At 52.0% G+C, this 57,399-nt stretch carries 59 protein-coding genes (2 of these 59 running past the window's edge); 16 read left to right on the top strand and 43 right to left on the bottom strand.

The annotated features are described in order from the left end of the window. Positions 1-1,353, bottom strand: the 5' portion of a protein-coding gene (locus KO497_RS04130) for a transglycosylase domain-containing protein (protein WP_215942699.1). 846 nt of this gene lie to the left of the window's left edge; the window shows 1,353 of its 2,199 coding nt (coding positions 1-1,353); its start codon is at positions 1,351-1,353; its stop codon lies beyond the left edge, outside the window. A gap of 266 nt (positions 1,354-1,619) precedes the next feature. Between KO497_RS04130 and KO497_RS04125 the strand changes: the two genes are divergently transcribed. The 3 genes from KO497_RS04125 (at position 1,620) to KO497_RS04115 (ending at position 4,294) form a co-directional block, all read left to right on the top strand. Continuing rightward, positions 1,620-1,958 carry a P-II family nitrogen regulator gene (locus KO497_RS04125; protein ID WP_215942698.1) on the top strand — a complete coding sequence of 113 codons (339 nt, stop codon included), beginning with the start codon at positions 1,620-1,622 and terminating at the stop codon, positions 1,956-1,958. 34 nt (positions 1,959-1,992) lie between these two features. Continuing rightward, positions 1,993-3,312, top strand: a complete 1,320-nt coding sequence (gene amt / locus KO497_RS04120) for an ammonium transporter (RefSeq protein ID WP_215942697.1) — start codon at positions 1,993-1,995, stop codon at positions 3,310-3,312. Positions 3,313-3,478: 166 nt separating this feature from the next. Continuing rightward, positions 3,479-4,294, top strand: coding sequence for a hypothetical protein (locus tag KO497_RS04115; RefSeq protein ID WP_215942696.1), 816 nt, complete (start codon positions 3,479-3,481; stop codon positions 4,292-4,294). A 98-nt stretch (positions 4,295-4,392) separates the two neighbouring features. Here the strand turns inward: KO497_RS04115 and KO497_RS04110 are convergent, their stop codons facing one another. From KO497_RS04110 to smpB, 4 genes are all read right to left on the bottom strand, one after another. Then, entirely contained in the window at positions 4,393-5,577 is a 1,185-nt protein-coding gene (locus KO497_RS04110) for an aromatic amino acid transaminase (protein WP_215942773.1), read from the bottom strand. After that, a complete protein-coding gene (gene sseA, locus KO497_RS04105) occupies positions 5,577-6,431 on the bottom strand; it encodes a 3-mercaptopyruvate sulfurtransferase (RefSeq protein ID WP_215942695.1) in 855 nt (284 codons plus the stop codon). The genes KO497_RS04110 and sseA overlap by 1 nt, the downstream gene beginning before the upstream one ends. Before the next feature lie 166 nt (positions 6,432-6,597). After that, positions 6,598-6,885, bottom strand: coding sequence for a hypothetical protein (locus tag KO497_RS04100; RefSeq protein ID WP_215942694.1), 288 nt, complete (start codon positions 6,883-6,885; stop codon positions 6,598-6,600). A gap of 142 nt (positions 6,886-7,027) precedes the next feature. Beyond that, the gene (gene smpB, locus KO497_RS04095; protein ID WP_215942693.1) at positions 7,028-7,507 is read right to left on the bottom strand and encodes an SsrA-binding protein SmpB; all 480 of its coding nucleotides are present in this window, start codon (positions 7,505-7,507) and stop codon (positions 7,028-7,030) included. A 94-nt stretch (positions 7,508-7,601) separates the two neighbouring features. On the opposite strand from smpB, the gene KO497_RS04090 reads away from it, so the two are divergent. Next, positions 7,602-8,057, top strand: coding sequence for an ion channel (locus tag KO497_RS04090; RefSeq protein ID WP_215942692.1), 456 nt, complete (start codon positions 7,602-7,604; stop codon positions 8,055-8,057). Between the two features lie 62 nt (positions 8,058-8,119). Here the strand turns inward: KO497_RS04090 and dapA are convergent, their stop codons facing one another. Continuing rightward, positions 8,120-8,992, bottom strand: coding sequence for a 4-hydroxy-tetrahydrodipicolinate synthase (dapA, locus tag KO497_RS04085; RefSeq protein ID WP_215942691.1), 873 nt, complete (start codon positions 8,990-8,992; stop codon positions 8,120-8,122). 218 nt (positions 8,993-9,210) lie between these two features. Between dapA and KO497_RS04080 the strand changes: the two genes are divergently transcribed. Next, positions 9,211-11,106 carry a lytic transglycosylase domain-containing protein gene (locus KO497_RS04080; RefSeq protein ID WP_215942690.1) on the top strand — a complete coding sequence of 632 codons (1,896 nt, stop codon included), beginning with the start codon at positions 9,211-9,213 and terminating at the stop codon, positions 11,104-11,106. Between the two features lie 7 nt (positions 11,107-11,113). On the opposite strand, the gene KO497_RS04075 is transcribed toward KO497_RS04080, so the two are convergent. Together KO497_RS04075 and mnmD are read right to left on the bottom strand one after the other, a co-directional pair. Further along, positions 11,114-12,010, bottom strand: a complete 897-nt coding sequence (locus tag KO497_RS04075) for a DMT family transporter (RefSeq protein WP_215942689.1) — start codon at positions 12,008-12,010, stop codon at positions 11,114-11,116. Further along, complete coding sequence (gene mnmD, locus KO497_RS04070; protein ID WP_215942688.1) at positions 12,007-12,696, bottom strand: tRNA (5-methylaminomethyl-2-thiouridine)(34)-methyltransferase MnmD; 690 nt, start codon at positions 12,694-12,696, stop codon at positions 12,007-12,009. Before mnmD ends, KO497_RS04075 begins: the two co-directional genes overlap by 4 nt. Before the next feature lie 34 nt (positions 12,697-12,730). Here mnmD and KO497_RS04065 point away from each other — a divergent pair, with 34 nt between their 5' ends. Then, positions 12,731-13,813, top strand: coding sequence for an NAD(P)/FAD-dependent oxidoreductase (locus KO497_RS04065; protein WP_252729507.1), 1,083 nt, complete (start codon positions 12,731-12,733; stop codon positions 13,811-13,813). Positions 13,814-13,866: 53 nt separating this feature from the next. Here KO497_RS04065 and KO497_RS04060 read toward each other — a convergent pair whose 3' ends face one another. The 4 genes from KO497_RS04060 to sfsA all read right to left on the bottom strand — a co-directional run bounded on the left by KO497_RS04060 (position 13,867) and on the right by sfsA (position 16,959). Next, entirely contained in the window at positions 13,867-14,559 is a 693-nt protein-coding gene (locus KO497_RS04060; protein ID WP_215942687.1) for a nitroreductase family protein, read from the bottom strand. A 4-nt stretch (positions 14,560-14,563) separates the two neighbouring features. Beyond that, positions 14,564-15,172, bottom strand: coding sequence for a cob(I)yrinic acid a,c-diamide adenosyltransferase (gene cobO / locus KO497_RS04055; protein WP_215942686.1), 609 nt, complete (start codon positions 15,170-15,172; stop codon positions 14,564-14,566). 185 nt (positions 15,173-15,357) lie between these two features. After that, on the bottom strand, positions 15,358-16,200 hold the full coding sequence (map, locus tag KO497_RS04050) for a type I methionyl aminopeptidase (RefSeq protein ID WP_215942685.1): 843 nt from the start codon (positions 16,198-16,200) through the stop codon (positions 15,358-15,360). A gap of 66 nt (positions 16,201-16,266) precedes the next feature. After that, a complete protein-coding gene (gene sfsA / locus KO497_RS04045; RefSeq protein WP_215942684.1) occupies positions 16,267-16,959 on the bottom strand; it encodes a DNA/RNA nuclease SfsA in 693 nt (230 codons plus the stop codon). 56 nt (positions 16,960-17,015) lie between these two features. Here sfsA and KO497_RS04040 point away from each other — a divergent pair, with 56 nt between their 5' ends. Genes KO497_RS04040 through KO497_RS04030 form a run of 3 tightly spaced genes read left to right on the top strand, consistent with a single transcriptional unit; the run spans position 17,016 to position 19,429 of the window. Continuing rightward, positions 17,016-17,747, top strand: a complete 732-nt coding sequence (locus KO497_RS04040) for a competence/damage-inducible protein A (RefSeq protein WP_215942683.1) — start codon at positions 17,016-17,018, stop codon at positions 17,745-17,747. Beyond that, positions 17,747-18,460: a GNAT family N-acetyltransferase gene (locus tag KO497_RS04035; protein ID WP_215942682.1), complete on the top strand. Its 714-nt coding sequence runs from the start codon at positions 17,747-17,749 to the stop codon at positions 18,458-18,460. Before KO497_RS04040 ends, KO497_RS04035 begins: the two co-directional genes overlap by 1 nt. Before the next feature lie 3 nt (positions 18,461-18,463). Beyond that, positions 18,464-19,429, top strand: coding sequence for an OmpA family protein (locus tag KO497_RS04030; RefSeq protein ID WP_215942681.1), 966 nt, complete (start codon positions 18,464-18,466; stop codon positions 19,427-19,429). A gap of 21 nt (positions 19,430-19,450) precedes the next feature. Here the strand turns inward: KO497_RS04030 and KO497_RS04025 are convergent, their stop codons facing one another. The 5 genes from KO497_RS04025 to KO497_RS04005 all read right to left on the bottom strand — a co-directional run bounded on the left by KO497_RS04025 (position 19,451) and on the right by KO497_RS04005 (position 24,586). After that, complete coding sequence (locus KO497_RS04025) at positions 19,451-20,359, bottom strand: LysR family transcriptional regulator (protein WP_215942680.1); 909 nt, start codon at positions 20,357-20,359, stop codon at positions 19,451-19,453. A gap of 162 nt (positions 20,360-20,521) precedes the next feature. Continuing rightward, the gene (locus KO497_RS04020; RefSeq protein WP_215942679.1) at positions 20,522-22,540 is read right to left on the bottom strand and encodes an FAD-dependent oxidoreductase; all 2,019 of its coding nucleotides are present in this window, start codon (positions 22,538-22,540) and stop codon (positions 20,522-20,524) included. A 96-nt stretch (positions 22,541-22,636) separates the two neighbouring features. Further along, positions 22,637-23,023, bottom strand: a complete 387-nt coding sequence (locus KO497_RS04015) for a hypothetical protein (protein ID WP_215942678.1) — start codon at positions 23,021-23,023, stop codon at positions 22,637-22,639. Positions 23,024-23,033: 10 nt separating this feature from the next. Continuing rightward, a complete protein-coding gene (locus KO497_RS04010; RefSeq protein WP_215942677.1) occupies positions 23,034-23,807 on the bottom strand; it encodes a DUF6478 family protein in 774 nt (257 codons plus the stop codon). Positions 23,808-24,013: 206 nt separating this feature from the next. Beyond that, positions 24,014-24,586 (bottom strand): hypothetical protein, encoded by a 573-nt coding sequence (locus KO497_RS04005; protein ID WP_215942676.1) that lies wholly within the window; start codon positions 24,584-24,586, stop codon positions 24,014-24,016. 204 nt (positions 24,587-24,790) lie between these two features. On the opposite strand from KO497_RS04005, the gene KO497_RS04000 reads away from it, so the two are divergent. From KO497_RS04000 to KO497_RS03990, 3 genes are all read left to right on the top strand, one after another. Then, positions 24,791-25,684 carry a CPBP family intramembrane glutamic endopeptidase gene (locus tag KO497_RS04000; protein ID WP_215942675.1) on the top strand — a complete coding sequence of 298 codons (894 nt, stop codon included), beginning with the start codon at positions 24,791-24,793 and terminating at the stop codon, positions 25,682-25,684. Positions 25,685-25,747: 63 nt separating this feature from the next. Beyond that, positions 25,748-26,686, top strand: a complete 939-nt coding sequence (gene accD, locus KO497_RS03995) for an acetyl-CoA carboxylase, carboxyltransferase subunit beta (RefSeq protein ID WP_215942674.1) — start codon at positions 25,748-25,750, stop codon at positions 26,684-26,686. Between the two features lie 93 nt (positions 26,687-26,779). Beyond that, positions 26,780-28,045, top strand: a complete 1,266-nt coding sequence (locus tag KO497_RS03990; RefSeq protein WP_215942673.1) for a bifunctional folylpolyglutamate synthase/dihydrofolate synthase — start codon at positions 26,780-26,782, stop codon at positions 28,043-28,045. 31 nt (positions 28,046-28,076) lie between these two features. On the opposite strand, the gene zapE is transcribed toward KO497_RS03990, so the two are convergent. Beyond that, positions 28,077-29,165, bottom strand: a complete 1,089-nt coding sequence (zapE, locus tag KO497_RS03985) for a cell division protein ZapE (protein WP_215942672.1) — start codon at positions 29,163-29,165, stop codon at positions 28,077-28,079. 113 nt (positions 29,166-29,278) lie between these two features. On the opposite strand from zapE, the gene KO497_RS03980 reads away from it, so the two are divergent. Then, the gene (locus tag KO497_RS03980) at positions 29,279-30,532 is read left to right on the top strand and encodes an MFS transporter (protein WP_215942671.1); all 1,254 of its coding nucleotides are present in this window, start codon (positions 29,279-29,281) and stop codon (positions 30,530-30,532) included. Here KO497_RS03980 and KO497_RS03975 read toward each other — a convergent pair. The 4 genes from KO497_RS03975 to KO497_RS03960 all read right to left on the bottom strand — a co-directional run bounded on the left by KO497_RS03975 (position 30,529) and on the right by KO497_RS03960 (position 33,261). Next, on the bottom strand, positions 30,529-31,152 hold the full coding sequence (locus KO497_RS03975; RefSeq protein WP_215942670.1) for an HAD family hydrolase: 624 nt from the start codon (positions 31,150-31,152) through the stop codon (positions 30,529-30,531). The two genes, KO497_RS03980 and KO497_RS03975, sit on opposite strands and share 4 nt — an antisense overlap. Continuing rightward, positions 31,149-31,640 (bottom strand): YaiI/YqxD family protein, encoded by a 492-nt coding sequence (locus KO497_RS03970; protein WP_354668085.1) that lies wholly within the window; start codon positions 31,638-31,640, stop codon positions 31,149-31,151. Before KO497_RS03970 ends, KO497_RS03975 begins: the two co-directional genes overlap by 4 nt. A gap of 22 nt (positions 31,641-31,662) precedes the next feature. Beyond that, positions 31,663-32,640, bottom strand: coding sequence for an iron exporter MbfA (gene mbfA / locus KO497_RS03965; RefSeq protein ID WP_215942669.1), 978 nt, complete (start codon positions 32,638-32,640; stop codon positions 31,663-31,665). Between the two features lie 189 nt (positions 32,641-32,829). Further along, positions 32,830-33,261 (bottom strand): c-type cytochrome, encoded by a 432-nt coding sequence (locus KO497_RS03960; RefSeq protein WP_215942668.1) that lies wholly within the window; start codon positions 33,259-33,261, stop codon positions 32,830-32,832. A 494-nt stretch (positions 33,262-33,755) separates the two neighbouring features. Here KO497_RS03960 and KO497_RS03955 point away from each other — a divergent pair, with 494 nt between their 5' ends. Beyond that, a complete protein-coding gene (locus KO497_RS03955; RefSeq protein ID WP_215942667.1) occupies positions 33,756-34,097 on the top strand; it encodes a DUF2794 domain-containing protein in 342 nt (113 codons plus the stop codon). Between the two features lie 3 nt (positions 34,098-34,100). On the opposite strand, the gene KO497_RS03950 is transcribed toward KO497_RS03955, so the two are convergent. The 3 genes from KO497_RS03950 to KO497_RS03940 form a co-directional block, all read right to left on the bottom strand. Continuing rightward, a complete protein-coding gene (locus KO497_RS03950; protein ID WP_215942666.1) occupies positions 34,101-34,913 on the bottom strand; it encodes an NlpC/P60 family protein in 813 nt (270 codons plus the stop codon). After that, positions 34,906-36,291: a leucyl aminopeptidase family protein gene (locus KO497_RS03945; RefSeq protein ID WP_215942665.1), complete on the bottom strand. Its 1,386-nt coding sequence runs from the start codon at positions 36,289-36,291 to the stop codon at positions 34,906-34,908. The genes KO497_RS03950 and KO497_RS03945 overlap by 8 nt, the downstream gene beginning before the upstream one ends. A gap of 103 nt (positions 36,292-36,394) precedes the next feature. Beyond that, positions 36,395-36,772, bottom strand: coding sequence for a hypothetical protein (locus KO497_RS03940; RefSeq protein WP_215942664.1), 378 nt, complete (start codon positions 36,770-36,772; stop codon positions 36,395-36,397). Between the two features lie 164 nt (positions 36,773-36,936). Between KO497_RS03940 and KO497_RS03935 the strand changes: the two genes are divergently transcribed. Further along, entirely contained in the window at positions 36,937-37,584 is a 648-nt protein-coding gene (locus tag KO497_RS03935) for a carbonic anhydrase (protein ID WP_215942663.1), read from the top strand. A 5-nt stretch (positions 37,585-37,589) separates the two neighbouring features. Here the strand turns inward: KO497_RS03935 and KO497_RS03930 are convergent, their stop codons facing one another. The 7 genes from KO497_RS03930 to KO497_RS03900 all read right to left on the bottom strand — a co-directional run bounded on the left by KO497_RS03930 (position 37,590) and on the right by KO497_RS03900 (position 44,529). Continuing rightward, positions 37,590-37,901 (bottom strand): TFIIIC subunit 6 family protein, encoded by a 312-nt coding sequence (locus tag KO497_RS03930; protein WP_215942662.1) that lies wholly within the window; start codon positions 37,899-37,901, stop codon positions 37,590-37,592. Positions 37,902-37,955: 54 nt separating this feature from the next. Next, the gene (locus KO497_RS03925) at positions 37,956-38,183 is read right to left on the bottom strand and encodes a hypothetical protein (protein WP_215942661.1); all 228 of its coding nucleotides are present in this window, start codon (positions 38,181-38,183) and stop codon (positions 37,956-37,958) included. A 365-nt stretch (positions 38,184-38,548) separates the two neighbouring features. After that, the gene (locus tag KO497_RS03920; RefSeq protein WP_215942660.1) at positions 38,549-40,198 is read right to left on the bottom strand and encodes a DUF4139 domain-containing protein; all 1,650 of its coding nucleotides are present in this window, start codon (positions 40,196-40,198) and stop codon (positions 38,549-38,551) included. Positions 40,199-40,537: 339 nt separating this feature from the next. Further along, positions 40,538-41,560, bottom strand: coding sequence for an aspartate-semialdehyde dehydrogenase (locus tag KO497_RS03915; protein WP_215942659.1), 1,023 nt, complete (start codon positions 41,558-41,560; stop codon positions 40,538-40,540). A gap of 82 nt (positions 41,561-41,642) precedes the next feature. Continuing rightward, positions 41,643-42,263, bottom strand: a complete 621-nt coding sequence (locus KO497_RS03910; RefSeq protein ID WP_215942658.1) for a glycosyltransferase family 29 protein — start codon at positions 42,261-42,263, stop codon at positions 41,643-41,645. Positions 42,264-42,268: 5 nt separating this feature from the next. Further along, positions 42,269-43,330: a polysaccharide pyruvyl transferase family protein gene (locus tag KO497_RS03905; RefSeq protein WP_215942657.1), complete on the bottom strand. Its 1,062-nt coding sequence runs from the start codon at positions 43,328-43,330 to the stop codon at positions 42,269-42,271. Continuing rightward, the gene (locus KO497_RS03900) at positions 43,327-44,529 is read right to left on the bottom strand and encodes an MFS transporter (RefSeq protein WP_215942656.1); all 1,203 of its coding nucleotides are present in this window, start codon (positions 44,527-44,529) and stop codon (positions 43,327-43,329) included. Before KO497_RS03900 ends, KO497_RS03905 begins: the two co-directional genes overlap by 4 nt. Before the next feature lie 309 nt (positions 44,530-44,838). On the opposite strand from KO497_RS03900, the gene KO497_RS03895 reads away from it, so the two are divergent. Next, positions 44,839-45,042, top strand: coding sequence for a hypothetical protein (locus tag KO497_RS03895; RefSeq protein WP_215942655.1), 204 nt, complete (start codon positions 44,839-44,841; stop codon positions 45,040-45,042). 149 nt (positions 45,043-45,191) lie between these two features. Here the strand turns inward: KO497_RS03895 and KO497_RS03890 are convergent, their stop codons facing one another. The 11 genes from KO497_RS03890 to nirB form a co-directional block, all read right to left on the bottom strand. Next, positions 45,192-45,899: a YjbF family lipoprotein gene (locus tag KO497_RS03890; RefSeq protein WP_215942654.1), complete on the bottom strand. Its 708-nt coding sequence runs from the start codon at positions 45,897-45,899 to the stop codon at positions 45,192-45,194. Further along, the gene (locus KO497_RS03885) at positions 45,896-47,998 is read right to left on the bottom strand and encodes a YjbH domain-containing protein (protein ID WP_215942653.1); all 2,103 of its coding nucleotides are present in this window, start codon (positions 47,996-47,998) and stop codon (positions 45,896-45,898) included. Before KO497_RS03885 ends, KO497_RS03890 begins: the two co-directional genes overlap by 4 nt. 251 nt (positions 47,999-48,249) lie before the next feature. Next, positions 48,250-49,104 carry a polysaccharide biosynthesis protein gene (locus KO497_RS03880; RefSeq protein WP_215942652.1) on the bottom strand — a complete coding sequence of 285 codons (855 nt, stop codon included), beginning with the start codon at positions 49,102-49,104 and terminating at the stop codon, positions 48,250-48,252. Then, a complete protein-coding gene (locus KO497_RS03875; RefSeq protein ID WP_215942651.1) occupies positions 49,101-49,982 on the bottom strand; it encodes a polysaccharide biosynthesis protein in 882 nt (293 codons plus the stop codon). The genes KO497_RS03880 and KO497_RS03875 overlap by 4 nt, the downstream gene beginning before the upstream one ends. 352 nt (positions 49,983-50,334) lie before the next feature. Continuing rightward, entirely contained in the window at positions 50,335-50,946 is a 612-nt protein-coding gene (locus tag KO497_RS03870; protein WP_215942650.1) for a sugar transferase, read from the bottom strand. Further along, positions 50,943-51,866, bottom strand: coding sequence for an NAD-dependent epimerase/dehydratase family protein (locus KO497_RS03865; protein ID WP_215942649.1), 924 nt, complete (start codon positions 51,864-51,866; stop codon positions 50,943-50,945). Before KO497_RS03865 ends, KO497_RS03870 begins: the two co-directional genes overlap by 4 nt. Before the next feature lie 152 nt (positions 51,867-52,018). After that, complete coding sequence (gene cynS / locus KO497_RS03860; RefSeq protein WP_215942648.1) at positions 52,019-52,462, bottom strand: cyanase; 444 nt, start codon at positions 52,460-52,462, stop codon at positions 52,019-52,021. 23 nt (positions 52,463-52,485) lie between these two features. Then, positions 52,486-54,153: a protein kinase domain-containing protein gene (locus KO497_RS03855; protein ID WP_215942647.1), complete on the bottom strand. Its 1,668-nt coding sequence runs from the start codon at positions 54,151-54,153 to the stop codon at positions 52,486-52,488. Positions 54,154-54,281: 128 nt separating this feature from the next. Then, positions 54,282-55,118 (bottom strand): formate/nitrite transporter family protein, encoded by an 837-nt coding sequence (locus KO497_RS03850; protein ID WP_215942646.1) that lies wholly within the window; start codon positions 55,116-55,118, stop codon positions 54,282-54,284. A gap of 20 nt (positions 55,119-55,138) precedes the next feature. Next, a complete protein-coding gene (gene nirD, locus KO497_RS03845; protein ID WP_215942645.1) occupies positions 55,139-55,483 on the bottom strand; it encodes a nitrite reductase small subunit NirD in 345 nt (114 codons plus the stop codon). Next, positions 55,483-57,399, bottom strand: the 3' portion of a protein-coding gene (gene nirB, locus KO497_RS03840) for a nitrite reductase large subunit NirB (protein WP_215942644.1). It continues 540 nt past the right edge of the window; the window shows 1,917 of its 2,457 coding nt (coding positions 541-2,457); its start codon lies beyond the right edge, outside the window; it ends in the stop codon at positions 55,483-55,485. The genes nirD and nirB overlap by 1 nt, the downstream gene beginning before the upstream one ends.

The following is a 57,399-nucleotide window of genomic DNA, read 5'->3' as shown; positions in this document are numbered from 1 at the left end:
CAAGGCCGTGGCAAAGACGAATGGCTTGAACGCTGACCCTGGCTGGCGCTTGGCTTGTGTGGCACGGTTGAACGCGCCTGTGATGCCGCGCAATTTACGCCCGCCGACCATGCCACGCACGGCGCCATCTGCGCTCATGATCACAATCGCAGCTTGGGCTTTGGACCCTTCGCGTACCTTGTTGTCAAACACCCATGTCAGCGCCTCTTCGGCAGCGTTTTGCAGGCGAGGATCAAAGGTCGTCTCAATGATGACGTCCTCAGTGGTTTCGCGTGTCAAAAAGTCAGGACCAGCGCCCATCACCCAGTCGGCGTAATATCCGCCCGCTCGTTGCTGTGCGGCCTCCGACAGTTCAGCAGGATTCGCTTTGGCCTCAGCACGTTCAGCGTCCGAAATAAAACCCTGTTGGTTCATCAACAGCAATACGATACCAGCGCGTTCCTGCGAGCGCTTAAGGTTACTGGTGGGTGCATAACGCGAAGGTGCTGTCAAAAGCCCTGCAAGCATCGCACTTTGCGCAATATTCACGTCAGCGGCTGATATGCCGAAATAACGCTCAGAAGCCGCCTCGAACCCATTTGCGCCAGCCCCTAGATAGGCACGGTTCATATAGATTGAAAGAATTTCGTCTTTGGAATAACGCGCTTCCATCGCCATGGCATATACGGCTTCTTTGGCTTTGCGTGTGATACTACCTTGGCGACAGTCCGCTTCGTATTCAGTTTGGCTTTTCCACTCTTTGGGATCAAAGGGCACCCCAAGGCACAGTAGTTTCGCCACTTGTTGCGTAAGCGTTGAGCCACCGTGACCCGACAAAGGCCCGCGCCCTTCGCTCAGATTGATCTTTACAGCTGACGCGATACCGCGCGGCGATAGGCCGAAATGCTTATAAAAACGCCGGTCTTCCGTCGCAACGATCGCATTTTTGAGGTGTGGGGAGACTGTATCGGCAGTTATCTGTCCCCCGAACTGTTCGCCGCGCCAAGCAAACACCGCGCCATCACGGTCCGTCAGCGTCACAGACCCGCGTGCCCGGCCATCAAGAAGCTCTGAGAACGGTGGGAGCGTGGTATACACATAGAAAATCGCGAGACCCAAGACAACGGCCCCCGCCAAAGCACCACGCGAGAAAATCAGCCAAATCAAGCGCAGCACCCAACGGATCATGCCCCCGATCACGCGCACAAAAATGTTGGACGACCGTTTTGGTGCCGCTTTACGTCTGCGTTTGGGGGTTGCGCGTTTAGGTTTTGCCTTAGCTTTCGGTTTTGCCTGTGATGCTGCGGGATACCTGCGCTCCGCCACCAACCGTTTTTTGCCACCGCCGCGGCTTGTGCCACCTTGTCCTGCCATGTCACTGCTCAATCGTTTTTTGTATGTTGCTTGCACAGTATAGAGGCGTCTCACGAATGTTGAGGGGGAATCGCGCCTCGAACTTTGCTTTATTTTTTGCCTATTTATTAATCAACGCGATTAAAATGTATAATTATTAATCACCCCTGCCTGTTTTCGACTCACAATTGGGCACATCCTCGCTTGTGTACAACCCCTTAACAGCGTCTTTCTTGGCCAGTGCCTGTCTGAGCTGACAGCACCCGACTAATCGGAAGGGGAAAAACGTGAAATTAATTATCGCAGCGATCAAGCCATTCAAGCTTGAAGAGGTCCGCGAAGCACTCACCAGCATTGGTGTGCGTGGGATGATGGTAACGGAAGTTAAGGGCTTTGGCTCTCAGTCCGGCCACACAGAAATCTACCGTGGCGCAGAATACGCCGTGAACTTTGTTCCGAAGGTGAAACTTGAAGTTGTTGTGGCGGATGCCATGGCAGAACAAGTTGTCGACACCATCGCGACAACTGCCAAAACCGATAAAATCGGTGACGGCAAAATCTTTGTTCTCGACGTGGAAGGCGCTGTTCGCGTCCGTACCGGCGAAACAAACGACGACGCAATTTAAGCGCGCAAGATTGAGACGAAAAGGGTCACCATACATGAAACTCACCAAACTCATCCCAGCCTCACTGGCAGCCTCTGTGCTTCCCGTTGTGGCTTTCGCTCAGGACGCCGCGGAAGCCGCACCTGACATCACCCCCTACATCCTAACCACGATGCTATTCCTTATTGGCGGCTTCTTGGTGTTCTGGATGGCCGCTGGCTTTGCTATGCTCGAAGCAGGCCTTGTACGCTCTAAGAACGTCACAACACAGCTCACCAAAAATATCGCTCTCTTCGCGATTGCGTCCATCATGTACTGGCTCATCGGCTATGGTATCATGTACCCGGGCGAATGGGTTATCGAAGGCGTCATGGGCCCATGGTTCGCCATTACCTCACTTGAGCCAGTTGGTCTTGCTGCTGCAGACGCATCACTCGACTACGCATCCGGCGCATCCGACTTTTTCTTCCAGTTGATGTTCTGTGCGACAACTGCGTCCATCGTTTCTGGTACGCTTGCTGAGCGTATCAAATTGTGGCCATTCCTTATCTTCACCACGATCTTGACCGGCGTTATCTACCCGATCGAAGCATCTTGGCAGTGGGGCGGCGGCTTCTTGTCTGAAATGGGCTTCTCTGACTTTGCTGGCTCCACATTGGTTCACGCAGCAGGCGGTTTCGCGGCACTTGCAGGTGCTATCGTTCTCGGCCCACGCATCGGCAAATACAAAGACGGCAAAACTGTTCCAATGCCTGGTTCCAACTTGGCGCTCGCAACATTGGGTACATTCATCTTGTGGCTCGGTTGGTTCGGCTTTAACGGTGGCTCACAATTGGCTGCTGGGACTGTTGGCGATATCACTGACGTGTCTCGCATCTTTGCAAACACAAACATGGCGGCTGCTGCCGGCGCGGTTGTTGCTTTGATCCTGACACAAATCCAATACGGCAAAGTTGACCTCACCATGGTTCTCAACGGCGCGCTTGCTGGTCTCGTATCCATCACCGCTGAACCACTTGCTCCATCTTTGTTCATGTCTTTGGTCATCGGCGGCATCGGCGGTATCATCGTTGTTTACACAGTGCCACTGCTCGACAAATTGAAAATTGATGACGTTGTTGGCGCGATCCCAGTACACTTGGTTGCTGGTATCTGGGGCACAATGGCTGTTCCAATCACAAACGACGGCACATCTTTTGTCACACAAGCCATGGGCATCATCATCATCGGCGCCTTTGTCTTCATCACCTCATTGGTTGTCTGGTTGGTCCTCAAAGCATTCGGCGGCATCCGCGTCTCCGAAGAAGCTGAGGTCCTCGGTCTCGACAAAGCAGAGCTCGGCATGGAAGCATACCCTGAGTTCTACAAAGGATAATCCCTTTCAATATTATCTTGATCGGCCCGGGCATCACTGCTCGGGCCTTTTGCTTTGGGGTACGGAATTTCCCCAAACTCAACCAATTCTAAATAAATTGGACCGATAGTCTCTTTGTTCGCCGCATCCGTTTGCTGGGATACGCTGCCATTACAAGGAGGTCAGAATGACTTTTATCTACCGTGCGCTTGGCGCTCACATCTTACTTTTCGTAGCTTTGGGGTCAGCCATCGCCGAACCCAGTACGATGATCGGTGGATCTTTGTTTTTCCAAAACCGAGGCGTGCTTGCGCCAACGGGCAGTGCTCAACCGCTTTTCCTTGCCTCGACGCAAAGCCCGAGCCTTGTCCCGACCAACGCCAATCTAGGGTTCTTTGCCCCTCTGCCCCCGCGCCCTGACCCCGTCGCCAAGCCAACGAAAGTCAACCTTCCCGTCGCACTCCCCAAGCAAACGCATGTGATGACGGCCGCCATGCGCGCCTCATATCTGCGTCCCAGCGGCACGACATCAGTTGCACAAATTCGGCACATCATCGGTCAAGCAGAATCGCACCGCGATGGCTATGACGCCGTGCAACACGGTGCCAAAGTACGTCCGCAAAAACGTCCCACACAAATGACCATCGATGAAATCTATGCTTGGATCGACGCGACGCCAGGGCAACCCCATGCCATCGGCCGCTATCAATTCATCCCTAAGACCCTAAAGCGGGTGGTTGCACAGGTAGGGGTCCCAACAAGCACCCTGTTCACACCAAACGTGCAAGATACACTATCTGACGTCCTGCTCGCCGACGCTGGGCTGGTTGAATTTCAGACAGGTAGGATGAAACGACATGATTTCATGAACAACCTTGCGAAAATTTGGGCAGGCCTGCCCAATTCGAGCGGCAAATCTCACTATCATGGGATCGCAGGCAATAAGGCCTCTCTCACATGGAAAGCTTTCGATGCGCAGATGCAGAAAGTTCAATCCGGCTAACGACAAAGACCCTATAGTTTCGCCGAGACCTAAGACTGTGCACATAAAAAAGGCCCACAACAAAGGGGCCTTTTCACGTCAAGTGTGGTGCTGCAATATCACTTGCAAGATTTTGCAATCGCCTCGGCCAGCAATGGCACTGTTTTTGGCGTCAAACCCGCAATGTTCATCCGACTGTCAGACACCATGTAGATCGCGAAATCTTCGCGCATTTTCATCACTTCTTCAGGTGTCGCACCAATACGTGAGAACATCCCGCGGTGCTTCGCAATGAAATCAAACCGATCAGAATTGGTCCGCTGGCGCAGCTCGTCTGACAGCTGCGTGCGCAAGCCAAGCATGCTCAAACGCACGTTTTCAAGCTCAGTTTTCCACTGTGCTGTCAGTTCTTCGTCTGTCAAAACAGTTGTCACCAAGCGCGCACCATGGTCTGGTGGGAATGAAAATGCGACACGGTTCAAGTAGTTCATGTTCGCTTGAGTTTTGGCTGTCATGGACGCGTCTTCCGAGATTGCCATCAAGCACCCCGTGCGCTCGCGATAGACCCCAAAGTTTTTGGAACAAGACGCGGCGATCAGCATCTCTGGCAATTTGGACGCCAACAAACGCGTGGGGGCTGCGTCTTCTTCCAAACCGTCGCCGAACCCTTGGTAGGCGATATCGACCAGCGCCAACGCGCCTTTGTCCGCGATCAAATCAGCCACAAGCCCGAATTGTTCAAGCGTCAGGTTCGCGCCTGTTGGGTTGTGACAGCAGCCGTGCAACAACACCATATCGCCTGCTTTAACGTCTTTTAGGCTATCCATCATAGCGTCAAAATCAACGCGACAAGACACTTCGTCGAAATAGGCGTATTCCGTGTTTGGAATGCCCATGAATTTCAAAATAGCCAAGTGGTTCGGCCATGTCGGGTTCGATGTCCACACGGTTACATCGGGGTTCGCCAAGCGCGCCAATTCAAACGCTTGACGGATCGCGCCAGTGCCACCTGGTGTCCCGATAACGCCAACGCGACCCGCATCGACACTGTCAGCCAAAACCAGTTCACGCATAGCCTGACCGAACGCGGGATCACCAGGCAGGCCTGTGTAGACCTTGGTGGTCTCATTGTCCCAAACCTTTTTGCTGGCGGCACGCACCGCTTGCATCACCGGCGTTTGTCCTGTGCCGTCTTTGTAGACGCCAACACCAAGATCAATTTTCGTATCACGCGTGTCTTCGCGGCACAGCGTGATCAACTGCATGATTGGATCAGGGAATTGAGGGTTCAAGTTGTTCAGCATCATGCTTCTCCTGTTGCGACTTTCAGGTCGCCGTACATGCCCCACTCCGCCCAGCTTCCATCATAAAGCGCGTGCTTTACTCCGATCCGCTCAAGCGCAAGGCTCAAAATTGCTGCGGTCACGCCTGATCCACAGGATGTAATCGCAGGTTTGGTCAAATCGACGCCGGCGGCTTCGAACACGAGGCGCAGTTCGCCTGGGTGTTTCAAGGTGCCATCGGCTTGCAATAGGTTGCCAAACGGCACGTTGCGCGCATTTGGAATATGACCGACCCGCAGACCCGCGCGCGGCTCTGGAGCCTCGCCACGAAAGCGGGGACCGGGGCGCGCATCAATAATTGTGTGATCGCCAAGCTTCGACGACGAAGCCACTTGAGTTACATCGCGCAATAAATCGCTTTGCTCAACGACAACCATATGCCGGTCACGAATGACAGGTGGCTCAGTGGTTGTGGGGCGTTTTTCGGCTTTCCACTTGGGCAAGCCGCCATCCAAAACAGCAACTTTGCTTTGGCCAAAATATTTAAACATCCACCAAAGGCGCGGCGCTGAAAATAGTCCCGAGCCGTCATAAATCACAACTTGATGTCCATCGCCGACACCAAGCGCGCGCATCCGCGACATGAATTTTTCGGCGGGCGGCAGCATATGCGGCAAGGTCGAGCGCGCATCGGAAACATCATCGATGTCGACAAACCGTGCGCCCGCGATATGCTCGTTCACATATTCGGCTTTGGCGTCTCGGTTCATATCAGGCAAATACCATGACGCATCAATCAGACGCAAATCTGGGTCTTTTACACGTTCGGCGAGCCAAGTCGTCGACACGAGCGTTTTCGGATCGCTATGGGGCATTTTTCGGCCTTTGAATTGGTATATCTTCGCATAACGCTCTGCCTCATTTCATGCAAGGCGCGAGACCTACCAAAGGTATGATTCTGTGCCAAAATGGCAGACTTCAGATCAAAACCTTACAAAGACGCGATTTCAATGCGACCATCATCAGTCGCCTGAACCACAGCTAGGCTTTGCGCATCTGTGATTTAAGCAAACCAACTACAACCATCAACGCGCCGCCACCGACACCGCCGCCTGCGAAACTTTGTATGATCGCTTCAACATCGATGCCACCAGTCGCCATCCCTATACCGCCTGTGCCAAGCTTATTCAAAAGCTGCCCACCAATGCCGCCACCAACGATGCCAACGACCGAATTTCCAAGCGTTCCAAGATCCAGCTTTGGCACAAGTTTGCCAACGGCATTTCCGCCTGCGGCACCAAAAATCAACTGTATAAGAAGGTGTTCCATATCATTCTCCATCCCGGCCAATCACGAAGCGCCAAAGCAGGCCCTTCGCCTTGGTGTTCAATCCTTAAAGGAGAATAAAAGCACAGACCTAGGGGAGAAATCGCAAGGTAGTCCCCCACAAAGGAAGGGCACAAGCGTCAGTTTAGGAATTGTGACGTAGCAAACGTGACTTTTGGCGATTCCAATCACGTTTGGCATCTGAGGCACGTTTGTCGTGGTTCTTTTTACCTTTGGCGATGCCAATTTTAATTTTGACCCGCCCTTTATGGTTGAAATACATCACGAGCGGCACGAGCGTCATGCCCTCACGCCCCGTTGCCTGCCAGAGCTTGGACAACTCACGCTTAGATACGAGCAACTTACGTCTACGCCGCTCTTCATGCGGGAACATCGCCTGTTGGTAGGGCGCGATGTAGGAATTGACCAACCACAACTCGTTCGCCTCAACTGCAGCATAGCTTTCTGCGATATTTGATCCGCCAGTGCGCAAAGATTTGACCTCAGAGCCATGTAACAAAACGCCACATTCGAGATCGCTCTCGATCGCGTAGTCATAGCGTGCGCGCCGATTCTCGGCGATCACCTTGTAGTTCTTTTCTTCTGCGGTCTGTTTCTTTGCCATAATCCTGATCAAATAGGACATCCGCAGCACAGTGTCCACTGGCCCGCGCAGGCTTGCTCTGTCATATTCAGGCAAAATCAGAGGTTACCTGATCATGTTCATACAAATTTTCGTCGGCACCTGTCTTATTTTGCTGTCCGTTGCCGTGGCGACGCTTGGTTTTTTGGTATTTGAAATCATTCTAAACCGCGCGCATAAATGGTTGGTCAAGGAACCTCACCGCCCTAAATTGGCCGTGGTTCTGGCGGGTGCGGTCATCGCTGTGCTGTGGATGATCACCGCGGGCGTCTGGATTTGGGCCCTCGCCTTTCGCGTGCTCGGGGTGTTCATCCAATTCGAAGAATCCCTCTATTTCGCACTGGTTTCGTTCACAACACTGGGGTTTGGCGATTTGCTGCTGCCAGTCGAATGGCGGCTGCTCAGTGGCATGTGCGCCACGAACGGTCTGCTGAACATCGGCATGATGACCGCTTTGCTGATGGAAGTGCTGCGCCATGTGCGGCGCAACCAGTTGGACACTTTGAAAAAGCGCAGGCCAACAGACCATTAAACATTAAACATTAAAAAAAGGGAGGCCAAAGCCCCCCTTTCACAACTCAATGCAATTTAGCGTTAGAGCAATCCAGCAAATTCAAGCGCGGATTTGATCTGCGCCTTGGTTTCATCTGCCACTGGCAAAAGCGGCAAACGCACTTCGTCAGAACACAGATCCAAAAGCGACATCGCATATTTCACGCCGCATAGACCTGGCTCGACAAAAATCGCTTGATGCAATGGCATTAGTTTATCCGTGATCGCCAAGGCGGTCGCATAGTCGCCTTTCAACGTCGCGGCCTGCATGTCACTGCACAGCTTTGGCGCCACATTCGCAGTTACAGAAATGCAACCAAGTCCACCATGAGCGTTGAATCCCAAAGCTGTCGCGTCTTCGCCAGACATTTGCAAAAAATCAGTGCCGCAAGTGATTCGTGTGGCTGGCACACGCGCCAGATCGCCGGTTGCATCCTTAACGCCAATAATACGCGGCAACTTTGCCAATTCAGCCATAGTGTCTGGCGTCATATCCACGACGGACCGACCAGGGATATTGTAAATGATGATCGGAATATCAGCCGCATCGTTAATAGCGGTGAAATGCGCGATCAAACCCGCTTGGGTTGGTTTATTGTAATATGGCGTAACCACCAAAACAGCGTCGGCACCAACGGATGCAGCATGGCGTGCAAGATGTATGCTCTCCGCCGTATTGTTAGACCCTGCGCCAGCAATCACTGGAATGCGGCCCGCGGCTTTTGCAACAACTGCCTCGACAACCTGTTCGTGCTCAGCGTGAGACAAAGTCGGGCTTTCGCCTGTGGTGCCCACGGGGACAAGGCCGTTGGAGCCTTGATCAATGTGCCACTCAACCAAACGTTTGAGCGCGTCAAAGTCCACTGAGCCGTCCTTCAACGGCGTCACCAGGGCTGGAAATGACCCTTTAAACATTGTGCGCTCCTTTTCGTCTGTAAGTTGGGCGACCATCGCCCGCGCGGGACTGAATCGCCCCTGATCTCACGCGGAAACTAGCCGTCTTCGACAGGAATGCCAAGATTGTGTATTGCGACTTGAGGCATACACACTACCTTTGTGGCAATACGGACAAAAAGTTCGAGCACGAGAGGCACAATACCACAATGATGCGAGCCATCTATATAGCTGTTTTTATGGCACTATCTTCGCCATCCTTTGCGCAATCGACAGATGCGGATGCCTTGAGTGCTGCGTATAAATTTCGTGCCTCTGGCAACTGGGAAAAAGCAAAATCTCAGGTAAATGGGCTTGGGCAAGACATTATTGAATGGCATCGACTGCGCGCTGGCATCGGCACCTTTGATGACTACCGCACCTTTTTACGCGACAATGCCGATTGGCCGGGCTTACCCTTACTGGCGCAAAAAGGCGAAGCCGCGATTCCAGAAGATGCAAATCCGCGCCAAATCATTGACTATCTGACGGCCTATCCACCAAGCACCGCGCAAGGTGCTTTGCGGTTGATTGACGCTTATGAAGCGACCGATGCAAAAGGTGATGCGGCTGCACAAGCTGTGATCACTTGGCGCGAATTGCCCTTGTCTGCGACAGAGGCACAAATCTTGATTGATCGCTACGGAGACATAGTCACGGACCATAGCACAGCTCGCATGCAGCGCGCACTTTGGGCCGGAAACTACGACGAAGCATTGCGCATCGCACCGCTTTTGCCCGATGGATGGGACAAATTGATTGGGGCGATCAAAGCCGTCGCCGAAGACAAAACAGGCATGAACACAGCCATCAACGCCGTGCCTAACGCATTGGGCGGCATGCCGGTTCTCAGCTATGAGCGTTTTATTTGGCGCGCAAAGAACAATGGGGCTGACGACGCCGTCACATGGATGCTGCAACATTCCACCAGCCGCGAAGCGCTGGGAGAACCAGAACGTTGGGGGGATCGCAGGCGGTCCTTGGCGCGCCAAATGATGCGCGATGGCAAGTCTAAAATCGCCTATGCCGCCGCCTCTCGTCACTATCTGCGCCCAGACGAAGACCACTATGCCGATCTTGAATGGCTGTCAGGCTATATCGCCCTGCGTTATTTGAACGACCCTGCGCGGGCTTTGGATCACTTTAATCGCTTTCGCATTTCAGTGAGCACGCCAATTTCATTGGGACGTGCCGGGTATTGGGAAGGGCGCGCGTTAGAAGCTATGGGCGCCAAAGATGACGCAGCCGCTGCCTATGCGTTTGGGGCACAATTTCAAACGTCTTTCTATGGTCTTTTGGCGGCAGAGCGCGCAGGCCTTCCAATGGATTCGAAACTTGTAAGTGAAGCGCGCTTTACGCCATACGCGCAGGCCACGTTTATGGGGTCAAGTGTGCTGCAAGCGGCGCTGCTTTTGTATGAGGCAGATGATCTTCCTCTCGCGGCACGATTTATGCGTCATCTTGGCGAGGCGTTAACTCCGCAAGAATTGGGCCAGTTGGGCGATCTCGCGCTCGATACAGACCCATATCTTGCGGTACTTGTCGCCAAGTTCGCCGCCGATCAAGGCGTCGTGTTAGATCGGGCCTATTACCCTCTACAAGGACTTGAGAAAAACACCCTGCCCGTGCCACCTGAATTGGCCTTGTCGATTGCGCGACGCGAAAGCGAGTTCTACCCCAAAGCACGCTCACATGTCGGCGCGGCGGGACTTATGCAACTGATGCCAAACACCGGAAAGGCCATGGCCGAACGTGTTGGAATGGAAAATTTCGAAACAGATGATCTGTATGATCCAGCAATCAACGTGCGCCTTGGTTCCGAGTATTTGGCTAAGCTGACAGAGGATTACGGCTATAATATTCCTTTGATTGCGGCAGGTTACAACGCTGGTCCCTCACGGGCGAATGCTTGGATTGAACGCTACGGCGATCCACGCTCAAACGATACGAATGTCATCGATTGGATCGAACACATCCCTTTTCGTGAAACACGTAACTATGTCATGCGTGTCGCCGAAAGTGTGCCTGTATATCGCGCAAGACTAAGCGGCAGCGCGCAACCGATCACTTTGTCCAAAGATCTAAAAGCGCGGTAAACACAGGTTATCGTTTAGCGCGTGAGGCCACCATTTGTGCGCGCACGAGTGCGAAAACCCCTGCGCCCACCACAAGTGTTGTACCAACCGCCACGTTCAATCTGATCACATCACCGAACACCAAAACGCCCAGGACCGAGGCAAACGCCAGTTGCAGATAGGCAAAGGGCTGAATGGCCGAAGCTTCGGCAAGTTCATAGGCACGGATCAAAAGATAATGCCCCAAAGTGGCAGAGGCACATAGCAGCGCCATCATTCCCCAATCAGCAGGGGTCATAGGCTCCCAAAACCACGCGCCGATCAACGTCATTACAACCGCACCAGACCCCCCCGTATAAAAGAACGTCACCGAAGCAGCATCTTTGCGAGACACATAGCGATTGAGCAATCCGTAGACCGCAAACATGACTGCTGCGGCCAGTGGATATATGACTGCAGGTGCAAAGACACCTCCGCTCGGTTTTAAAATTATCAAAACCCCCACGAACCCCACGGCCACCGACACCCAACGCCGCCAACCAATTTTTTCGCCCAAGATCGGCCCCGACAAGGCCGTGATCAAGAGAGGATAAATGGCAAACATCGCATGGCCTTCCACAAGCCCAAGTTTAACGAAACCGATCACCATAACGATCACTTCCAACGCCAAGAGCGCGCCGCGAAAAATTTGTAATTTCGGCTGAGCAGATCGGACCACAGCGCGTAACCCGCCCCGCGCACGTGCGGACCACATGATCACAAAGCCCGCGAAAAACCAGTAACGAACCATCAACACCATATAGACGTTATATTCATCGGCCAAATGGCGTGACAGCCCGTCTTGCATGGCGAAAATGAACATGGTGATAACCATGATCCAAATGCCCATGGTCGAGTTTTGTTTCATTAGTTGCGATGAACTCATGCTGTTTGTCCTAAAGGTATACCGATAAAAGTCCCGCGGCTCATGTGCCGCTTGTTGCCGAAACCTGAGACGCGTTCAACATCAAAGCCAGCCGCAGTCAATGAACGACGCACATGTCCCGCCGCCGTATAGGTCGCAAAGGTTCCATCTGAAGCTGTATGCGCGCCGACCTGTGTCATCATATCTGCGCTCCAAAGCTCAGGGTTTTTAGCAGGGGAAAATCCATCTAAGAACCAAGCATCTGCTTTGCCAGACCAGTGTTCAAGTGTTTCACGCGCATCACCAACGACAACATCCACGTCTACATTTCCGACCCGAAAATGGCGGAGTCCTGTCCGCCATGCATCTAAAAACGGACCCGCAATAGCAGCTGCTTCGGGAAATGCGCTAAGTGCTGTTTCAATATCATCAGCATCCATTGGGTATGCTTCAAACGACGTAAATCGAAGCGTTTCATCGCCGCGCCATATCAACGCCAAGGCCAGCATATTAAGCCCTGTGCCAAAGCCCAATTCGGCCACATGAAACCCGTCTTTCAGGCGCGCAGGTAAATCATTTCCCGCCAAGAAAACATGACGTGTTTCTTCCAGCCCAGAGCCAATGGAAAAATACGGATCATCAAATTGTGTTGAAACAGGGATAACCCCGTCACGCCATTTAATGGCTGCTGTCTGGTGGTTGGTCATAGGATGTCTTAGATAAGAAAAATATGGCCCGACCATGCGCGCGTGGTCGGCGAAATTCAATGAGCAAAAATCCACTATGTGCAGTGCAGACATCACAATTTATGGCGCAGGTGCGTTTGGCTTAACGGCAGCACTTGAGGCGCTGAAGCGCGGCGCAAAGGTGCAGGTAATTGACCCGAACGGTGTTGGGTTTGGGTCATCAGGCGGCATTGTTGGCGCATTGGCCCCGCATACACCGGAACGGTGGGACGCTGTGAAAGAGTTTCAATTGGACAGTCTGTTGCTGTCGCGCAGCTATTGGCCACAGGTTGAACAAACTAGTGGGCTATCCACTGGCTATGGCAACTTGGGACGCCTGCAAGCCATACCAAACGACCACCAGCTAGAGCTGGCCCATCTGCGCACCAGCGATGCGCAAACCCTATGGCGCGGTCTGGCAGAGTGGCGGGTCATTCCTGTGACAGACGCGCAAGGATGGGCACCAGACACACCAACAGGCTGGCTTGTCCACGATACTTTATCTGCACGCATAAACCCTGCTCGTGCCTGTACGGCGCTGGCTGCAGCCGTGACTGCAAAGGGCGGCGAGATCGTCGCGCATGCGGTGCCAAAAGGTAAAGTGATCCATGCGACAGGCGTGTGGGGACTCAACGAAATGAGCAAACGTTTGGGTCATGAGGTCGGGAACGGCGTCAAAGGCCAAGCGATTTTGTTGCAATATGACTTGCCAAACGCGCCACAAATTTTCACTGGTGGCGTGCATATCATTCCGCACGGTGATGGCACTTTGGCCATCGGCTCGACCTCTGAACGTTATTTCGATAATCCGCAAAGCACAGATGAACTGGCCGATGACCTTTTAGCACGCGCCATTACGGCGATGCCGCAGCTGTCAGATGCGCCCGTTCTAAAACGATGGGCCGGCGTGCGCCCTCGGGCAGCGACCCGCGCGCCGATGATGGGCGCTGACCCTGATCGCAAGGGTGAGTATGTGTTCAATGGCGGCTTCAAAATCGGCTTTGGTATCGTACCGCTTGCGGCCCAACGATTGATTGATCTGGTGCTCGAAGGCCGCGATACGATTCCGGAAAATTTCAAAGTGGAAGCGTCATTATAACGCTTCTATCGAAAACGTATCGCAAGTTCATTTGCTTCTCGAACCCAGACAAGCTAATCCGCAACAGTCAGAATTTGATCCAAAGTCTTTTTCATTTTGGCAACTTTGGGCACCTGAGCGTCATCAGAAGGATGCCCCACCGCCAAAATCATGATTGGTTTTTCTGACTCAGGTCGCCCCAAAAGACCGTTTAGAAATTTCATAGGATTGGGCGTGTGGGTCAATGACACAAGGCCAGCATGGTGCAATGCAGACACTAAAAATCCAGTGGCGATGCCTGTGCTTTCAGGCACGTAATAGTTTTTAAACCGTGTACCATCATCAAAGTGCCCCCAGCGTTGCGCAAAAATGACAATCAGCCACGGGGCAATATCAAGATGCGGTTTGTCCGCACTTGTGCCAATCGGTTCAAGCGCTTTGATCCATTCATCACTGGCTCCACCATCGTAGAATCGCTTTTCTTCCTCTTCAGCGGCCAAACGGATTTGGTGTTTCAAATCAGGATTAGAAATCGCAACAAAGTGCCAAGGTTGATGGTTTGCACCTGATGGAGCCGACCCAGCTGCGCGAATGCATTGTTCGATCACCTCACGTGGCACTGCGCGATCTGAGAAGTCACGTACTGTATGACGGCGTTTCATTCTGTCGTAAAACGCATTGGCATTTTCCAGCATTTCTGCGTCGCTTAAATCCATGCGATCCGGCAATTCCAGCGCTTCGTATTCAATATGATCACGCGCAAACATCGCCTTAATACTCCACCCCGATTTGCGCTTTCACACCGGACCGGAACGGGTGTTTGACCAACTCCATTTCCGTCACCAAATCCGCGGCCTCTATCAGTCCGTCTTTGGCGTTGCGCCCCGTCAACACCACGTGGGTCAGCGGCGGTTTTTCCGCCTGCAAAAAGGCAACAACTTCATTCACATCCACGTAATCATAGCGCATCGCGATGTTGATCTCATCAAGCAAAACCATACGGTTGCTTTCGTCACGGATCAATTCTTTGGCCTTGGCCCAAGCGGCTTGCGCCATCTCAATATCGCGGGCTTTGTCTTGGGTTTCCCATGTAAAGCCTTCGCCCATGGTGTGGAACTCGCAAATATCGCCAAAGCGTTCGGTGATCAAATTGCGCTCACCACATTCCATACCGCCTTTAATAAACTGAACAACGCCACATTTCATATCATGGGCGATGCAGCGAAAAATCATGCCAAACGCGGCAGAGGATTTCCCCTTGCCCTTACCCGTATGCACCATGATCAGACCTTTTTCGCCTGTCTTGGTTGCCATTATTTTATCGCGGGCGACTTTCTTCTTTGCCATTTTAGCGGCGTGGCGGGCGTGGTCTTCGCTCATGGGTCTCTCCTGAATAGGGTGACTTCAAATTTGCATTGCTCAGGCGCTAATGGCAATGGGCAAGCTGGAATTGCGTTGCATGTCTATAAATGAAAAAAGGCCGCCCTGCGATTGGGACGGCCCTCTTTTTTAAGTGAGACGCTGGTTGAATGACGCATATATGCGTTAGCAATCCAGCTTTCCCATCAGAATTTTGGGAAATAAACATCACCCGGAGATAAGGTAAAAATTTCACTTCCTGTGGCAGTCACCACAATCGAATGTTCAAACTGCGCCGTGAGTTTCTTATCAACGGTGATCGCGGTCCAATCGTCTTTCAAAACCTTAGTTTCAGGGCGTCCCATGTTGATCATCGGCTCAATCGTAAAGATCATGCCCTCTTCCAAAACAGGCGCCAATTCGCCCGCACGACGCGCAGGGACGTAATGCAAAACATTGGGCGGAGAATGAAATACCCGTCCAATACCGTGCCCACAAAAATCGCGCACAACTGACATACGGTTTTTATGGGCATGGGTTTGGATCGCGCTTGCGATATCGTCAAAGGTATTGCCCGGTTTGACCGCATCGATGCCAAACATCAAAGCGTCATGCGTCACAGTGATAAGGCGCTCTGCGAATTTTTTAGCTTTACCTGCAACATACATCCGGCTTGTATCGCCAAACCAGCCATCTTTGATGACTGTGATGTCGATATTGACGATATCCCCATCGAGCAAGACATCGTCTTTACGTCCAGGAATTTTCGATCCTGGAATGCCATGACACACCACGTGATTGACCGAAATGCACGAAGCGTGCGCGTAACCTTTATATCCGATGGTGGCAGATGTGGTCCCAAGTTCAACCACGCGGCGTTCCACAAAGGCGTCAATTTCGCCAGTGGTCGCGCCCGGTTGCACCAGTGCTCCAACTTCGTCCAAAATCTGTGCGGCCACCTGACCAGAGGCGTGCATGCCTGCGTAGTCAGTGGGCTCATATATGCGAATGCCATCTTTGGTGATGCGGCCATGATGCGTGTCGTTCACATCGTTCTCCTGATTGCGATGCGGGTGATATAAGGCCAAAGGCACCAAAGTGCCAGAGTGTAGGTGTCACTTGTGATCTAAGGGCCTCGGGTCCAATGTGATTTCATGGGGAGACACGCGGATACGCAACACCATGATCTCTACCCCAGCATCTTTCGCGTCACTTTCAGCTGCCGCGTAAACCGGATCGATATCGGCAGCTGGCGCAAACCGGTCGCAATCATCACGACTGACCAAATACAACATAACGGCGCGGTCGCCTGCCAGAACCCGCTTAGCCAGCTCCCCCAGATGTTTGGCCCCGCGCGCTGTTTTACTATCGGGAAATTCGGCAAGGCCTGCTTGGCGCGACAGGGTAACCGACTTCACTTCAACCCATGTTTTAAGGCCATCTTTTTCGACCAAAAAATCGACGCGCGATTTGTCCCCATAGGGCACTTCGGATCGTACATCGCCTTCCAAACCAGAGATTAATCCAGCCAAAAGGGCCTCTTTCACCACCCTATTGGCGATCCCAGTATCGACGACAATCGTAGCCCCGCCTTTTTCAATCAAGCGCAATCCGTATTTGAGCTTCTTCTTAGGATCATCATTGGGCTCGACCCAAACCTTTAGACCAGCGTCAGACATGCCCATCATCGACCCCGGGTTCGGGCAATGAGCCGTGACTTCAGTGCCATCTTTCAATCGTACATCCGCAAGAAAGCGTTTGTAGCGTTTTAGCAGAACGGCAGGAACGAGAGGGGTTTGAAAGCGCATGGGCAAGCACTATACCTTAGTGACACCTGACTCAAGGAACACTCAAGGAACCCCTTATGCCCAACCCAACCGCAGCCATGCTTGTTATCGGCGATGAAATTCTATCTGGGCGCACACGCGATGCGAATATGTATCACCTCGCCAATGAGCTGACCAAGGTTGGGATTGACCTCAAAGAAGTCCGCGTTGTCTCAGACGACAAAAAGGCGATCGTCGAGGCAATTCAATCTCTAAAGCAGGGGTTTGATAGCGTGTTTACCTCTGGCGGTATCGGTCCGACCCATGATGACATCACTGCTGACTGTGTGGCCGAAGCCTTTGGTGTGGGCATTGACGTACGCCAAGACGCCTATGACGTCATGGCAGCACATTATATAGCGCAAGGGTCGGAATTTACTGAAACGCGTATGCGTATGGCACGCATTCCAGACACCGCAACATTGATCGACAATCCCGTGTCTATCGCGCCAGGGTTTAAAATTGAAAATGTTCATGTCATGGCTGGCGTGCCCAAAATATTCGAAGCCATGGTGGCCTCTGTCTTGCCCACGTTGACCGGCGGCGCGCCTTTGACATCGCAGACCTACAGAATTGAACGCGGTGAAGGCATCGTCGCAGACCCCTTGCGCGGCTTGGCTGAAAAATATGCTGATTTGTCTATTGGGTCTTACCCGTTTCAAAAAGACGGCGCCTTTGGAACAAACATCGTGATCCGTGGCGCAGACGAAGCCGAGGTGTCCAAAGCTATGGCAGAACTCATCGCTATTTTTCCAGATCACGGCGCGTGATGACGCAGGCGGACCTTTGGCAAGTGCTTGAGGCCTCATGGCCTGCCGCCTCACGAACCGCTTTCGGGCCATTCATTTGGCGTGAAGGCGCAGGAGGCGGAAGCCGTGTGTCTGCTGCAACTGCCAATACTCTGCCTGACGTCTCTGCTTTAGACTCTATTGAGCGCAAATTTACTGCGGCCAACCGCGATGCGCTGTTTCAACTGCGCGACACAGAGAGTGCTTTCGATCAAATGCTAGAACAGCGCAGTTACGATATCATAGACCCAACACTATGCCTTGCTGCCCCTGTCGATAGTTTTGCCAAATCAGACCCTAAAGCGGCTTATATCAGCTGGCCCCCAATCGCCGCACAGCGCGATATCTGGGCCCTCGGAGGCATTGGCTCTGCACGGATCAACGTAATGAAACGTGTTCGAATTCCAAAGACAACCTTGTTAGCCCGCGATCAAAATGCGCCAGCAGGAACGGCCTTTGTCGCCACTCTAGGGTCCATTTCTGTTCTTCATGCTCTGGAGATCGCGCCCGCATTTCGACGGCGTGGCCTAGCCCATGCGCTGATGAACCATGCCGCTGATTGGGCTAAAATCAACGGAGCGTCCACGATTTCCGTTCTGGTCACGCGCGCCAACACAGCCGCCATTGCTTTGTATTCTTCTCTTGGAATGCGTGAAATCGGTCATTACCACTACAGGCGAAAGAGGACATTATAACCTATGCCTGCACACTCAAAACCTATTGCCAGATCTGCCTACTTGACCTGTTTCACTATATACTTCGCTGCCGCGCCCTTGGCAGCATTGGACTTAAACGTCCCCGCAAATATGGTTCGCACCGCCCAGCGCGAAGAAGTCGCAACAGTGCAGCCATTGCCTAGTGCCACTTTTTCCGGTGCTGAGACGCCGTTTCTATCCGCCGAAGGACGCGTCGTGCATACGGCTTATACGATTTCGTCGACAAGCCTCACACCATTTCAATTGATCGCCCCCCTTAAAGAGCAGCTGGAATCACAGGGGTATCAAAGCGTTTTTGCTTGCGCAGATACAGTATGTGGCGGTTTCGATTTTAGATATCTTCTGGACCTGCTGCCAGAACCGCATATGCACGTGGATCTTGGGAATTTTCAGTATCTATTGGCCGCAACCCCACAAGGCCGTGTTGTAGCACTTGTGACCAGTCGCGCGCGCACAGCAGGTTTTTTACAAATCACTGAGATCACGCCAGAGACCGGCGCGACGGACCTGTCAATTGTCGAGAATGCCCCATTCGAGACGATAGACACAACACTGGTCACACAGACCCTTGGCCCCCTTGCGCAAGAATTTTCCGCGCACGGATCAGTAGCACTGGATGATTTGGCGTTTGAAACCGGCTCGTCGCAGCTTGGCGACGGTCCTTTTGAAACCTTGCAAGCCCTAGCCGCATATTTGACGCAAACCCCCGATGCGCACATTGTTTTGGTTGGTCATACCGATGCTGTGGGAAGCCTAGAGGGCAACATTACTCTATCGCGAAAACGTGCCAGTTCGGTTCGCGATAGATTGGTGAACCGCCATGGCGTGCCCCCACGCCAAGTTTCTGCACAGGGCATTGGGTATCTCGCCCCACGCGCGAACAACAGCACAGAGCAAGGGCGTAACATAAACAGAAGGGTTGAAGCCGTTTTGGCCTCAACCCCCTAAAGTTTCAAAAATTGATCTGATTTAGCTCCAGTTTTCTGGACCTTTATCTGCGAACGCATGTGCCAAAAAGTCGATGAACGCACGCACTTTCGGCTGGGTAAAACGTCCCGGAGGATACACAGCGTAGACCCCTTGGACCTCTGCCGGCAATTCAGGGATGGCCTCTTCGATCAGGCCTTTTTCCAAAGCGTCCGCGTATAAGAATGACGGTAAGTAAGCGATGCCGAGTCCTGAAATACAAGCGTTCAGCAAAGATTGCCCATCGTTCACAGTCAACCAGCCCGCCGTGCGCACCTGGCGTTTTTCGCCAGACGGCGCGGTCAATTTCCATACCGCAGAATTCGATTGGTTTGAGTAATGCAAAAGCTTGTGATCGTTTAGATCGTCAATTTTCTCAGGTCGCCCATATTTTTCAAAATACGCGGGGCTGCCAACCATTCGCTTTGTGGTTTCTGTCAATTTGCGTGCTCGCAAGGTGCTGTCTTCCAGCTCTCCAATGCGAACGGCCATATCAAAACCTTCGGAAATCAGTTCAACGTAGCGATTGTTCAGCACCATATTAACGGTGATGTCAGGGAACTCGGTCAAAAACTCGCCGAGAACTGGCGAGAGGTGATTGACCCCAAAGTCCGTCGCCACAGATATACGCAACAGGCCAGACGGCGCGGATTGCATCGATGTGACCAAAGCGTCCGCTTCGCCTGCGTCATTTAGAACGCGGCGGGCACGATCATAGTAAGCCAGACCAATTTCTGTAGGGCTTACACGGCGTGTTGTGCGGTTTAGCAAACGTGCACCCAGTCGGGCCTCTAACGATGAAACGTGCTTAGAGACTGCGGATTTTGAAATCCCCATCTTTTTTGCCGCATCTGTGAAACCACCTTGGTCCACAACGGTGGCAAAGGCTTCCATTTCAGTCAATCGATCCATTGGTGTGCTACCTACATACTTGCGCTCGTTCCAATCCTGTATGCAGGCCAAATTGGGCAACAATAGGTCCGCGGCGGGACAATAGCGTGTTGATGTTGGTATCGTCTGAAATCTGGAAACACAGGCATGCCATTAAAAATGGCAAACAAATCTTTAGCTTACCTATAGAATCGCGGCCAGTCGGGCACCCTGATCAATGGCACGCTTTGCATCCAATTCTGCCGCGACATCTGCCCCACCAATCACATGCACGCGATGCCCATCGCTTTGCAGCTCATCGGCCAAAGATCGATTTGGCAGCTGGCCCGCGCACATCACAATGGTATCTGCCTCAATAAATTGACGTTCTTCTGCCTTGGTGATCCAAATACCGCTCGGCGTGATTTCATCATAAGACACGCCCCCCATCATCCGCACGCCTTTCATTTGCAACGTCGCGCGGTGAATCCAACCTGTGGTTTTCCCAAGTCGCTTGCCGGGCTTTTCCGCTTTGCGTTGCAGCATCGTCACCTGTCGCACGGGTGGCTCTGGCTGGGGGCCATCCAATGACAATCCGCCACGATCCACCTGCGGGTCTGTAATGCCCCATTCATGTTTCCACGCGTCTAAGTCCAAGGTGGGGCTGGTATCAGTGGTCAAAAATTCAGACAGATCAAAACCGATTCCACCAGCGCCGATCACCACAACCTTGGCCCCAACGAATACAGAACCCTGCAGAACTTTGGTATAAGAGACGACATTAGAATGCGTGTCCTGCCCGCTGATCTGCGGGTCACGCGGCGTGATGCCTGTGGCAACCACCACCTCGTCGAACATGGCAAGGTCTTGTAGCTCCGCCTTAGTCCCAAGTTTTACCGTGATAGAAGAGCGTGCGACCATGGTCTCATACCATGCAACAAGCCCATGGAATTCTTCTTTACCCGGCACCTGACGCGCTAAGTTCAGCTGCCCGCCCAAGGTTGCAGACTTATCAAACAACGTCACGTTATGCCCACGTGCGCTTGCCGTCAGTGCAGCAGACAGACCGGCAGGGCCAGCACCAACAACGGCAATTGTTTTGACCTCACTGGCGGGGTCATAGGTCAATTCTGTTTCGTGACAGGCACGCGGATTGACCAAACACGACGTCAGCTTGCCGCCAAAGGTGTGATCCAAGCAAGCCTGATTACATGCTATGCAAGGCGCGATTTCATCCGCAGTACCAGCCGCAGCTTTGACCACAAAATCTGGATCAGCTAAAAAAGGACGCGCCATCGACACCATATCAGCGCAGCCTTCGGCCAAAACGGATTCGGCGACATCAGGCATATTGATACGATTCGATGTGATAACTGGAATAGACACTTCGCCCATGATCTTTTGAGTCACCCAAGAAAACGCGCGGCGCGGCACAGAGGTGGCAATTGTCGGCACGCGCGCCTCATGCCAACCAATGCCTGTGTTTAAAATTGTCGCCCCTGCGGCCTCGACTTCTTTGGCGAGCATGACGACTTCGGACCACGTTGATCCGTTGGGGATGAGATCTATCATCGACAGGCGATAGATCAAAATGAATTCAGGCCCGACTGCGGCACGCACCCGTTTGACCACCTCAATGGCAAAGCGCATTCGGTTTTTGTATGATCCACCCCAAGCGTCGCTGCGTTTGTTGGTATGCGCGACTAGGAACTGATTGATCAGATAGCCCTCAGAGCCCATGATTTCGACCCCATCATAGCCTGCTGCCTTGGCGCGCTGTGCAGCCGTCGCGAAATCAGTGATTTGTTTTTCGATCCCTACGGCGTCTAATTCGGTCGGCTTGAATGGCGATATTGGCGACTTGATTGGTGATGGGGCCACACAATTGGGACCATAAGCATAACGCCCCGCATGCAAAATCTGCATCGCAATTTTACCGCCCTGCGCGTGGACGCGATCTGTGACGGTTCGGTGGTTTGCGATGTCTTGGTCTGAAAACAACCCTGCGGCCCCGGGATATACTCCACCCTCAGAATTAGGTGCCATTCCACCCGTGACGATTAAGCCAACGCCACCTGCGGCCCTTGCCGCATAAAAAGCAGCGACCGCGTTCCAATCTTTGCGCTCTTCCAACCCTGTGTGCATCGACCCCATCAAGGTACGATTGCGCAAGGTGGTGAACCCCAGATCAAGTGGTGCCAAAAGATGCGGATACTGTGTCATTATACCTGTCTCCCTAAGCGCCAAGGTTCACGCATGCGTCAGCCGTTGTCACGCACAACGCGGCGTCAAAACTGCGACAAACGCAACGGGGTACAATCAGTTGTCGCTCGTTTCCAAGCAATGTCGGCGAAAGGCGCGTTTAAGCATATCAAGCTCTGCACGCAGTAACCCCAGATCTGCGCGAATATCATCACTTAACGCTTCGCCTGCAATGATGGAAAAACTTGCCAGCTGATCGCCTGTGTCCAAATTGGAAATCAAGAAAACCTGCACTCCATCGCTGATCAATTCAGCAGGGATAGCAACACGAAAGAACCAAACCCCGGCTCGATCAGGGTCTTCGTCCAACACATGCCCCCCAACCGGCTGATCGAGATGAGTCACCTCAAGCGCTGGCAGGGTTTCAATGTCTTCTGGGACGTGCAATTCACCCTCCCAAATACCACCATGCAAACGTGTTTTGACCAGTTCAATTTTACTCATCACCATGTCCTTATAATTCTGCGCGAGGGCGGCGTGAAAGTGTGAGATCGCGTAAAACGATCTGGTTCATTTCGGGATCTTCAAAAATGAAATCAATCCAGACTTTCTCAACCCGTTTTTCATTCAATTTGGTATAGGCCAAATCGAATTCTGCGAAAACATCATCACTATTCAATGGGATTTCACGCACCACCTGTTCCAAATTTGGTCCGTGTTTTACGTTCAGCCGTGCAAAAACTTCGATAGGGGCTTCCAAATCAATAGCACAATCAAGACGTAAGATATGGCGTCTACTTAAGCCGTCACACACTTCGGCAGGCAAGTCGATCGCCAGCGATAGAAAGCTGCCATCGAAACGAAACACGTCTAAACGCAATCCAAAAGGCGCAAGATCCATATCAGAAACATTGCGCACTTGCCTATATGTCAGTTCGGACACGCGGCAATCGTGGAACATAGTCCCCTCGTTGCCAATGCGCGCTTTCGTCAATACTGACGATGCGCCCAAGGGTGTAATGGGCCCGCGCCAAATTTCGGGCCGATACGACCAATCTGTATACAGTGGCAATTGCATTGCATTTGATCCGATAAACGGCAGCGCCAAACGCCCTTCAGCTTCAAAAATGAACCGATCCAACTGCATCCGCAAATCGCGTGCTTGGCCGCGCACAGCCCGCAAGTCACCCAAGCCAATGGATTTAACCTTGTTCGCCCGCTTGGACCAACGCTTTAAGGCAGCTGCATTCAAAAGCCGCTCGATGTAATTTCCAATGCGCGAACTCATATGTCTGAAAATGCCCTATACTCGTGTGCTCGAAAAGTCGTCATGTTCGTTCCGTTATATCCGTATCGTCAAGGATGTCTGTGTTGCTTAGGATGTTTCTGTAACGGGAAACAACGCGATTCAGATCAATCTGACAGATAAAGGTTTCATCTCAACAAACGCGACAAAATACTAGACTTTGGCTCGCATTTCGCAACAATCGAGCGCTATTGCGCTACATTTTCAGCCAGCAATAGGCGCGCAAGCTGGATCACAAGCGCTTTTGCGCTTGTGTTACTGGCAGTAACTCCCACAAACGGCGTGACTGACAGCGTCACCAAACGATTATGAATGACGGTAAAGGCGCGCCAGTCATCTTGAGACAGTCCGTCAATGTTGACAGGTGACGAATCGCGAATGTGCAAAATCAAGGTATCATCATCCACAATTTCCATACTCGCAGAGACCGTCACGGCATCTCCGTTGCGCGACAGGACGGCGCGCCCCTGCTCTGTGCTAAAGAATTTTTGCAACGCCTGTGGAGTCACGCTTTCAGGATTTTCAAGCGGAGCCGCGACCGTTGTTGTAAGCAGTACAGATCGCGATTGGTCGACTTTGTGTTTTTTTCCGCGCAAAGCCGCGCAATCAGCCATCAAAACAAAACCCGTTTTCACAGTGTCTTTGACCGAAGTTTCATCAACACAAAACCCATCAGGTGCGGTGACAGTGAAATTTGAAGACGCCAAGCGTACCGAGGTCTGGCCTTTGATCGCGCCACCACCGAGGTCAGGTAATGTCATCTGACACCCGCTAAAAACAGTACACAGACACAAAGCCAAAGCTATTTTATTCATCAACATACACCGCCACTCCGTCACTCACCGTGTTCAGATACAGTTCACGCCATAAGCTCGCAAGAGCGGTGAAACATTTGTCACCCCAACTCTTTGCGAGCCCCAGTGCGGCTGCTATGTCCGTTGAAAGTCAACCTGTAAGGACAAGTGATGAAGTACAACGCATACGCGGACATGGTGGCATCTGCGCTCAGACAACGAGCCTATTGGCGCATAGTTGTGGCGCTTGTCGCTACGTTTTTAGTTGTATCCCTTGTAACGCCTTTGGCGCTGGGCTTGATTGGATCTCTTGCGCCCGAACTGTCGGCGATAAAACTTACTCCAACAGGTATCGAAATCGGCACATCGCAGGGCGGGCTGTTTCTTATTTTATCCAGCTTCGCTATACTAATTCTGGCAACGGTCATTTTCGCCAAAAAACTTTCCAATCGCACTCTGCGCGATCTCACAGGCCCTGCCCCGCTGTTACGCAGTCAGTTTTCTGTGACAGTTAAATGGATGTTCTGCCTCACAATTGTGATGATGTTGGTTCCAGCCCCGCAATCATCTATGGAGGTTCAAAGCCAACTGGCGTTAGGATTATGGCTCACTTGGCTACCACTGGGATTGGTCGGCCTCGCCATACAGGTCACTGCAGAAGAACTCTTTTTCCGCGGATATCTACAGACACAGCTGATTGGTGCGACAGGGTCTTATGCAAAGGGTATGGCTTTAAGCGCACTGATTTTTGGACTGGGGCATATATCTGGCGATGTTGAAGGCCTTTCTGCACTCTTTCCCGTTGTCTGGGCCACACTCTTTGGCCTTGTCGCGGGCGATCTGACAGCACGCAGTGGCACTCTTGGCCCGGCCATTGCGGTACATTTTATCAACAACATGACGGTGATTTTCATAGCACCTGTTGCTGGGGTTCTGTCTGGCTTTGGCCTTTGGACGCGTGACGTTGATCTGAACACTGCCTTTTCAGACCCTATTTTAATGTGCTTTGAAGGCCTTATTTTGCTGATTACTTGGCTCACCGCGCGTATTGCGCTTAAGCGTTGATTGCAATTCCCGTCATTGCTGCTTATTTGAGGGCTAACACAGACTTCGGCCAAAGGCTTACGCATGAACTGGATTTCCAACTACGTCCGCCCGACAATCAACTCTCTCTTTTCGCGCAAAGAAACGCCCGATAATCTTTGGACGAAATGCAAAGAGTGTGGAACCATGTTGTTTCACCGTGAGTTGGCAGACAATTTAAACGTCTGCACCAACTGTGACCATCACATGCACATCACGCCACGCCAACGTTTTGGGGCTTTGTTTGATGGCGGTATCTTTACGGAAATCGCAGTCCCCGCCGTTGTCGAAGATCCGCTGAAGTTCCGAGATCAGAAAAAATACCCCGACCGTATGAAGGCCGCACAAAAATCCACGGGCGAAAAAGATGCGATGCTTGTGGTAGAAGGCGAGATTGGTCGCACGCCCATCGTCGCAGCAGCGCAAGACTTTTCCTTTATGGGTGGGTCCATGGGCATGTATGTCGGTAATGCGTTTATCGCTGGCGTCGAACGTGCGATTGAACTGAAACGTCCATTTGTGATGTTCTCGGCCGCTGGCGGCGCACGCATGCAAGAAGGTATTCTATCCCTGATGCAAATGCCACGCACGACTGTTGCGATTGAGATGCTGAAAGAAGCAAACCTGCCCTACATCGTTGTGCTGACCCATCCGACAACTGGTGGCGTCACGGCTTCTTACGCGATGCTCGGCGATGTACAAATCGCTGAACCGAACGCGCTGATCTGTTTCGCTGGTCCACGCGTGATCGAGCAAACCATCCGTGAAAAACTGCCCGAAGGGTTCCAACGCGCTGAATATCTTTTGGATCACGGTATGCTTGACCGCGTGACCCATCGCACCAAGATGAAAGACGAATTGGTCACCATTTTGCGTATGCTCGGTGGTCTGCCCCCTGCTGTTGTGGCGGATTTACCAGCCCCAACCGAGGTAGCTGAATTGGCAGCACCCACTGACACAGCGGACTCAGCCAAAGCTGAATAATCATGGACGGGTGGCGACACCGCCGCCCACTCCACCAGCGCCCAGCACGCTGTGATTGCTGAGCCCCCCAACATTACAATCGCAGGTCCAACTATGCGTTCCGATATCATCCTCGATCGTCTGATGTCTTTGCACCCCAAAGTGATCGACCTTGTTCTGGACCGTGTTTGGCGCTTGCTTGACGCGCTCGACAACCCCCAATCCAAGCTGCCCCCTGTGATCCACATCGCGGGCACCAATGGCAAAGGATCGACGCAAGCGATGATCCGCGCTGGACTTGAGGGCGCTGGCAAATCGGTACACGCCTATACATCACCGCATTTGGCGCGATTTCACGAACGTATTCGCCTTGCAGGGGAATTGATTTCCGAAGACGCATTACAAGACATCTTGGAAGAATGCGAACGCGCCAATGGCGGCGAACCCATCACCTATTTCGAGATCACAACTGTCGCAGGCCTTTTGGCCTTTTCACGCACGCCAGCCGATTACACTTTGCTTGAGGTGGGCCTTGGCGGGCGCTTGGATGCCACCAATGTCATCGACACGCCCGCGTTGACTGTCATCACACCGATTTCTATCGATCACACCCAATTTTTGGGGGACACGATCGAAGCCATCGCCAGTGAAAAAGCCGGCATTATCAAACGCGGCGTACCCTGCATCGTCGGCCCACAACCTGAGGCCGCGATGGAGGTGATCGAGCGCCAAGCCATGCGCCTTGGCGCGCCCTTGCTGGCTTATGGTCAACACTGGCATGTTACTGAAGAGCATGGACGGTTGGTTTTTCAAGACGAAACAGGCCTGCGCGATTTGCCTTTGCCAAATCTGATTGGCAAACACCAAGTTGAAAATGCCGGCATGGCCCTTGCAGCGCTGCGCCATCTTAATATGGGTGATATTGCCCTAGAGGCTGCCGTCACAGGCGCGCAGTGGCCTGCACGGATGCAGCGTCTCAAGACAGGCCCGTTGATTGAGGCCGCAGTAGACGCCGAAATCTGGCTGGATGGCGGGCATAACCCCGCCGCAGGACTTGCCCTTGCGGAAGCCATGGATCGCTTGCAGCCCCGCACCACCTATTTGATTTGCGGTATGCTAAACACCAAAGACATTGGTGGGTATTTGCGCCCGCTAGCGCGTCATGCCGAGCAGCTCATCGCCGTGTCGATCCCTGGTGAAGCTGCCACACTCAGCGCTGAGGAGACCGCAAAAGTCGCCCAAGATGTTGGTATGAAAGCGACACAAAGCGACAGCGTTTTTGAGGCCATTCGGTCTATTGTAGCAACGGATCCCGATGCGCGGATTTTAATCTGCGGTTCGCTTTATCTTGCCGGTGCGGTTTTGCGCGAAAACGGCTGATTAAAACCGCACGACTTTAGACAGCGCCATCTTAATGAGCGTCGTCTGTTGCCCAGTCTTTGTCTTGCATCTCGCGTAAACGCGAGGCTGTACGTTCAAATTCGAACACGCCAGCACCTTCGATATATAGGCTTTCGGGCGCGTCAACCGCACTGGCGACCACGCGCACTTTTGCCTCATATAGCGCATCAACCAAAGTCACGAACCGCTTGGCCTCATTGAAATTGCCACGTCCTAAACGCGGGATGTCTTCAATAATCAACAGCTTCACCGCGTCTGCAATCGCCAAGTAATCTCCTGGACCATACATCTGACCGCACAGGTCCCAAAACGTCGCGCGGGCAATACCGTTGTGAAACTTCGGCAGCTTCACGTCGCGGCCTTTGACTTTAATCGTCAGCCCTTCAGATGCATCACCAGTCAGATCTGTCCAAATCTCATTGATCGTCGCACGTGTCTCATCATTGATCGGACTGAAATAAACGGGCGTGCCCGTCAAACGCCCCTGACGGTAATCGACTGGAGAATGCAGATGATGCACCTCTAACTTGTCTTTAATGATATCGATAAAGGGCAAAAAGAGCTGCCGATTGAGGCCGTTCTTATACAGATCATCTGGCACACGGTTCGAAGTGGTCACAACAGTCACACCCCGCGCAAACAGTCCTTCAAACAGACGCCCCACGATCATCGCATCGGCGATGTCAGTGACCTGCATTTCGTCGAAACACAGCAAACGCACCTCTTCAGCGACCTTATCGACGACGGGTACAATCGTGTCCGCGATGCCTTTTTGACGTGCCTCAAAAATTTGCGCCTGCACGTCTTGCATGAAGGCGTGAAAATGAACGCGGCGTGAAGGTACGGGAGAATGTTCATGAAACAGATCCATCAACATCGACTTGCCACGCCCAACGCCACCCCAAATGTACAGGCCTTTTATGGGATCAGGCTTTTTGCGCCCGCCAATCAGAGACAGCAATCCGCGTTTGCCAACGGGCGCCGTCGCCAAATCATGTTGCAATCGATCAAACAGCGGCAAAACTGCTTCTTGTGCGACATCCGCACGCAGCGTTCCAGCGGCAACACGAGCTTTATAAATCTGAGTCAAACTATCCATGGCACATCCATAATACGCGCAATCTCATAAGAAAAGATGATGGGCGTCATGCAGATCATTTGTTTGACGTTCTCAATAGAAATGACGATAGAGTGAGCGCAAAGGAGACATCTATGTCCAGCACACGCACGCCCTTATTTACTCCCGTTCTTTTGGCGGGCTGTGTTGTCATTCTGATCAGTTTTTCGATCCGCGCTTCTTTTGGCGTTTTTCAAATCCCGATTGCCGCCGAATTCAACTGGCCGCGCGCTGAATTTTCGCTGGCCATTGCGATTCAGAACCTGTTTTGGGGCATTGGTCAGCCAATTTTTGGCGCGCTAGCCGAACGCATCGGTGACCGCAAAGCGATCATACTGGGCGCAATTGCCTATGCGGCAGGTTTGGTATTGTCGTCTTTCGCGATCACACCTGAAGCGCATCAACTGTTTGAAACGCTGATTGGCTTTGGCATAGCAGGCACGGGGTTTGGCGTGATCTTGGCGGTTGTGGGGCGTGCATCCTCAGCCGAGAACCGATCTATGTCATTGGCGATTGCCACGGCTGCGGGGTCGGCGGGCCAAGTTTTTGGCGCGCCGCTTGCGGATTGGTTGTTGAGTTTTATGGGCTGGCAAGACGTATTTCTTTTGTTTGCTGTGGCTATTTTGGCCTCGCTCTTGGTGCTGCCGTTTATGCGTTCACCGCAAATGGCCACCAAAACCGAGCTTGACGACAGCCTGGGTCAAATTTTGAAGAAAGCCTTCAAAGACCCAAGCTATACGTTGATCTTTTTGGGCTTCTTTTCGTGCGGCTATCAATTGGCCTTTGTCACAGCGCATTTTCCTGCGCTCGTGACCGAAATGTGTGGCGCGGTTGATCCCACGGGATTGCTCGCCAGTATTGGCATCGGGTCGACATCGACCCTTGGTGCAGTTTCAATTTCGGTCATTGGCGCTGCGAATATTGCGGGCACTTTGTTTGCAGGCTACTTGGGCAATCGATTGCCCAAAAAGTACCTGCTGACCGGCATCTACACATTGCGTGCGATTGCGTCGATCTTGTTCATCGCCTTGCCGATCACGCCTGCGTCTGTGTTGATTTTTTCACTGGCTATGGGCGCTTTGTGGTTGGCCACCGTGCCGCTGACATCAGGGTTGGTCGCGCATATTTATGGGCTGCGTTACATGGGAACCCTGTACGGAATCGTGTTTTTCTCGCATCAACTGGGCGCGTTTTTGGGCGTGTGGTTGGGCGGACGCCTGTATGACATCTACGGCGATTACACGGCCGTGTGGTGGGTTGGCATCGGCGTCGGCATATTTTCTGCAGTGATCCATTTGCCGATCAAAGAAGTGCCATTGGGCCAACGCCTCGCCCAAGCCGTACGTTAAAGACCGGCCTCTTCCATCGTCAGTAAACCTTCATCCACCAAGCGCTTAGCCCAGCCTTGCGGGCCAGTAAACAGATGTGTCTGCCACCCTCGACTGGCGGCCATGTCGATATTTTCTTGGCGGTCATCGGCAAAAAGCAAACGATCTGGCTGAGCCTGTTCACCCGCCTCTAGCATTTCGTAAATCAAACTATGTGGTTTGACGCAGCCCATGCGGCCAGACACATAGGTTTTGTCAAACTCGGTCAGGAACGGATATTTGGTTTCAGCGAACTCAAAGCTTTCGATCCCGAAATTTGTCAGTGCGATCACACGAATGCCTTTGGCGCGCAGGGCACGCAACAAAGCCACCGAGTGCGGAATTGCGGGCGCTGCCATTTTGATCCAGTCGAAATACCACATCAAGATTTCGGTTTTGAACGCGGGGTAGTCATCTGCCGCTTTTTCAATGGTCGCACGAAATGGCGCGCCACGATCAACCTCGTCATTGATGGCATGCAGATCAACGGCAGCAAACATTTCTTTGCGGCGCGCCTCCCCAATCACGCTATCGTAATGGCGCTCTGGCTGCCATTCGATCAGCACGTTGCCAATGTCAAAAACAACAGTTTCAACGGTCATACGATATCCCTTTTTGCCGCCTGCACGGCACGTTCCAATGAATCTAAAAATCTTGAGCGATCCGCTTTGGCAAACGGTTTTCCGCCGCCTTGACGAAACGGATCCGCAGCACGCAGATCGGCCATCAAATCACGCGTCGCCAGCACATTGCCAATATTGGCCTTGGTCAGCGGCTCACCATTGTGCTTGATCACGCGCGCGCCGGATTCGACGACTTTCGCGGCCAGAGGAATGTCACCGGTGACAACGACATCACCAACGCCCGCACGATCCGCGATCCACATGTCGGCCACATCAGGTCCGTCAGGTACAAAAATCATTTCGGCATAAGGGTTTTGCGAGGGCCGCAAGCCACCATTACAAACCAAAAGGCATTGAATTTTATGGCGTGTCGCCACCTTTTCTGCCTCGTCTTTGACAGGGCAGGCATCAGCGTCGATGTAGATTTTAGGCGTCTTAGGCTCAGAGCTATCAGGCGTATCAGTCACAGAGGTCTCCTTTGGGTCAACCTTACCCGCCCCCAATCAAAGCACCAGCGGCAAAGACCAAGCCACCGCCCAAAACGACTTGGAAAACGGCGCGCATGAATGGGGTTTCCATGTATTTGTTTTGAATCCATGCAATCGCCCAAAGTTCAACAAACACAACGAAGAACGCGGTGACGGTCGCCGTCCAAAAGTCTGGAATAAGATAAGGTAGAGTATGTCCTAACCCGCCAATAGTCGTCATAACGCCAGCGGCGATGCCACGTTTGATCGGCGAACCACGCCCAGAGAGCTGACCATCATCGGAGGCGGCTTCGGTAAAGCCCATTGAGATGCCCGCCCCCACAGAAGCCGCCAAACCAACAAGAAAAGTGGTGTGGGTGCTTTGCGTGGCAAAAGCCGTGGCAAAAATTGGCGCGAGAGTCGAAACAGATCCATCCATCAAGCCAGCAAGGCCTGGTTGCACCCATGTTAAAATAAACTTGCGATGCGCGTCACTGTCTTCGCTTGAGCGCTTGTCGCCGCCCAGATGCGTGGCCTCAAGTTCTGCCGCTTTTTCGTCATGACCAGCCTCTGCAGCTGCCAAATGTCCTAGCAGATCACGTGTGGCCGCATCTTGGGTCATCGTCGCAGCTTTGCGGTAAAAGGCTTCGGCTGCTTGCTCCATGCCGCGGGCCTCAGATCTGATGCGATCCAAGGACAGGTTTTCAATCAACCAAACAGGTTTACGGGCATAATAGCCGGACACATGTTCGCGGCGGATCATAGGAATGACATCGCCGAACCGTTTTTGGTGCAACTCGATCAGCGCGGATCGGTGACCATCTTCTTCAACAGCCATTTCATCAAAAATTGCAGCGCTGTTTGGAAACTCTTCGCGCAGATTATGCGCATAAGTCCTGTAAATGCGTGCGTCGTCTTCCTCTGACGAAATCGCAAGCGCAAGGATGTCCTGCTCTGACAGATCGGAAAACCGTTTTCGGTATGCAAACCCTGGGATCATCTCATCGGACCTTTTTGAAACATTTTAAACAAGTGTATGTCTCGAACGATAGTGATCACTTTAAACCTTAAGGTCCAGTGCGCTGATTGTCTCTGGGATGATATAAACAATGACTACCGCCCGCCCGTTACCATAATCGATTTGGACGGGCGGACGGAGAATTGTCATAGTTGAAACTATAAGAGCCGCTTACATGCGATACTCTGAGTGACAATCTTTGCACGAACCACCGACAGCACCCAATGCTGCACCCACAGATGCAGCATCCGTGATTGTGATCGCCGCAGCAGCTGCGTTGAGGCTATTCGACTTGGCCACGAAATCATCCCAGTTGGTCCAAATTTCTGGCTTGGCTTCGCTTTCTGGATCGGTTTCTTGGGCTTCAAACAGCGCTGGCAACGCCTCGGACTGTGCTTCCAATGTGTCAACTGCGGCCTGCGCTACGGCCACGTCAAACTCGGTCGCCCCTTTGGCCATATCGCCGAGCGTTTTCATTGAACCGCCAATAGCTTTCATGGCCGCCATACGATCTGCAACCGCTTGGTTTTCAACTTCAGCATGTGCGACAGCGCCAATAGAAAGACTGATTAGAACGGCAGATGCCGTGAGAATTTTTTTCATTGTAGATCTCCTGTGAACTCTTTGACTTAGGCTGTTGGATCATTCAGGGCGAATGACGTCCAATCACATACTGTGAACCCTACTAGAATTAATTTGAAACAAAACTCACAAATCTGCCAGATGCCAAACTCGGTGAGCTTAGGCATGATGTCGCCTGTCCAATGGTGTCGTCATATGTGGTTTTTAATACCGCATCACACATTAGGGATGCAGAAAAATGAAAAGCCGAAGCAGGATTGCCTGCCTCGACTTCACAATAACTTAGAGCGAGATCCCCGAGATCGCGAACTGGGTGGGGGCTGTTAAACCGCGACCCCGGGGTAAGCGTTCTCGCTCTGTGTTTAGTTTTGCCTTTAAATGCAGGCTAAAAGAGGAAGTGAACAAGGAAAGGCACGGTTTTTTTTGTGGCAATACTAGGGCAGCCATTTTTGTAAAAACGACCAAGCTCCAGGCAATCTCTTGATTTGTTGTCTTTTTGCGCCCAATCTTGAACAATGACGACACCAACGCCCTTTCCGAACACCAAGAACGCATACGATAAGGTTGCCTTCGACCGGCATGAGCTCGGTGCGATTCTGGGCCTGTACGGGCAAATGGTTGCCGCTGGCGAATGGCGCGATTACGGTATGTCCTTTTTAAAAGACGTCGCAGTGTTTTCCGTTTTTCGGCGCACAGCGGAACATCCGATGTATCGGATCGAAAAGCGCCCCAAGCTGCGCGGCCGCCAAGGCATGTATTCTGTCATCGGTATGGACGGGCAGATTTTAAAACGGGGACACGAGCTGCGCAATGTGCTGCGCGTGTTTGATCGCAAACTGATCCGCTCAGTCGATTGATCGCTACAGGCGACGATGCGCCGTCACGGCCCCATTTCCCTGCGCTTGAATCCGCGCGATCGCTTTTAAAATCGGCTCGTAGGCCACAGCCATATAATGCTCGCTGGCATGGATTAGCGTTTCACCGTCAACGCAAAGCGCGACATGGCCTTTCCAAAACAACAAATCACCGCGCTCATATGCGCCAGTGGCGGCCTGCCCCAAGTCCATTTGTTGATCGCTATCGCCCGGACAGCCCAAACCGCAAGCCGTGAATCCCGCTTGTACCAAACCGGAACAATCGACGCCAAAGCTGGAATTCCCCCCCCAAAGATAGGGGGTTCCGAAAAAGAGCTGCGCCACGGTCACAGGGTCAGAAAAGGGTCGATCAATAAGACGCACATGGGCTTTGGGCACAAAGCGCCCCGTGTCGGTTTCAACAAATTTGTGACGCTCATCCACAACGCAAATACGGGAGCCAAAGGACAGGCTTTCGCGTGCCTCAGATTTAAAATCGGCTTCAGGATATAAATGCGTAGCACGCGCGGAAATCCTGTGGGTTGGCGCAAAAGGAAACCCAAGGTCCCCTTCGGCAATATAGCCCATATATCCATCGCGTGCTGCACGCCCAAAGGTCCAACTGTTGTGACGTTCCAACACATCAAACTGTTCGCCCAACACCAATTGGCGCGTGCGCGCACCTTGCGGGACATCGCGCAAATCTGCCACTGGCTTGGTGACGGATGTCGCCTCAGCCACAACTTCGGTCTGGCCCTGCAATGCAAATCCCTTCAGGGCCACACGGTCATTGGCAGGGGTTAAACGGCGATCAGTCATGGTTCAAAAGATCAGGCAAAGCAGCCAATAGCGCACGCGCGCCCATGCCGACGCCGCCTTTCGGGCGCCCCGGCAGGGACGATGGACACCATCCGTAGACATCAAAATGCATATAGCGCGGCGTATTGGTCACAAACCGACGCAAAAACAATGCGGCTGTGATACATCCTGCCATGCCGCCAGCAGGTGCATTGTCGAGATCAGCAATGCCTGGTTCGATCATCTTCTCATAGGGTTCCCAGTACGGCAATTGCCACACGGGGTCGCTTGCGGCCTCGGCCCCTTTGGCCACAAAGGCCGCGTCTTGCGCTTGTGTGGCGAAGAAGGGCGACAGATCGGGCCCCACAGCCACACGCGCGGCCCCCGTCAGGGTGGCCATCGAGATAATCAAGTCGGTGTCTTCTTCATCCGCCAAGGCCAAAGCATCGGCCAGAACAAGACGTCCTTCGGCATCTGTGTTGTTGATTTCAACGGTCAAACCCTTGCGGGATGTCAAAATATCCTGCGGGCGAAACGCATTACCAGACACGGAATTTTCAACAGCGGGGATCAACACGCGCAACTGAATGGGCACATTAAGCGCCATAATCATATGCGCCAAACCCAACACAGTAGCAGCGCCCCCCATGTCCTTTTTCATCAAACCCATAGATGACCCAGGCTTAAGGTTTAGCCCGCCAGTATCAAAGCACACACCTTTTCCAACCAATGTAAGTTTAGGACCTTTGTTGCCCCAGCGCATATCGATCAAACGTGGCCCACGCGAAGAGGCGCGCCCAACAGCGTGAATCATTGGAAAGTTCTCATCTAAAAGCGCTTCGCTTTGAATGGTTGAAAACTGCGCGTCAAAGTTTTTTGCCAGCGCGTTCGCAGCCTCTTCAAGTTCCGCTGGTCCCATATCAGACGCAGGCGTGTTGATCAGATCACGCGTTAAAAACTCGCCTTGTGCAATCGCTTCCAACCGTGCGGCATCGATACCCTCATGGGCGATCAACTGTGCACGAGGGGGCGATTTTTTAATATAACGATCAAAGACATACCCCGCCAAAAGCCAGCCTAAAACCTGTTCATCAAGCTGTGCCCCCGTGAGCGTTGTCATCAACTGATACGTGGCCTCGGGCAGTTTACTGCGGATATCGGCAAGGCCAAAACGTGTTCGTTTGAGATCGGCCTCAGACCCAAGTCCGGCAACAACCGCCGCGACACCATCTGCAGACGGTATCACGCACACAGACCCTGCGGCCCCTGTGAATCCATTCGCCCTCAGCCATGAGGCCTCTTGGTCAGGTCGCGTTGAAATAAATCTATCAGTCTCACTGCTCAAAACGAGGTGCAGCGGGATTGAGGCGGATGAGGCTTCAGCAAAAAAAAGTGGCATTGGGCAAGCTCTTGTGAGTGTTTCAACTCAGCCTAACCTATCCAACGCCACCTGCAAGCCGGATCGCCAATGGACGATCCAAAACCCTCGTATCTCGCCCCGCCTAAACGGAAACGCCTTGTAAATCCCAAACAGCCAGAAGGGAGTTTTCCCCAATGCGCATCAACCGATCGACAGTGGCCGCCAGAGCAGTTCCGTCATCCATTGTCGCCAGCGTGTTCACATCTGCGGCGACATTGGCAAAGGTTTCCATTCCGATTTGTTCGGAAATAGCGATCATTGATCGCGCGGCTTTTTTCATGTCTTCTAATTGTCCCTTTTTGTAACAACTGTCGACTTTGGCCAAACGCACGGCGAGTTCTTCCATCGCGCGCGAAACGACACCGTCAGCCCCTGAATCACCGAGTTGCGCGTAAAGCTGATCTAGCCGTTCTTTGTCCACATGGACGATCCCTTTTGGTCGCAGTTTTTTCACCACCATTATAACACCCCAATGTTATGCACGCCCCCACGCGCCATATCCCTACATTGACGCAAAGGCCTCAAGAAAAGGTTTAGTCCAAGTGGTTTTTCCCTCGAATGCCACTCAAAATTTCTCTACATTTGAACGAATACAAACGCCCACTTTCAAGAGGACGCGCACAAATGAAATATGTCAAACACCTACCAACCTATATGGTTCAGCGTTACGTTGGCTGGAAAGCCACGACATATACCGAGAATAAAGCTTGGTATCGTCGTCTGGCGGATGAGGGACAACGTCCTCGTGCGATGATTATTTCGTGCTGCGATTCGCGCGTTCACGTGACATCTATATTCGGTGCAGACCAAGGCGAATTTTTCATTCACCGCAACATCGCCAATCTGGTGCCGCCGTTTACGCAAGATGGCGATCACCACGGTACATCGGCTGCAGTCGAATATGCGGTGAGCGTACTCAAAGTGGCGCATGTGGTTGTTTTGGGCCACTCAAATTGTGGTGGCATCAAAGGCTGTCATGATATGTGCGCGGGCCTTGCCCCAGAGCTTGAAGAAAAATCATCCTTTATCGGACGCTGGATGGACATCATGCGCCCTGGCTATGATCGTGTTTCATCTTTACCCGAAGCTGACCGGGCGAGCGCCCTTGAAAAAGAAGCCGTGCTTGTGTCGCTTGAAAATTTGATGAGCTTTCCATTTGTGCAAAGCGCCGTTGAAGACGGTAGCCTTACATTGCACGGGCTTTGGAACGACATTGGCGACGGGTCGCTGCATCAATATGACACCGGTTCGAAATCGTTCATCCCAATCTAAGTGCCTTACGCCGCAACACATTCTGCGTCAGCGATCGCAAACTCTTTAGTCAGAACAAAGACGTCTTGAGGTGCTTGGTCCGTTTGACCGTTCGCAATCATGTCTGAGCGCGGCGCTTCGATCATTGCTGAAGTCTGAACTGACTGAGAGCGCAGACGCATTGATCGTGACACATGTGTCACTGCGCGGCGACCTGTATTAACCTCGCCAATTCGTGTGGCGGTATCATCCTCAGGAAAGAACATCTCGGTCCCTTTGCTGCTGAGGTTCAAAGCGATAATGCGGTTTGTGCGGGCCTTGGCGATAAAATCAATCATTTGGCGTCCTTCAATTGTTTATTTTAGGCCAAAGGCCCTGAATGCGTCGAAACGTTACGCAGCGACTGCGAAACGCACGCCGAGGTCTGGGCGAAAATCACCATCGTCACGGTGACCGCCAAGAACGATCACATTCGCGTTGCGCGCTTCTGAAGTCAGATTGTGATTGGCATGGCGCGAGGTCGTTTTGGCCACGTGAGCGTCCCACGTAAGAGCAATCGCGCCGCCGAATTCATATGCGGTATCGATGGCCTGACGGGTGCGTGTGTTTGTGTCGATCATGTTTCCATCCTCTGTGTTCCGAGCCCCCGGAACCCTTAAAGACATGTGACCACAAACATCAAAATACGCGTATTAAACCTTCAATCGAATTTGAAACAACTACGGTTTCTTAGCATCCTTAGGTTCGGAACATGACAATTAATAAAGCAAAAACAAATACATAAGTTCTTCATCTGCGATAGTTAAAATTCGACGCACCCCCGAAGTCATAGTTAACATTGATTCAGAGCCGTGCCGAATGGGTGGCAGCACTGTGGCAAATCTGTGGCTCACCTGAAATCAGGCCTATACAACGCGAATCGGCGACACTTCAAAACAGAGCGCCGCCGAATAATGCCGCATCATACGGTATGGTTCTGTGTGACCTAGTGCAGAGTTTTTCCCTCTGGCCAACGCAAGTTTTCATCGACTGTGATGCTTTTGATTTCACCTGCCGGCAGATCAAAACGCCAGCTCAACACACCACGACGATCATCCACACCTTGTTGCGTAGGCATAGGCGAGGCGCTCCAATCAATAACAAGATCGTCTTGTTCAGATACAGACACACGGTCCAGAACCTCGATTGGCCAAGCGCGGGTGGTCAGGTTTTCGACATCAAGACGCACACTGCTGCTGGTTTCATTGGATTTAGAGATAAAACCACGGTCACCTTCGTTGCGATCTAAAACAACGCGTGCGATTTTTACACCATCGATGCGCCCAAAAGGCATTTCAAATTCGGCACCATCGACAACGGTCTGTAGATTATGCGTCCCGATATAAACGCCATCGCGAAACAGTTTGGCAGGGCCTTGCAGCAGCGCTTCGCCGCTATCGTTGATCAGGTCACCAACCAAATAGCCCGCGTCATTATATAGCGGCACAGCACGCACTGTGAGATCAGGTGTGAGTGCGATTGCATCCATCGCCAACTCGGTATGGGCTGCATCCGACGACAGCAACGTCACAGGGCGTGGATAGGCATAGGTCTGACTGAGACCATAAGTTTGGACCATTGCAACATCTTCAGCAAAAACCGGTGCTGCACTCATCATAGGCTCAGACACCGCCATCTCTGCCTGCATGTCCATTTTTTGCACCGCACGCGGCTGCATTGGATCCATGATACGGCGAATATATTCACGTAACTCACTTGGTGCAACATCCTGAAATGGCATATCCGTCGACACATTCAGATCGACATCTATCCAAGGTTCGTCAGTGTTTTGCAGCACGACCAAAGACCGTTCCAAATTCAACGTATTTTCGACGGTATCGAGGTCAGCCTTATAAGCCGGTGCCCAGCTGGCATCAGTAGTGAAATATGACAGCGAGATATCCACCTCACCCGCAGTCGCAAGCGTCAGATCAAACGTCACCCGCAAACGATCGCCTGTAAGGGGGGCAAATTTTGTCAGTTCCGCTTCAGCTGCCTTTAGGTCCAGTTCGAAGTCCTGAACTGCCTCAGATGCCGCTTGAGCGCGCACCTTTGCATCTTGAGCGGCCAAACGCGCCTCAAGCGATTGCGCCTGAACCATCCGAGAAAATTCCGCGACATCTGCGGCAGTTGCGCTTTCAGGAGCTTTAAGCCCATTGATAAACAGCAACGCATCGCCGGCGGCTGTCACTTCTAACTCAATGGCCTCAACGTCTTGCTTAGCTATCGTCAGCTTGTCTTTGATCTCAAGGTAAGCCGTATACTCAGGCAGGCCACTGAGGCGCGCCAAAATATCTCGTTCTTCCAAGGTCTCTTTTGCAACTGAAACCTGACCGAGCACACCGGCGCTTACACGTGTTTGTAAGCTATCGGCCTCAAGCGTTCCGAAATCGACCGGAATATCGAGAAGAGTGATTTGATGCTGTCCTGCGGGAAGCGTGACAGTCGCCGCGCGGGTCACATTCGCACCTTGCACATAGATCGTGGCCTCAGAAACCACGCTGCGTGCTTTAAACAGATCAGCTAATGCCACGCTGGGCACAAGTGCAGTTGCGGCAGTGAGGGCGAAAATCTTTGAAATGGATTTGGGGGTCATTTTTTCCTCCGATGGGTTGAAGGAACTCTTCTATGACAGTGCTTTAATCGCAAGCCATGAGATCAACTGACATTACAAAAGGGCGGTTCATTGCCGATGTTCAGGATGGCGCTTATACGATGTGTTTGTTCTCAAACTCGACACGCGCTGGGAATTTGTCTGGACGATCTCGCATGTCTTCGCTGACGATATAGGCCCCCACGTGGTCTTGGCCCTATGCCCAAAGCGTTCACACGCCATAACCTTAAACAAAGTGCAGGAAACAAAATCAAATCGGCACAAAAAAGGGCGCCAATAAGCGCCCTTTTGTTAAGAGTATAGTCATCACCTTAGGTGTGATTAGCCTTTTTTGAGCACGCGACGCCCAAGCAGCTCAGCGATTTGCACCGCATTCAAAGCAGCACCTTTGCGCAGGTTGTCAGAAACACACCATAGGTTCAGGCCATTTTCAACAGTCACATCTTGGCGAATACGCGAGATGAATGTGGCGTAATCACCAACACATTCGACGGGCGTGACATAGCCACCTGGTTCACGTTTATCGACCACCAAAATGCCTGGTGCTTCGCGCAAGATATCGCGCGCTTCGTCTTCGTCCAAGAACTCTTCGGTTTCGATGTTGATAGATTCAGAGTGGCCAACGAATACAGGCACGCGCACACAGGTCGCTGTGACTTTGATAGACGGGTCGATGATCTTTTTGGTCTCGACGATCATCTTCCATTCTTCTTTGGTGTCGCCGGAATCCATAAACACATCGATTTGCGGGATAACGTTAAAGGCGATCTGCTTTGGGTACACCTTTGCCGGCTTTTCTTGGCCAGGCACATACATGCCCTTGGTTTGATCCCACAGCTCGTCAATCGCGTCTTTGCCTGAGCCAGACACGGATTGATAAGTCGACACTACAACGCGTTTGATTTTTGCGCGATCATGCAGTGGCTTCAACGCCACAACCATCTGAGCGGTCGAACAGTTCGGATTCGCGATGATATTCTTATTGGAATACATTGTGATCGCGTCTGGGTTCACCTCCGGCACGATCAACGGAATATCCGGATCGTAGCGGTACAAAGATGAGTTATCGATCACAACACAGCCAGCAGCAGCCGATTTCGGCGCGTATTCTTTGGTCGCTTCAGATCCCACAGCAAACAAAGCCATGTCCCAACCGGTAAAGTCAAAGGTCGCAAGGTCCTTGGTCTTCAGGGTCTTGTCGCCGAAAGACACTTCCGTGCCCATAGATTTGCGGGACGCCAAAACAGCGATCTCATCTACAGGGAACTGGCGCTCAGCCAGAATGTTCAGCATTTCGCGACCCACATTGCCTGTGGCACCTACGACGACGACTTTATAACCCATTAGGGGTACTCCTTATGTCCAATGACAGCACTGGGAGATAGCAATTTGTGCGGAATTGTAAAGGCAGAATCCTTGATGCCCCTTATTCCATAGGGTGAAGTGTGATCCGTGGGTCTGTTTTCACAAGCTCACTGACATATTGCGCTTCTGCATCAAAATCGTGTTTCACCTCACGCGCGTCGCGACGCCCCGACAAAGATAGACTGGAAAAGAAATCAAAACCAAACAGTTCTATTGTTCCAGCGTCACTTTGGGAAACGAGATCAATCACCATTGCGCCCGTTGTCGGCCGGCCTCCAAGACGGTGCGCCAACGCTGCATTGCGAGCGGCGGGATACAAAAAGAACTGTTCACCAAGCGCAATCAACCTGCGAGGTAAGCGTTTTCGTTTTGGTGTCATCCAAAGCACCATTTCCGGCTCACGCTGTTCCAGTACAGATTGAGCAACTGGCGTCGACATCGCAATCATAGTCGTTTTGTGTCCATGACTTTCAAACGAGGGCATAGGCGCAGAATTCAATCTGATAACAATATCACAGGCGTCAATGCTTGCTCCGTAGCCTTTATCAGCGCCAACTCTGCCAAGCGCGCGTGCGTTCCCTATAATGGCAACCCGCCTGCCTTTTAGCTTCGCACTTAATCCATCGATGAGGCACGCATGCCTAGTCAGGTAGGCTTCGTCATTCCTGAGCTTTGCAAACAACAACCTCATTTTTGTTCCTCATTGTCCAAATTCAGTTTCCCGCCTGCCAAGTCTGCCAATCCATCGAACAATGCATCAGATTCTCGGCTCGCTCGCTCTAAAAAGGCATCTATCGCTTGCGTTTCTTGGTCTGAAAATGGCCGAACGATATCCGCACGTGTCAAAGAGGTGAGTTGATCAGGCCGCACAAGCCGATCAGTGCCAAGACCCACATCTTGCAGCAAGCGTTCAATTTTTGAAGCGTTAGACGATAGAGCGAGAAAAGGAGTGCGCGTTATCATCGACAGGCAGACCGCATGGAACCTTCCAGTGATATGACCTTCACATGCTGCCAATTGCGCCAAATACGCCTCGGTATCGGACGACATGGTAAATCGCGGTTGATTAAATTGCAGCACACCGTTGTAAACACAGTACAATAGGTGCCGCACAACAGGCATATGCCAAACTCGCGACCTGAGGGTCTTTGTCGGAATGAACTGATCCAGTTTCAGTCGCCGCGTCAATCGTACCAAGTCACGCCGACGATTCCATTTCACACTATCCCCGACGATAATCCCTGAACGTTGGCCGCCAACTGGCCGCGCACCTTGCGCCATCGACAAATCAGGCAACCACATCAAATCAGGTTTAGAAACGGCATGCGAAATATCTGTTTCCATTGCAGCCAGTGAAACACTATCGCGTGCAGCACAAATCCTAAATTTAGACAGCCACCGACCCCATTCATCCGGATTGGCTTCGTAAAGGGCATTCACCAGCGCAACGGGCGTCTCGCTCAGCTCAGGGCGGTCTACGATTTTCAAGAGTGCCGCCCCAGCATCTTTGCCATGATGCAGCGTGCCTTCACCGTTCACGACAACCAAATGCGCGTCCTTCAGTGTAGCGATAAAACTAGGATCATTCTGCCAATCATGACGCGCATATGACGTCGCTAAAATCGTACATCCTCGCGTCTCCAATCCATCACGCAAATTACGCATCACCAACGCACAGCCATGATGATACCGCGAGGATGTGTCATTCATTAGAACAACGTTGATCGGAGCAGTTTGCGAATTGGTCATGTATTGGACTTACTTATAGTGTCAGAGCTGAACAAATAGATTACTGTCCCCACGACCAACGCGAGGGAAAAGAATGCGAACACAGATGTGTATCCCAGATAAGGCGTCGCGTCATCTGTGAGGGTTGCTCGAAAGAGGCGGGCGGTTACGATTTGAGACACACCAACACCTCCGATGGAAAATAAATTTATCAACGACACTCCACGCCCCGTAAGATGCGCAGGAACAAGTGTCCGTCCGTGGTTCATAATCTGACCGTAAGCTGAACAAAAAAAGCCAACACCAACCAGCAAAGCCGAAATCTGCCAAACGCTTTGTGATCCTGCGCCGACCCAAAGTACGACAAGACAAACCAACGCAGCCAAAGTTCCAATCACTACGATACGTTTTCGACTGCGGATGATCCGGTCCAACGGGCCAAATGCAAGTGCGCCAGCAATCATCGACAAAGCCATGAAAAATGTCACACGACCAATACCGTCGGACGTCAGGCCATACACATCGGACAAGTAGCCTCCCGCCCAGCTGCCGCGTAACCCCGCAGCTGGGGCATAGGCCACTGCTGCCATCGCCAAGACTGGATACAACGACCAGATTTTTAAAAGATCGCGCAACCCTGTGCCACCTTCTGTTTTGGAATGATCTACTGCGGGGGGGTCTTGTACGAATCTGCTCAGCGCCAATGCAACGAAAACCGTTATTCCAGCCAAGACCAAACACGCCCCCCGCCATCCGATGAGCGCCATCGCCCATGACAACGGCACGGAGGCTGCAAGATTGCCAAGCGACCCCAGTCCAACAACAAGTCCCGCCAAGGTCCCGAAACGATCGGCGGGTGCGCTACGGGCAAAAATATAAAGGGATAGCATAAGCACTGGCGAACACCCGATTCCAATCAACGCCATCGCGATGTAAATGCCCCAAGGTCCTTGAGCCATGGCAAAAACCAATGCGCCGCCACCGCCACCAATTGCCAACAAAATTGATGCGAATTTACGCGGCGATCGATGATCCAACAGCCAACCTACAGGGATCTGCATGGCTGCAAAAATGAGAAACCAAATCCCCAATGCTGTTGACACTTGATCGGCTTGCAAACCAATTTCGGTTTTCAAAACGGGCGCGAAAACGGCAAGACATGCACGATAGAATTGACTGAGGCTATACGCAACGATAAGCCAGATCAGACCTTTGATCATTTGGAAATCCTTTATTCTTCTCGTTCGATTGCCCGAAACACAGCCAGCTGTCCACAGAGAATCTGTTACGTTATCTGTGTTGAATTCTTCATATAGGGTCTTTCAGTTACGGGGAGTTTTTTGCGTTTCGCATCAACTTAAGCAAATACTGGCCCCAAATCGCCAAAATTGTGCTATCTGTGCCACTACCCCCCCCCCACACGACATAGCCAACAGAAGTTTGGGGTTTATATGTGTAAAAGAATATGCCACATCTTTGTGGAGCTTGACCGAGTGGTCGAGTGAATACCTCTTGATGGAGATTTGGTTATGAAAAAAGTTATCCTTGCGGCAACTATCGTTGCAGCTTCTGCGTCCGCTTCTTTGGCTGGCGCTTACTCCGATCCAGTTATCGAAGTAGCACCTGTTGTTGTTGAAGAGTCTTCTTCTTCTTCCATGGGTTCTCTCGGCGGCAACGCTGCATTGCTCTTGCTCGGTGCAGCAGCAGTCGCAGTTGCTTTGAACTCTAAGTAAGTTCAGGCACGCGCCTAATAAGTTTTAAAACGGCGACCTTTTTAGGTTGCCGTTTTTTATTGTCTTGATTCCTGCCGCTTCCAACAACAAAGGGCCCACATATGGCAGGCCCTTATGAATTCTGTCATTTGTCTTGATGAAATTCTGGTCTAAAAGCGGAGGCGCCGAAAGACGATTGTGCCAACATCAGGACCTGCCCACTGGACAGATTGAACCATACGTCCAGACGTGTCTACCCAATAGGTATTTGTGAATTCAGTGCCGCCCTCGGACTGACAAGATTCCGTCATCACGCGCGTCGTCGCAGATATTTCACCCGATGAAACGTGATCCGTACCGCCTACGACAACATTACAATTGACGACGAACCGTCCGGTCTGGTCCGAACCATTCAAAAATCGATAGGTCTTTTGCACTTGTCCTGATCTATGCCCAGATACGAGTCGCTCAGCGCCGCCCTGTTCAACGGACATGACATCACCGCCAAAGCCGCGTGTCGCCGTCAACAAACCCGTCTTCAGTGTGATCGACTTTTGATCAGGAGAAATCCACGTCACATTCCGGCCATTCACCCCCTGAACGGTCGACACAGCAAATCCGCCACTTTTTTCCATCAAGATGAATTGTAACGGCGCATCAGGAACAGCCCGCAAAGCGTAGTCGATCATCTCAACGGGATCCGCAGGCGCGGCAGGTACGGCTTTTCCACCCAACAGACGCGACTTGGCAAGAACAGCCAACTCCTTAACTGTATCCGCGCCACGGCGCGCCTGAACGTCATTGCCGCAAGCAGCAAGAGACAGGCAAACAACACAAGCTGACATCAGTTTTGCAGCGTATTGATTAAATATGCTCATCTCCAAAACTTCCCCCAACGTGACTCGATTTCTGCGCCTTGCATCCCACGCACGCGGTCATACAGTCGACCGTCGACATTCAGCTTGGCACCACCATCACGGGTCAAAGATTGGATAACGAAATCATTTGTTTCTGTCGTTGGCGTTCCAGCAAACCACGCCGATGGCACAGTGATACGAATGCCTTTATCAAAAGACCCTTCACCAAAATCTTCGAATGGTACATCCGTAAGAGTCGCATAAGCCCCAACACGCCAGCCATTGTTAAACTCTCGATCGACAGACACCGTTGCCCCCCAATCGCCAGCAAGATACCGGCCCACATCAAGTTGCCCATGAAACCCACCTTCAAAGGCGTAGTAAGCCGACACATGCCCTGTCACGATATCATAATCGCGAAAGCCAAAGGTCTCTTCAAAATCACGCTGAACGGCGTAGTTAAGCTCTGCCCCCAAAGCGAAGGGACTGCTCGGTTTCTTCCAAAGCACCTCGGCTGAGACACCGCCGTACATAGATTCAAGATAGCCAACCGTCAAACGACCAAACACGTTTTGGGCAGGCCGACTGTACCAATTCGCCGTCAGTTTTTCGAGCTGTACACGGTTATCATATTCGCGCGAACTCGTTCTCACATGCGGTATATTGGAATCATCATAATCATCTTCTTCTTCCGAGATGTCACCTGAAACACGCAAGGTCGCTGCCGCGTCAAGTGTGAGACCAGGGGCCATTTCATAGTTGATTTGCCCTCGAACACCATAGTCCAAACGTATTGGGCTGTGCGGATCGAAAACCGAAACAGCCACATAAGGTGCTACTGACCAAAGCGTATTTGGAAAGGCGCCTTCATGTGCGACCAAATTATCACCCTGCAAGCTGAGTGGATCGGTAAATGTCGCGGCATCCAGCATGCTGCGCGCAGGGGAGAATTCGTAGGCTTCCAATTTGGAACGCGGTAGCACCGTTGAATGAATAGGAACGCCATCAAGCGTTTCGGTCAAAACGAATGTCTCAACAGATGGCGGGAAAGCCCGCGTCATGATTCGTGCCAAACGCCCTAAAGCTTGTGAATGAGCGCCATAGCGTTCATTGCGGAACTGCACTTCTGTCCGTGTTGTCGTCAAAGACATAGCTTCAAGCGCCAGGCCTTCATCCGCCATGGCCTTTGCCAAAGCAGACCGAATGCCACTAGCATCGCCAACTTCAGCGACCCACTCACCGGACCAACCAATAGGGTCAGCCGAGCGACTTGGTCGAGGACGGATGGGAAGTGGCGCAGTTTCGATCCCGCCCGCCACCTTCGGGTTTTTCGGGTTGAGCCCCGTTGAAAATTGCAACCCAACAGCATCGCCATGTAAAAAGAATGCTGTGACGGATGTGTTTTGACCGAGTTTGTAATCAAGAGCGACATTGATCGGGGATTTGTGGGTGAACACGTCTTGTTCGACCTCTTTGGTATAGGCGTCCGACGAGTACTCAGCCAATAATGTCATTTTTTCGTTCAACTGATAGCTCAGACCGCCGAAGACAGCTGCCTCACCCTGAAACCATTGACCAAAGTTAAGTGTCCCGCCAGTTTCGATGAATGACGTATCGCGTTCGCCAAACGAAAATCCAAGCGGGCTGTAACTGCCCAGTCGGCCCCAGCCCAAGCCACCAGTCACCCGCAGCTTATCGCCAATCGATTTGGTCGCGACGACATACTCGCCACTCAGTAATCCTGTTCCCATGAAATCTTGTAGGCCAACAGAGACAGCGGGACGGTATGCGCCCTCGTTCATCAACAAGTAGCTTAGATCAAATGAGCGATCCCAATAGGTGTCGAATGACTCGCTATAGTCCTCAATGCCAGAATACCGAAAGCTGCCAGATAGGCGTGGCGTGATCTGAAAGGTCAATGTCGTGCGGCTGATCTTTCCGAATTTCGAATAGCTAAGAGCAAGCTGCCCGTCCGGCGCAACTTCTGCGGTCGGCATTTCAACGATTCCTTGACGCCCCATCACATTCAGGCGCGTCGTTGACAGGTCTTGAGCCGAACTTGTGGATACAAAACACATGGCCGCAAAACCAAGGCCAAACACATTTTTTTTAAGCTTCAAAGACACTGTTCCACCCGTTTCTTAAGTTGCAGACATCATATCAAAGTTTCATCAAACACCCACTCGAATGTATCCCACAGGACCAAGCGGCACCATCTAACCATGAATCAATTTGCGGGCGTGTCTTTTAAGCAGCAATAGACCCACTGCTCAGGCTGTCAGAAAAACCTTAAACACAAATCATAAGAAAATGCACTGCCTCATAGATTGCGAAAGACCCGACGCGCCTTATGCCCACGATAGTTTTCGGACTAGATCTCATCCACTTGATATTGCTGTGCTGGGGCCCCCTGCGGTTCGTGATATCCGTCAACGCGTTCGCGCACGACTTTACGCAAATGTGCCGCATTGGCGGTTTTGATCGCGACGTTGAGTTCACGCAACATGCTAGCGACCTCTGACGGTCCAAGCATGGCCTCTTCTGCACGCAGAATTTTTGGGTTGGGTGTCCCGCATAAATTGTCGTGATCTAGTAAAAGTTCTTCATAAAGCTTCTCACCGGGGCGCAACCCAGTCACGATAATTTCGATATCGCCTTCTGCTGAGCCGGGCGTTTTAACTGTGCGTCCAGAGAGTTCGATCATTCGATGCGCGATATCCATGATTTTTTGTGGTTTGCCCATATCAAGAACGAAGACATCACCGCCTTCAGCATAGGCCCCCGCCAATAAAACCAATCGCGCCGCTTCGGAAATCGTCATAAAGAACCGCGAGACTTCTTGGTGAGTGACAGTCACGGGACCGCCAGCCTCGATCTGTGTTTGAAAGAGGGGCAACACCGATCCAGACGACCCCAAGACATTGCCAAAACGCACCATGGAAAACTTTACCTGTGGTTCGCGTGTTTGCAAATCCTGCACGACCAACTCAGCCATACGTTTCGTTGCCCCCATAATATTGGTGGGCCTTACCGCTTTATCCGTAGAGACTAAAATAAAGCGTTCGATATTGGCCTCAGCCGCCGCTTCAGCAACAACCTTGGTGCCAATGACATTGTTCTTTGCCCCCTCTAATTCGTTTCCCTCAACGATTGGGACATGTTTATAAGCCGCCGCATGGAAAATAATTTCAACATTTTCTTGCGTCAAAACATGGCGCACTCTCATTCTTGCGTCAAAACATGGCGCACTCTCACGGGGTCGGTCACAGACCCCAAATATGTCGAGAGCTGAACCTTGTGTTGCGCAGCAAGGTCACGCAATTCGAAATCGATTTGATAAAGATTGAATTCACTTTGATCGAACAAAACGATCTTTGCTGGGCGACAGTTTAGAATTTGGCGGCATAATTCGGAACCGATTGACCCGCCAGCCCCCGTCACCATCACGACACGTCCAGCATATGTTTTAGCAATTTCAGGAGTTTCCAAATCGACGGCATCACGGCCCAAAATTTCGTCAGCGCCAACAGTTCGGAACAAGGCCTCATTGCCGCGCCCAGCCAGCATATCAACGAAAGGGGGTAGAGCCCTCACTTTGACACCAATCCGCTCTAATTGTTCAATGATTACAGCGCGTCGTTCTTTTGCACTTTCGGGCAGCGCAATCAAAACCATCTCAATCTTGTGATACGCCAAACTGGCTTTCATCCGCTTTGCATCTAGTACGGGAATGCCGCCGATAGCCATACCTTGCAAGTGTAGATTATCATCGAAAAAGATCACCGGCCGCATGACGTGAGACTGGCGCAAAGCCGATGCCAATTGAATGCCTGCGCCGCCCGCTCCAAAAATAGCGACAGACTGGCGGTTTGAATTTCGATCACGCATATAAGATAAAATCGCAATCATCGCAGCGCGCGCGCCAACGCTTCCAGAAAAGAATGCAGTCCCAAAAATGAGCGTTTTGGCGACCAATCCGGTCACCCCTTGCAAGGCCGCACATGTTGCAAAAAGCAGACTCAAACACCCTGCTGCAATCGCGATTTTGGATACATCTTTGGAATTGAACATCACAAGTTTGATGCAGTGAAGCTTTAAGCGCATCACGATCGCGGCGCCTATGAGCGTCATTTCAAGGATGAATACGTATGCAAATAAAGGCGTCAACAACTTGGCGAGATCACCTTGCAAAGTAAACGCCAGAAACACAGAAGCTATGATCAAAAACGTATCTGAAAGCACCAAGATGCCGCGCACTACATGTCTTGGTAACGTCGTCAGACCCTGTATTAACATAAACTCTCACACATTCTTAATTTTGCAAACAATCGCTTGTGCAAATATCTAATGATTTTGCCGTAGAACCAGATAAAACACAAGTTTTTGCTCAACATATAAACAATTGGGCGTTTTTTAAACACAACCTTTTGGAGTGCTCTAAATAGCACTGATCTCGTTAAAACTTTCGTAATTTCGGCCAAATGGTTTCAATCATAATACGCAGATCAAAGCACCTAGATTGGTGGGCTTGATAAATCAAATCCAAGCGTGCCTTGCGGGGAACACAGGCCCGCGCATAGATCTCGTCCGTCTGCTTCGCCGTTGTACAACGCGCCAACAGCATTTCTTCGTGGGCATGATATCGCACGGACGCCAGCCCCGTTATACCAGGGCGCGTGATCAGCACCTGCGCATAGATTTGGGGAAATCGCTCGACATATTCACGCAAAGGCGGACGCGGTCCCACAAATGAAATATCCCCGCGCAATACATTCCAAAGTTGAGGCAACTCGTCCAAACGCGCCCTGCGCAAAAAGCGGCCAAACGGCGTGACGCGATTGATTTTGTCGCCCCCTGAGACGCCGCTATCGTGCGCGACGACCTTCATCGTGCGAAACTTGATCAGCCTAAATCCATGGGTTGGAGTCTTCATCCGTTCCGAAAGATAAAAAACTGGGCGACCCTCTTTTATCAAAATTACAAGAGCCAACCCGATAATCACCCCTCCCAGAAGAATCGACAAAATCAGTGCCAAGACCACATCAAATAACCTTTTCCCTATCGTCATAGAACCTCCAAGGCGCGGCGCCACTGTGCAACAAGAACATTTGCTGCACCGTCTGAGACCTTGATATCAGACAAAGTTGCCAAGCGCGCGCAATCCAACACAATGTCTTGCAAAGGCGACGCGGGAACAGGACGCGGTTTCCAATCGACGCCTGCAGCATCCAACAACGCCTTCATAGAAACACTCACAGGTGCCGCGACATTGATCACCTGCGGCAAAGGCTGTGACTGCAACGCCAGACACCTAAGGACATCCGCTAGGCTTTCAGGTCCAATATATGATCTGCGCGGCCCGTCTCCGTCTGGAAATATATCAAGCAACCTTGGCGCGTCACCTGACTGCCACCCTTCAGTGGGCCCAAGCAAGGCATCCGCGCCCGCGACATTGCCGATACGCAGCAAGCAAACTTCGATACCATAGTCCGCCGCGCGCGAGAGACACAGAGCTTCCATATCTCGCTTGGCCATCCCGTATGCATTTACCGGATGTAAGGCACTGCTCTCATCAAAAGGCACCCCCTCCCCCCCGCCATAAACGGCAGATGACGAGGCGATGAGAATGCGAGGAATTTCGGCAGCGACGGAAGCCTTCAAGGCTTGGTCCACAAGCGAGACATTGATCGCCATTTGATCGGCGTCTGCCTTATCACCAGTACGCGAGGCCCCCAAAAAAACAAAAAGCCCATCCAAGCCACCAACAGATTTTGCATGATCTAAAAATGGCTCTAATGTGGCCAAATCGGACCAGACAAGCGCATTCGGAATGGTGGGCTGTGCGGATCTAAACTGCCAATCAACGCGCAAATCAGAGGCGGTGATGTCTGGCCATATCGACCGCAAAAGATGACCTATGCGCCCAGAAGCCCCTAAAAACACAAAACGCTTGGGGCAATCGTTGGCCCGTGACAAATTGTCAGACACCTGTTTGAACCTCAATTTCAGCGGATACAAAACTTGATGTGCCGCATTATGAATATCAAACAGACTTAGTCCCAAAGTCAGTGCAAAGCCAGCCTCTTTGGCGCATCTGGGGCCAGCTCAAGCGCGCCCCTGATGCCCTCAACCCAGAAATTTTACCATGCGTTATATTGCAGGTACTTACCTGACATCTCGATTTTAACGCGATCGCCTTTTGGGTTTGCTTCGCGTTTCACCGACATTTCAAAATCAATTGCGGACATAATGCCATCGCCGAACTCTTCGTGGATGAGCGCTTTAAGCGTCGGACCATAAACGCCAACAATTTCATAAAAGCGGTAGATACACGGATCTGTCGGAACCGCCTGCTCCCAGACTTTAGTCGGACTTTCGACCAAAACGGATATAGCGTCCTGAGTGAGACCTAAAAACTTGACCAGCTCTGCGGCTTTATCCGCAGGAAATGCGTTCATGCCCATGCAAGCGGAATGTGTAAACACTGGGCTCATACCAATTGCATTTGCGATGCTTTCCCAGGTGAGACCCGCTGTCTTTTTGGCTTCAATAATTTGAACGGTCACGTCTTCTTTCAAAAGCATAGGATGCTCCTTTCATAATGGACCTACTGAAAGGCCAAAGTGGCGAGGACGAGACACAGTAGGGCCAAGCCTCCAGATAGAGTTTTCCAAAATCGTTCGGGATTGCGCTCAGCCAACGGAATGTGACGGCGTGCGGTGTAACGCAGCGAAGGCGAGCGCAAATTGGCCGCAAATTCAGACAGTGCATCATGGCGACGCGCAGGATCGGGGTGAACCGCTTTGGCCAAAGCCTCATCCAACCACGCAGGCATCGGATGGGCATCATCGCGAGCGTTGCGATATCGCAGCCGCGTTCTATCACGCGGGTTACGCACCTTGCCGACCTGTGTCCCATAGGGCAAAACGCCAGTCAGCATTTCGTAGGCAATCACCCCCAAAGAAAACAGGTCAGACCGCCAACTCACCTGTTCGCCAGAAAAGTATTCCGGCGCGGTATATTGCAGGGTCCCCAAGATACCATCATCTTCACGCATTGGGGCTGCCTCTTGGACGCCCGCAACATAGGCCGATCCAAAGTCGATGATTTTAGCAACACCATCGGAGTCCAGCATGATGTTTTCAGGTCGCAGATCTTGATGCAACATTTCACGCCTGTGAAAGGCGCGCAGACCTCGGATCACTTGCTCCAAGATATCACGCACTTGTTCAAAACTGGGTTTAGGGTTGTCTTGCATCCATTGGCGCAGGGTCTGACCCTCGATGAAATCGGTCACCACATATAGACTCGAACGTGGCCCAAGTGAGGCGGGCGCGCCCAAGACATGAACATTGTCTAAACGGCGCGCGATCCAGTCTTCCATCAAAAATCGCCGCAACCCATCAGCATCGTCTTTCAAATCCGACGCGGGAATTTTCAGAGCGACGACTTCACCGTCTGACGCCTTGGCAAGGAAAATATGGGACCGGTGATTTGCGTGCAGCTCGCGCAAAATTTTATAACCATCCAGCACACTGCCTTCACGCGGCAAAGCCGGAATAGGCAAGGTTCGAGCCGTTTCATCAAACTGGGTTTCATCCGATGGGGGTAGGTCATCTATGCGCACGATTTGCACGGTAAGATTGTCTTTGCTGCCAGCCTCCAATGCATCTTTGATGATCTGTTCTGCTGCGCCATCCAAGGTTGAAGTCTCAACGATACGTTGCGCCACTGTGCGCGCAGTCCAATGTTCGTGGACGCCGTCCGTAGTTAAAAGAAACACATCCCCCTGCGAAATAGGCTCGACACGGTAGTCGATTTCAACACGGCTTGCAGCGCCAATCGCACGCGACAGCACGGTTTCACCAGCACCCAAAGATGCATGATGATCCGTGGTAAGCGGTTCCAAACTTAGACCCGAAAGACGCCAAATACGGCTATCACCCACATGAAACAAATGCGCTGTTCTGGCTTTAAGCACCATCGTCGCAAGCGTGCAGACGTGACCATGATCCGCATCAGCCAAACCTGCAAAACGGCTTTGAGCATACAACCATGAATTGGCTGCTGAAATCACCCGTGACGCAGAGGTTTTGACCGTCCATGCATCAGGCGTGCTGTAGTAATCTGATAAAAGGCTTTTAACGATTGTTTCAGAGGCAACGGCAGACACATCAGATGTCGATATGCCGTCAGCCAAGGCAATAGTGATGCCTTTAAATGAAAGCGCGCGCTCGTCTGGAACGAGCGCGCCATGAAAGTCTTGATTGTGCACTTTGCGTCCGGCTGAAGTAGCCTGACCAATACTGACCGAAAGGGAAGAGGCAGTTGTTTGAGTATCGCGCACAGAAACCAGCTTTCACAAAGTGAACCCAGCCCGTATTCAGGCTGGGTTGGTATCTATTATTCAGCAGGTGTGCCGACTGATCCCGCAACAGAACGCCTAGGAGAGGTCTTAAAATGTGTGGCGTAGATCATGCCGCCAACAAAGGTCAGACCACCCACAAGGTTTCCCAAGACAACGGGAATTTCGTTGTAGATAAAGTAGTCAGCCCAAGTGAATTCACCGCCCAACATAATGCCTGATGGGAACAAGAACATGTTGACGATTGAATGTTCAAAACCAAGGTAGAAGAATACGATGATCGGCATCCACATCGCCATGATTTTACCAGACACACTGCTGGACATCATCGCGGCGACGACACCAGTCGAGACCATCCAGTTACACATCACGGCACGAATGAAGACTGTCAACAAGCCAGCGCCGCCGGCCGCCGCATAACCCAAAGTCCGCGCTTCACCGATTTGGCCGATCCGTTGGCCAACCGCGTTTGGTTCTTGGCTAAAGCCCATGGTGAAAATGATCGCCATGAAAACAGCCGTGGTCAAAGCACCGGCAAAGTTGCCACAGAACACAAGACCCCAATTGCGAAACACACCCTTCCACGTCATCCCTGGACGCTTGGCGATCACAGCCAAAGGCGCGAGGGTAAACACGCCTGTCAATAGGTCGAACCCCAAAAGATAGAGCATACAGAACCCAACAGGGAACAACAGCGAGGCGACAAGAAAGTTACCAGTGTTGACGGCGATGGTCACCGCGAAAGCCGCAGCGAGCGCAAGGATCGCGCCCGCCATGTAGGAGCGGATCAATGTGTCTTTGGTGGACATCAATATTTTAGATTCGCCGGCTTCGATCATCTTCGCCGCGAACTCGGCTGGTTGCACATATGCCATGTGGTCTTCCTTCGATTGGGTTAAGCGTTTTGCAATTGTTTTTCTTCAAGGCAGAGGGAAATACGCCCCCCCTCAACCTTCACGGGGAACACGCCTGTTTTGCCAACATCTGCACCCTGCGCTTCTCCTGTTTCCAAAGAGATGACCCAGTTTGTCAGCGGGCAAGACACGGTTGTGCCATGGACGATCCCCGCGCTCAGAGGACCGTCTTTAAACGGGCAACGATCCTCTAGCGCGTAGACTGCGTCTTGCGAGGTGCGAAATATCGCGATGGTTTTTGCATTTGTAATCACCCTGCGCGCGCCTTGGCGTGGGATATCGTCGAGTGCGCCGATCGCAATCCATTGGTTGTCTTGAACGGTCATTATTCTGCTGCCTCGCGTGAAGAAAAATCGGCCAGTGGTGAAAATTCATGCGCTTCAGCGCCCTGAACCCGCTCCGCCCATGGGTCAACTTGTGCGAAGGTTTGGGAAAACAAAAAGCGTTCATAATAGGCTTTGCGTTGCTCAGCATCGTCATAGATCACAGATTTCACGTGATCATATCCAAGGCGATCCGCCCATTTATAGATGCGCTCAAGATAAAAACCTGTTTCGCGGTAATATTGTGTGAGTGCCCCACAGTATTCGAGAACTTCTTCTTCTGTCTCAACATTGCCAAGCTTGGTGGTACCTTGAATGTGCAACCCCGCAGCGCCGCCGTAGAGAATTTCATATCCACTGTCGACACAAACGATGCCGATGTCTTTACAGGTGCTTTCAGAACAGTTGCGCGGGCAACCAGACACAGCAAGTTTCAGTTTCGCAGGGGACCAAGCGCCCCAAAGCAGACGCTCAAGCTTGATGCCAAGTCCAGTGGAATCTTGAGTCCCAAAACGACACCAATCCGATCCCACACAGGTTTTCACAGTCCGCAAACCTTTGGCGTAAGCCGCGCCCGAGACCATGCCTGCATCGTTGAGGTCTTTCCACACAGGGATCAAATCGTCTTTTTTGACGCCCAACAAATCGATCCGCTGACCGCCCGTGACCTTAACAGTCGGGATGCTGAATTTATCGGCCACATCAGCAATCGCGCGCAGCTCGTCAGGTGTGGTGATCCCACCAAACATGCGCGGTACAACGGAATACGTGCCGTCTTTTTGGATGTTCGCATGCACGCGTTCATTGATAAAGCGCGATTGCTGATCGTCCACATATTCACCCGGCCAATCAGACACGAGGTAGTAGTTCAAGGCAGGGCGACATTTGGCACAACCTTCCGGCGTGCTCCATTCAAGCTCTTGTATCACCGCAGGAATAGTTTTCAGTTCCTTTGCTTTGATCATGCGGCGCACAGTGCCGTGGTCATGCTTAGTACAGCCACACATGGTTTCAACATCAGGCAATTTGAAATCGTCGCCCAAAGTCAGCGCCATGACATTTTCAACCAGGCCCGTACATGTGCCACAAGAGGCCGAAGCTTTGGTATGCGCACGCACTTCCGCCAAAGTGGTCAGACCCATGGCGTTAATTTTCGACACGATCGTGCCTTTGGTGATGCCATTACAGCCACAGATTTCCGCGTCATCGGACATGTTCGCAACCATAGCCAATGGATCAACGGCACCCCCACCTTGAAAGGCTTGGCCAAAGATCAACGTGTCGCGCATGTCCGAGATATCTTCGCCGGACTTGAGCATCTCATTGTACCAGCCGCCGTCATCGACAGCGCCGTAAAGCACTGCACCAATGATCTTGTTGTCTTGGATGATAACGCGTTTGTAAGTGCCGCTTTTCGCATCGCGCAACACGATGTCTTCACGATCATCGCCTTCGGCGAAATCACCCACGGAATAGAGATCACACCCTGTGACTTTGAGCTTGGTTGGGGTTTCTGTGTGCACAAACCCCGCATCAGATGGACCCATCAAATGAGAGGCCGCGACTTTTGCCATTTGGTAAAGCGGCGCAACAAGACCGTACACCATGCCGCCAACCTCAACGCACTCGCCCACTGATAAAATATCAGGATCAGAAGTTTGCATCCCGTTGGTTGTGACGATGCCGCGGTTCACTTCAAGGCCCGCGTCTTTGGCAAGTTGAACATTCGGGCGAATGCCGACAGCCATCACAACGATATCGCATTTGATCAACGTGCCGTCGTCCAGTTCAACGCCACAAACTTTGCCATCTTCCCCGATGATTTGTTTGGTGTTGGATTTGCAGCGAATGTCGATCCCGCGACTTTCCAACTCTTTCTCAAGCAAGTAACCAGCCGCCGTGTCAAGCTGACGCTCCAT

The sequence above is a fragment of the Pacificibacter marinus genome, from assembly GCF_018860665.1.
In the GTDB taxonomy this organism is placed as follows: domain Bacteria; phylum Pseudomonadota; class Alphaproteobacteria; order Rhodobacterales; family Rhodobacteraceae; genus Celeribacter; species Celeribacter marinus_A.
The sequence above is the reverse complement of the archived record's forward strand: the minus strand, read 5'-3'. Positions and strand labels throughout refer to the sequence as shown.

Bases quoted from the DNA above. Each gene is read 5' to 3' on its own strand.
- amt (WP_215942697.1), top strand. From the start codon at position 1,993: ATGAAACTCACCAAACTCATCCCAGCCTCACTGGCAGCCTCTGTGCTT.
- KO497_RS04110 (WP_215942773.1), bottom strand. From the start codon at position 5,577: ATGCTGAACAACTTGAACCCTCAATTCCCTGATCCAATCATGCAGTTG.
- KO497_RS04075 (WP_215942689.1), bottom strand. From the start codon at position 12,010: ATGAGTTCATCGCAACTAATGAAACAAAACTCGACCATGGGCATTTGG.
- cynS (WP_215942648.1), bottom strand. From the start codon at position 52,462: ATGCTTTTGAAAGAAGACGTGACCGTTCAAATTATTGAAGCCAAAAAG.
- KO497_RS03975 (WP_215942670.1), bottom strand. From the start codon at position 31,152: ATGACCGTTGAAACTGTTGTTTTTGACATTGGCAACGTGCTGATCGAA.
- KO497_RS03945 (WP_215942665.1), bottom strand. From the start codon at position 36,291: ATGCCACTTTTTTTTGCTGAAGCCTCATCCGCCTCAATCCCGCTGCAC.
- KO497_RS03930 (WP_215942662.1), bottom strand. From the start codon at position 37,901: ATGATTGATTTTATCGCCAAGGCCCGCACAAACCGCATTATCGCTTTG.
- KO497_RS03950 (WP_215942666.1), bottom strand. From the start codon at position 34,913: ATGACTGATCGCCGTTTAACCCCTGCCAATGACCGTGTGGCCCTGAAG.
- KO497_RS04020 (WP_215942679.1), bottom strand. From the start codon at position 22,540: ATGACACAGTATCCGCATCTTTTGGCACCACTTGATCTGGGGTTCACC.
- KO497_RS03870 (WP_215942650.1), bottom strand. From the start codon at position 50,946: ATGACGATAGGGAAAAGGTTATTTGATGTGGTCTTGGCACTGATTTTG.
- KO497_RS03850 (WP_215942646.1), bottom strand. From the start codon at position 55,118: ATGGCATATGTGCAACCAGCCGAGTTCGCGGCGAAGATGATCGAAGCC.
- KO497_RS04005 (WP_215942676.1), bottom strand. From the start codon at position 24,586: ATGACATTACCTGACCTCGGTGGTGGCGCGATCAAAGGCCAGACCTCG.
- KO497_RS04035 (WP_215942682.1), top strand. From the start codon at position 17,747: ATGACGCAGGCGGACCTTTGGCAAGTGCTTGAGGCCTCATGGCCTGCC.
- KO497_RS04025 (WP_215942680.1), bottom strand. From the start codon at position 20,359: ATGGATCGATTGACTGAAATGGAAGCCTTTGCCACCGTTGTGGACCAA.
- cobO (WP_215942686.1), bottom strand. From the start codon at position 15,172: ATGAGCGAAGACCACGCCCGCCACGCCGCTAAAATGGCAAAGAAGAAA.
- mbfA (WP_215942669.1), bottom strand. From the start codon at position 32,640: ATGATCCCAGGGTTTGCATACCGAAAACGGTTTTCCGATCTGTCAGAG.
- KO497_RS04015 (WP_215942678.1), bottom strand. From the start codon at position 23,023: ATGAGTAAAATTGAACTGGTCAAAACACGTTTGCATGGTGGTATTTGG.
- zapE (WP_215942672.1), bottom strand. From the start codon at position 29,165: ATGGATAGTTTGACTCAGATTTATAAAGCTCGTGTTGCCGCTGGAACG.
- KO497_RS03960 (WP_215942668.1), bottom strand. From the start codon at position 33,261: ATGAAAAAAATTCTCACGGCATCTGCCGTTCTAATCAGTCTTTCTATT.
- sfsA (WP_215942684.1), bottom strand. From the start codon at position 16,959: ATGCGCTTTCAAACCCCTCTCGTTCCTGCCGTTCTGCTAAAACGCTAC.
- KO497_RS04010 (WP_215942677.1), bottom strand. From the start codon at position 23,807: ATGAGTTCGCGCATTGGAAATTACATCGAGCGGCTTTTGAATGCAGCT.
- KO497_RS03990 (WP_215942673.1), top strand. From the start codon at position 26,780: ATGCGTTCCGATATCATCCTCGATCGTCTGATGTCTTTGCACCCCAAA.
- KO497_RS04040 (WP_215942683.1), top strand. From the start codon at position 17,016: ATGCCCAACCCAACCGCAGCCATGCTTGTTATCGGCGATGAAATTCTA.
- KO497_RS04000 (WP_215942675.1), top strand. From the start codon at position 24,791: ATGAAGTACAACGCATACGCGGACATGGTGGCATCTGCGCTCAGACAA.
- KO497_RS03915 (WP_215942659.1), bottom strand. From the start codon at position 41,560: ATGGGTTATAAAGTCGTCGTCGTAGGTGCCACAGGCAATGTGGGTCGC.
- nirD (WP_215942645.1), bottom strand. From the start codon at position 55,483: ATGACCGTTCAAGACAACCAATGGATTGCGATCGGCGCACTCGACGAT.
- KO497_RS03905 (WP_215942657.1), bottom strand. From the start codon at position 43,330: ATGACCAATTCGCAAACTGCTCCGATCAACGTTGTTCTAATGAATGAC.
- KO497_RS03875 (WP_215942651.1), bottom strand. From the start codon at position 49,982: ATGCGCTTAAAGCTTCACTGCATCAAACTTGTGATGTTCAATTCCAAA.
- KO497_RS04065 (WP_252729507.1), top strand. From the start codon at position 12,731: ATGCGCGCGTGGTCGGCGAAATTCAATGAGCAAAAATCCACTATGTGC.
- KO497_RS03880 (WP_215942652.1), bottom strand. From the start codon at position 49,104: ATGAGAGTGCGCCATGTTTTGACGCAAGAAAATGTTGAAATTATTTTC.
- KO497_RS03900 (WP_215942656.1), bottom strand. From the start codon at position 44,529: ATGATCAAAGGTCTGATCTGGCTTATCGTTGCGTATAGCCTCAGTCAA.
- KO497_RS03890 (WP_215942654.1), bottom strand. From the start codon at position 45,899: ATGAGCATATTTAATCAATACGCTGCAAAACTGATGTCAGCTTGTGTT.
- KO497_RS04080 (WP_215942690.1), top strand. From the start codon at position 9,211: ATGGCACTATCTTCGCCATCCTTTGCGCAATCGACAGATGCGGATGCC.
- KO497_RS03895 (WP_215942655.1), top strand. From the start codon at position 44,839: ATGAAAAAAGTTATCCTTGCGGCAACTATCGTTGCAGCTTCTGCGTCC.
- dapA (WP_215942691.1), bottom strand. From the start codon at position 8,992: ATGTTTAAAGGGTCATTTCCAGCCCTGGTGACGCCGTTGAAGGACGGC.
- KO497_RS04060 (WP_215942687.1), bottom strand. From the start codon at position 14,559: ATGTTTGCGCGTGATCATATTGAATACGAAGCGCTGGAATTGCCGGAT.
- KO497_RS03935 (WP_215942663.1), top strand. From the start codon at position 36,937: ATGAAATATGTCAAACACCTACCAACCTATATGGTTCAGCGTTACGTT.
- KO497_RS03925 (WP_215942661.1), bottom strand. From the start codon at position 38,183: ATGATCGACACAAACACACGCACCCGTCAGGCCATCGATACCGCATAT.
- accD (WP_215942674.1), top strand. From the start codon at position 25,748: ATGAACTGGATTTCCAACTACGTCCGCCCGACAATCAACTCTCTCTTT.
- KO497_RS03920 (WP_215942660.1), bottom strand. From the start codon at position 40,198: ATGACCCCCAAATCCATTTCAAAGATTTTCGCCCTCACTGCCGCAACT.
- KO497_RS03980 (WP_215942671.1), top strand. From the start codon at position 29,279: ATGTCCAGCACACGCACGCCCTTATTTACTCCCGTTCTTTTGGCGGGC.
- smpB (WP_215942693.1), bottom strand. From the start codon at position 7,507: ATGGCAAAGAAACAGACCGCAGAAGAAAAGAACTACAAGGTGATCGCC.
- KO497_RS04100 (WP_215942694.1), bottom strand. From the start codon at position 6,885: ATGGAACACCTTCTTATACAGTTGATTTTTGGTGCCGCAGGCGGAAAT.
- KO497_RS04030 (WP_215942681.1), top strand. From the start codon at position 18,464: ATGCCTGCACACTCAAAACCTATTGCCAGATCTGCCTACTTGACCTGT.
- sseA (WP_215942695.1), bottom strand. From the start codon at position 6,431: ATGCCCCATAGCGATCCGAAAACGCTCGTGTCGACGACTTGGCTCGCC.
- mnmD (WP_215942688.1), bottom strand. From the start codon at position 12,696: ATGACCAACCACCAGACAGCAGCCATTAAATGGCGTGACGGGGTTATC.
- KO497_RS04115 (WP_215942696.1), top strand. From the start codon at position 3,479: ATGACTTTTATCTACCGTGCGCTTGGCGCTCACATCTTACTTTTCGTA.
- KO497_RS03940 (WP_215942664.1), bottom strand. From the start codon at position 36,772: ATGGTGGTGAAAAAACTGCGACCAAAAGGGATCGTCCATGTGGACAAA.
- KO497_RS03955 (WP_215942667.1), top strand. From the start codon at position 33,756: ATGACGACACCAACGCCCTTTCCGAACACCAAGAACGCATACGATAAG.
- KO497_RS04090 (WP_215942692.1), top strand. From the start codon at position 7,602: ATGTTCATACAAATTTTCGTCGGCACCTGTCTTATTTTGCTGTCCGTT.